Here is a 57671-nt window from a genome sequence, read left to right as displayed (position 1 = left end):
CCCGGCATATTCTCTTCATCACGACGATAAGCACAATGAACAGACTTAGCACCTTGACGAATAGAAGTACGGTTACAGTCCATGGCAGTATCACCACCACCGAGTACAATCACTTTTTTGCCTTTCAAGTTAACAAAGTCTTCTTCGTTTTCTTGGAAGCCGAGATTCTTATTCACATTAGATACAAGGAAATCTAGTGCATCATGTACACCTGGTAGGTCTTCACCTGGGAAGCCACCTTTCATGTACTTATAAGTACCCATGCCTAGGAATACCGCATCGTATTCTTCAAGCACATGCTCAAACGGAACATCATCACCGACAGACGTACCCAAAACGAACTCTACGCCCATTTCTTCAAACACTTCACGACGACGAGTCATAACCGTCTTTTCAAGTTTAAACTCAGGAATACCAAAGGTTAACAAACCACCGATTTCTGGGTTTTTATCAAAAACAACTGGCTTAACACCGTTACGCACTAGGATATCAGCACAAGCAAGGCCTGCAGGTCCAGCACCGACAATCGCCACTGTTTTATCAACAGGGACCACTTTCGACATATCAGGACGCCAGCCTAAAGCAAAGGCCGTATCAGTAATGTATTTTTCAACTGAGCCGATTGTCACCGCACCAAAGCCACCTTCACCTAAGGTACAAGCACCTTCGCAAAGACGGTCTTGAGGACACACTCGACCACAAACTTCAGGCAAAGAGTTAGTCTGGTGACTCAGCTCTGCCGCTTCTAAAATATTGCCTTCACTGACGAGTTTTAACCAGTTAGGAATATAGTTGTGAACGGGACATTTCCATTCGCAATATGGGTTACCACACTCAAGACAACGGTGAGACTGTTCTTTTGCCGCTGGTTCTTCAAACGGCTTATAAATCTCAACAAACTGACCTTTACGTGTGATTAAAGGTTTTTTACTCGGATCTTCGCGATCCACTTCAACGAATTGAAATACGTTGTTTAAACGCCCAGTCATAAGCGGCATCTCCTATGGTCCTTGTTATCAGTTTTACCGTAACAAGTAACACTTTAAATTGTAGATTGGATAAACGAGGAGCCTAGCGTTTAGGCTCCAACACAAAGTTAGCGATTTATTCTGGACGCTCACGTGTATTATCAAGTAATGCACCTAAGCTCGCTGCTTTCGGTTTAACCAACCAGAACTTACCTATGTAGTCATAGAAGTTGTCTAGGATTTCATGGCCCCATTCACTTCCCGTTTCTGCAACATAACCCTCAATCACTGTACGTAAGTGAGAACGGTATTCTTCTGTTAACTCAGTGCCAATACGGTGGATCTCAACCAATTCATGGTTGTACTTATCTACAAAAGTACGATCCATATCCAGTACATAAGCAAAACCACCTGTCATACCTGCACCAAAGTTATGGCCAGTATTACCCAGAATGGTGACAGAACCACCAGTCATATATTCACAACAGTGATCGCCCGCACCTTCAACTACCGCATGGGCACCTGAGTTACGCACGGCAAAACGTTCGCCTGCTGTTCCGGCTGCAAATAACTTACCGCCAGTGGCGCCGTATAGGCAGGTATTACCGATAATGGCACTGTCTTGTGATTTGAATTCAGATGCTTTCGGTGGACGCACTACAAGCTTACCGCCTGTCATGCCTTTACCTACGTAGTCGTTAGCATCACCTTCTAGGTACATGTTAAGACCACCGGCATTCCAAACGCCGAAACTTTGACCCGCTGTACCAGTCAATTTAAGGGTAAGCGGTACATCATTCATGCCCTGATTACCATAGCGTTTAGCAATCTCACCGGATAAACGGCCACCGATAGAACGGTCACAGTTAGTCACGTTAAAGGCAAATTCACCACCTTCTTTCTCTTCGATCACCCCTTTAACCGCTTCCCACATTTTAAGTGCGTGTTCACCCTTATCGTGTGGTGGGTTTAATGGGATTTCACAGTACTGTGGTTTATCAGCAGGAATCAAATCATTATTTAGAATCGGAGTCAGATCCAAGCCAGCTTGCTTGTCGTTCTCACCGTCTAAAATGGTTAATAAGTCAGTACGGCCGATCAGGTCTTGTAGCGTCGCAACGCCTAACTTAGCCAACCATTGGCGTGTATCTTCTGCCATGAATAGGAAGAAGTTCTTGATCATGTCCACGGTACCCAAGAAGTAGTCATCACGTAGATGCTGATCTTGAGTTGCGACACCAGTCGCACAGTTATTTAGGTGACAGATACGTAGGAATTTACAACCCATAGCAACCATAGGTGTGGTACCAAAGCCAAAGCTTTCAGCGCCTAAGATAGCCGCTTTAACGACATCTAAACCTGTTTTTAGGCCACCGTCTGTTTGTAGACGAATCTTGCCACGTAGATCGTTAGCACGAAGTGCTTGTTGTGCTTCCGCTAAACCTAATTCCCATGGAGAACCCGCATGGCGAATAGAAGTAAGCGGCGACGCAGCAGTACCACCGTCATAGCCTGAAATAGTAATCAAGTCTGCATAGGCTTTTGCAACACCTGCAGCGATTGTTCCCACACCCGGTTCAGATACTAGCTTCACAGAAACGAGTGCTTCTGGGTTTACCTGTTTCAAGTCAAAAATCAGCTGAGCTAAATCTTCGATTGAATAAATATCATGGTGCGGAGGAGGCGAGATCAGTGTCACACCAGGAACCGCATAACGCAGACGCGCAATCAGACCATTTACTTTACCACCAGGTAACTGACCACCTTCACCTGGTTTAGCACCCTGTGCCACTTTAATCTGAAGTACTTCAGCATTAACCAAGTATTCGGGCGTCACACCAAAACGGCCTGAGGCAATTTGCTTAATCTTAGAGCGACGTTCTGTACCGTGACGGGATGCATCTTCACCACCTTCACCAGAGTTAGAACGACAACCTAGCTCGTTCATTGCTTGCGCCAGTGCTTCGTGAGCTTCTGGAGACAAGGCCCCTAAGGACATACCCGCTGAGTCAAAACGTTTTAAAATAGCATCAGCAGATTCAACCGAATCAAGCTCAATTGGCTTAGCATCATCAGAGATAGCAAATAAGTCACGCAACATAGAAGCGGGACGATTATTGACTAGATCCGTGTATTTCTCGAAATCTTTAAATTCACCGCTTTTCACTGCCGCCTGCAGATTACGAACCACATCTGGATTAAAGGCATGGTACTCAGCATCATGAACATACTTAAGGTAACCACCCTGTTCGATCGGCTTACGCTGTTTCCATGCATTCACAGCAATACGTGCTTGCTCTGCTTGGAAGTCAACGAACTTAGCTCCTTGAATTCGGCTAGCAACCCCTTTAAAGCAAAGGTCGATTACTTCTTGTGCCAAACCAACTGCTTCAAATAATTGCGCACCACGGTAAGAAGCGACAGTCGAAATACCCATCTTAGATAGGATTTTCATCAAACCTTTGTTAATACCCTTACGGTAGTTTGAATGGCAGCTAATTGGGTTACCTAACACTTCACCGTTATCAATCATGTCGTTGATCAAACGGAAACTTAGGTATGGATAAACTGCCGTGGCACCAAAACCTAACAAGACAGCAAATTGATGCGGGTCACGAGCAAAACCAGTATCACAAATGATATTAGTGTCACAACGTAAACCAGCTTGTGTTAAATGGTGATGCACTGCACCTGTCGCCATAGGCGCAGGAATTGGCAGCATGCCTTTTTCAATATCACGATCTGTCAGTACAACAATCACAGCGCCGTTTAATACGGCTTCTTCAGCACCTGTTTGCAAGTTTTTAATCGCTTGCTCTAGGCTAACATCATCTGGATTATAATTAGTGTTTAGACGTACCAAACGGAATCTGTAGTCATCCATTGCCAATAAACGGCTGAACTTACGCGGCGATAATATCGGCGAAGACATGATGATACGGTTTGCGTGTTTTGGTGTTTCTTCAAACAGATTACGTTCACGACCAATACAAGTTTCCAACGACATAACAATAGATTCACGTAGTGGATCGATTGGCGGGTTGGTTACCTGAGCAAACTTCTGTCTGAAGTAATCAGTAACAGGACGTGTACGACTAGACATAACAGCCATTGGCGTATCATCACCCATGGAGCCTGTCGCTTCGTGTCCACTTTCTGCTAGTGGGCGGAAGATCTGTTCACGTTCTTCAAAGCTTACTTGGAACATTTTTTGATATTCAAGCATCTCTTCTGAAGTGAAGTGTTCAAATTCTTGCTTAGACTCAACCAAAAGAGATTCGATACGAATCGACTCTTGCTTCAGCCATTTCTTATAAGGATGAGCGACTTTCAAACGGCTATCGATATCAGCTGTATGCAGTACTTTACCTGTTTGCGTATCAACCACTAGCATTTGACCAGGGCCAACGCGTCCTTTAGCTACAACATCTTCAGGTTTGTAGTTATAAGTACCAATTTCAGATGCGACTGTCATGTAACCATTTTTAGTCATAACCCAACGTGCTGGACGCAGGCCATTACGGTCAAGCATACATACCGCATGGCGGCCGTCAGACATAACTAAGCCCGCTGGGCCATCCCAAGGTTCCATGTGCATTGAATTGTATTCATAGAAAGCACGTAGATCTGGGTCCATGTTTTCCACGTTCTGCCATGCAGGTGGAATAATCATGCGTGCCGCACGGAAGATATCCATGCCGCCAGTAACCAACAATTCCAGCATGTTATCCATAGAAGAAGAGTCAGAACCTGTGGTATTTACCAAAGGTTTTAGTTCTTCCATTTCAGGGATAAGAGGCGAAAGTAGTTTGCTAGAACGAGCCAAAGCCCAGTTACGGTTACCATCAATCGTATTGATCTCACCGTTATGTGCAACCATACGGAAAGGCTGCGCCAATGGCCATTTAGGCAAGGTGTTAGTCGAGAACCTTTGGTGGAATACACAGATAGCTGTCTGCATACGCTCATCACCTAAGTCCTTATAGAAAGACGGTAGGTCAACAGGCATCATCAGACCTTTATAAGACAGAACCTTGTCAGATAAAGAACAGATGTAAAAGTTTTCATATTGAGTCAATGCAATTTCAGCACGGCGACGAGCAACAAATAAACGAGTCGCAAACGTACGAGCATCCATACGGTTACTATCAATAATAACCTGCTCAATTCGAGGTAGACAATCAATCGCAATCTCACCAAGACAAGCAGGGTCAGTTGGCACTTCACGCCAACCCACTAGCTTCAAGCCTTGATCTTGCAAAGTTTTACTTAAGACATCACGCTGCTCATTTGCCAGGGCTTCTTCCTGATCCAAGAACACCATACCCACACCGTACAAATCAGATAGGGTGTGATTAAACAGTTTATGTGATTCTTCGCGTAAAAAACCATCAGGTTTCTGGATTAATAAACCACAACCATCACCTGTTTTTCCATCTGCCGCGATACCACCACGGTGTGTCATACAAGTTAATGACTCAATGGCTGTTTTCAACAAATCGTGACTAGCATCGCCTTCCATATGAGCGATCAAACCAAAGCCACAGTTGTCTTTGAACTCACCAGGACGGTAAAGACCTGTATTCATACGCCAACTCCCACAAAATATAAACGTAAAAAACTAGATTAGAATTCTTTGAAGATATCGCTGACTGTATCGCAATATCTTTGTGCTGGCTGACTGACTCATTTTAAGAATGAGAATGACTGTCGATAAAAATTGCCAACTATAATTTGATGGCCATAGTACCTTGCAAACCCAGCATGCTCAAATTGGCGAAATCAAAGTTTCTGTTATTTTATAGGGATTTAGGGGTGTTTTAATGACAGAAAGCAGCAAAAGAAAGCATTTTATCTGGTGAGCTTTTTGCTCAGCAGAAAATTATTCTGTTCGTACAGAAATTTCAGTGGAAAATGGTTTTTTCTGTCGTTTACAGCAGATTATTGCTTATTTTTGGTAAATAAAGGGCGTTTTTGATTAAAAACCATACGATTTTGAGGTAAGAATCAGTTGATCGCCCTGTTTAGAGCAAAGATTTAGAGCATTTAAGATGTGATTACTGAGCTTTACGTATATCCTGCTGAATTCCACGTAATCCTCTAGCCCAAGGGGTTAAAGCACGTAAATCTCTTGGTAAAGCCTCAATTCCGGCAATCGCTTGGCTTCGATTACGGTATAAACCGTAAACAACAACAAACCATTCTCGACCATTATGTACTGTTTCAAAGTAGGAAAGGCCATCAAGACTACCCTGATCCCGAATAAAATCCTTCACGGTAGACAAGGTATGTGTACCTAATAGCTGTAAAGTATAACGGTTTGGGTTTTGCCCTAATAACCAAGAGGTTTTATCAAATCTATCTGCCTGTACATTCGATACAGCACTTTCTTGCTGGATCGGTTTCGCCGCGACTCTTGGCTGGGTGTTTTTAACAATCGGTGCGGCAACAACACTGGTACTTCTACCTTGAGTCGTCAACACACTAGGTTGGGTAGCCTTAGGCTCTGTGCTTTTAGCCGTCGCAACATTGGTATTGGCCAATGCTTGAGTTGCTAATGTTTTAGCCGTGGAGGCAATACTGGTATCCGTGGTTTTCTTTGGCTCTACCTTAGGCGCCACTCTGGCATCCATAGGAATTGGTGGCAAAGAAATCGCTTTGTTATTTTCCAGCCCTCTTTGTACCTGCTCAATTTTCGCTATGGTAGAAGAGGTTCGAGTTTGGTTGCTACTCAGTTGAGTACTACTCGTTAGAGGAATAACTTTTCCTGTCGTTTGTGTGCTGCTATTAGAGTCAGAATCATTAAAGATAACTGTAATAAGAATTGCCAGCATAACAACCGACAAGAGCGCCATGTGGACAAGCGGAAAACCTAGCCCCAAACCTAAACTAAAGTTGAACTTACTCTTTTCAGCCCCTTTCCCCATTAAGCGTCGGGCAACTTGGTTAATCGCACCAGGATAACCTGCTGATTCTTGGAAAATCGCTTTTAACTGACGCTCATTAAACGGCAGATTAATTTCACCTCCAATACTCCGCACTCTATGTAATAAATATGCTTGGGTTTGCTCAAAACTATAAGGAGCAAGGCTCTGGGAGTGGCTCAATTGGTCGAAGCGAGATTTTTGGTAAGTATCGAGGTTTCTTTGTATCGGCTGTTCACTAAAGAGAACGACATGAGGAACCGCTTGGTTTTCGTTAGCTAATGCAATCATATCTAATAGCATGGTTACCGCATCAGTATTTAACTCATGAGCATTATCTATTAGTAGTAAGACACTTTGGCCAACTTGTTCTCTGTCTTTAGCAAACTTTAATAAAGGCCCGAAGCTTGAATCTATGGTTAAGCCATTAACACCTTCGGGGAAACCTTTATATATATTTTCTAACAGTTGCCCTGCTGTCATCAGCATGCCGCCTTTTACACGACTGATAATCGCAATATCAGACTGTTGGCGGGCAAACTCTTCCATAAAGGCTGTTTTACCACTACCTTTAACGCCTTCAACAACAAACAGCATAGAGCTATAACGGCTTAGGTGTTCTAGTAAGGCAAGTTGTTGATTTCGCTCTTCAGTGGCAAAGTAGGGAGCAGACATTGAGGCGAAAGGGTCTCTCAGCATAACCTTAGGCTGCTGATCTAATGCTTCGTCTAAATCAAACTGAAAACTTGATTCAGCCATTCGTCCCCTTGCTAATCCTCTGCAATACTTATCCCAATACCTTTTATGTTATTGATTGGCTGAATTCTAACGCATCATTTACACCACTTTCAAACATCGCCATTGGAAAGTCAGATGTTACCATGGCATCACCCAGCGCTTTAACAAGCACCAAACGCAAACTACCATCAAGCACCTTTTTATCAACCAACATGCAACGCATAAAAGATTCAAGCGTCATGTCTGTTGGCGGTAAAGTTGGTAAGCCTGCTGCTTTCAAAATAGCTTGGCTACGGACCAAATCTTCATCTGATAGATTGCCCATACGCCAAGATAAATCTAGCGCCATCATGGTGCCAGCCGCAACAGCTTCACCGTGAAGCCAAACACCATAACCCATTTCTGTTTCTATCGCATGACCATAGGTGTGACCTAGATTCAAAATAGCGCGAATACCATTCTCTTTTTCGTCTTGAGCAACAACATTGGCTTTAGCAGCACAAGATCGATAAATCGCATCACTAATATGCTCTTGAGATAAAGCCATCAATGAATCCATATTGACCTCAAGCCAATCAAAGAACTCAAGATCACAAATCATACCGTACTTAATGACTTCAGCCATACCGGCAGACAATTCTCTTTTCGGTAAACTCAATAGAGAATCAGTATCTATGATCACAGCTTGTGGCTGATGGAAAGCCCCAATCATGTTTTTACCTAGCGCGTGGTTAACGCCTGTTTTCCCACCAACGGATGAATCGACTTGAGACAACAAGGTAGTTGGCACTTGAACAAAGTTCACGCCCCTTTGATAAGTCGCAGCAGCATAACCCGCCATATCACCAATAACGCCGCCACCTAAAGCAACAATCGTCGTCGTACGATTATGACGAACTTCTAACAAGCGTGTCATGATCATTTCATAGGTGGTTAAAGTTTTATAACTTTCACCATCAGGCAAAATACAAGTATCAACTTGATAGTCATCAGCCAATAGTGAAACCAAGGACTCCAAATACAAAGGTGCTACGGTTTCATTCGTGACTATCATGACTTGTTTGCCTTTTATCGCATCTGCAAACAACTCTTTTTTATGACGTACACCAGCGCCGATATAAATAGGGTAACTACGATCACCAAGATCGACATTCAAGGTTCGCATTAACAAGCACTCTCTTTATGTAAGTGACGCTTTATTGCATCTAAAACTTTATTAGCAACCACTTTTGGGTTACGGGAATCAGTTTCAACAATCAAACCTGCCACATCACGATACAAGGGATCACGCAGTTTAAATAGATTCGTTAAAACTTGTTTAGGATTACCGTTTTGTAATAGCGGCCTATGATTACTTTTTGAAGTACGAGATAGTTGCTGTGCAACAGACGCATACAGGTAAACTACTAAGCCACCTTTGCGTAAAATATCGCGATTCTCGTCTCGCATAACAGCACCACCGCCTGTCGCCATGACGATAGCAGAACCATATTCTTGGGTTAGATCATGTAAGGCTTGAGTTTCACGTCGACGGAAACCATCTTCACCTTCTTTATCGAAAATCCATGGGATATCAGCCCCAGCATTTTCTTCGATAACTCGGTCGGAATCAAAAAACTCACGACCAAGCGATTGTGACAATAAACGACCTATCGTCGTTTTTCCGGCGCCCATAGGGCCAACCAGAATGATATTGGGGGCATTATTCATTATGTTCAAATACATCAGAATTAAACAGAGATAGGCCTTAGCCTAGTAATAAGACATTTGTAGCAGTTTTGGGGTAATAAATACAAGTAATTCGACTTTTTCTTGCCTTTGAGTCTGTTGCCGAAACAAGGCACCCACTAAAGGTAAGTCCCCCAAAAATGGAACTTTACTCATACTCTCCCATACCTCATCCCTATATATACCACCCAGAATTAATGTTTCTTCGTTACCCACAACAACTTGAGTATTAATTCGGTTGGTTTCGATACTAGGTACGCCGTTATACATTTCTCCGACTGCATCCTGATGTATTTTCAAACTCAGCTGCACCTTGTTCCCTTTTTTAACAAATGGGATAACTTCTAAAGTGAGACCAGCTTGTTTAAACTCAACACGCGTCCCGTCATCATCCGTAGTTTGGTAAGGCACCTCTGTACCTGATTCGATACGAGCCATTTGCCCTTCGGCGGTCACTATTTTAGGTTCAGAGACGATATTCGCTAAACCATTAGACTCTAGAAAACTTAGGTTTAATGCCAACAGATCATCACTTTTTGTTACGGCAAATGATAATCCAGAGGTCGCGCTAGTCGTTGCTAAATCAACAAGGCCTTCAGCGGTCGATAAGGTGTCACCAAGCATTTGCCCCTGCCACTGTACACCTATCTGTTTCTCAGAAGCATTTTGCACTTGCGCAATACGCGCACTTATTTCTATTTGCCTTACGGGAGAGTCAAGCCAAGTAATAGTGTCTTCAAGTGCTTGCAGAGGCTTACAACTACGACTCACAATAGAATTGGTTCTTCTATCAAATGAGGTGACCAAGTTTGGATAGAGAAGCTTCAGATGCTGGCTGACCTTCTCAGCTAATGCATGTTCCAGATGCCAAAAACGAGTAGTACAGGCCACATGATTTTCATTTTGCCGTTCAAATGTGGATGCTTGATTATCAGGTGTCAGTCTTTGCGGCATCAGGATCGCCGTATTTTCTGACCAAGTTAAATCTAACTTATGTTGAGTCGCAATCGCTTGCATCAGCTCATGCCAATCAACTCCAGTTAAAGACAAACTTAAGTTTGATTGGACCGCAGGACTTAGCATAATGCTATTACCCGTTTCTGCAGCGAGCCAAGGTAAGAAATCTTGAATGTTTTTATCTTTCACCTGCACATCCATAGCCGAAATATGCATGCTAAATAAGCTGAAAAACAGAGTTAAATAAAGCTTAGATATCATCCTCCTGCCTCTCATATCGAAACGCTATTTGGGATGCAGCATCGGTGTTGCTCTGTGCATTTCGCTCTAGGTTGAGATCTAACTTTAAGCTCACATCAGTAAAGTCAGCCCTATTCAAATAGTTCAATACAAGATCGGATTGCGTATAGTCAGCTGAGAAGGCGTTAACATATTGCTGTCGAAAAGTAGCTTGTGTATCGTTTAGTGATACCAGATTAGCCGCTAAAGCAGGTATCCAATCACCTACCTTAAGAGTCATATTTATCTCTTCAATACGCATTTTAAGAAGATGCCTATCCTGCCATTTTAATGCCGCAAGTACTTCAATGTCTTTTGGCCATGTTTGATAAAGTCGATTAGGTAACGGCTGGTATTTTTTCACAGCAAACTTCTTAGGAACGAATTGCAGCTGTAGATTCATATCTAACAAACCATTTTCTAACCAATAAATTTGCTCATAATTAGGCCTTAATGAATACTGATCGAATAGCTTATTCAATACCAACATCCACTCCCTATAACTAGAAACACCTTGCAAAGAAATATAAAACAGCAAGGGCGCAGCCCCTCTCTCATTGTTATTGAATCCCTCTTTATTAAAGAAATCAGGCCTTTCAGTTTCTGCCTGCCAAGTTAGCCAAGAGTAGCTTTCCAACCAAGTGGGCTGATTGGATTTATCCAGTAGGTTTTGCAGCGTCTCACTTTGTCTCAGTACTTTTTTTTGATGCTGCTCTATGGCCAAGGTTTCCTCTTTTAAACTAGTAAAGCTTGGATACCAAGCCAAACTCGCCAAGATAAAAATGGTTATGGCGGCCACCAAACTAATGGGCGGCCAAACAAAGGCCTTCATCTGAATCGGGGAATTGCCAGAAGCCCTTACAAAAGGCTTTTCATCGCTGTTGGATCTGAATAACAACATTTAGAACACTCCTTGTTCTTGTCGCCGGATATTTTTGTTCAATATCTTCAAGATTAATAGGCTGCTGCCACTCATCCATAAGTGTCAGCTCTACATTTTTCCATTTTTGTTGCCAACTAGAAAACCCTGTTAGCAACTGCTCACTATCGATACTAATCCCTAACCATGAAGTATTTTTTTCATTTGAGATTGAATTTATACGTATGTCTAAAGGTAAAATCTGCATCATCTTTTTGGCGATAATACTGGCTTGATTAGGGCTCACTTTCGCCAAGGTCACACTATTGTATTGAGTCTGTTCAAGATGAAAAGCCGCCTTATCCAAACGCTGCTTTTCAGACTCAAAGCTAAAGAGTAAAACCAGCTGAGAGACAAAAACCAAACACAACAAAGCCACCCAACGACGCGCATATTGTGAAGCGGTAAAATTTGTTTGTTTAAAGCTAGGCTTGATGCTTAAGCTGGCCAGCTGTTTATGCGGGTGTTTCATAGTGTGATTCAGTAGTAATTGCTGACAATCTTGTTGGGGAATAAGCCCCTTAAAGCGCGATACTTTGGGGAGTTGTTCACTTATAAAATCATAGATGCCTTTGGGCGCGGTTGTCACACTAAGTTGCCACTCATCATCTTGTCCATTAACCCTATAGCGATAGCAAACTCGCTCGGGAGCTAAATGACTGACTTCAGATGCTAAAGCCAAGGCTGCGAGACTTTTAACTTGACGAGAATCGGTTAAGGGAAGCAGAGTTTCTATTGACCTGATCCAAGCATCCGGCACAAGCAAAAACACTTGGCAGAAAGGGGATGTCAGCAACTTTCTTTCTTGCTTGTTTAAATCAAGGCAAACATCTTGAGACAGATACTCATCCATCGACAAGTGTAAACTTTGTTGCAATAACAGCAAATCCGCTAATGATTTATAGCCTTGTTTGTTATTAAGGCTTAAATCATAAAAACAAATGCCTTCAGGTAAACACACCAGTAGGTAGTACTTTGTTAACCACATAATCCATCCTTGAATTTTGTGTTAATTCATAATCGTGTTTATTTACTGGCCACTCCTAGCAATAAACTCACCTATTATACTGACCAACATCAGGCTAAGTTCTTGCTGACCTTCTCTTTTTATAAATTAAATAAATGATTCTTCCACTCAAATAAAATAGTTTATTTTTCCCTATAAAACAAAAACGCATATCATGTTTTAACCTTTTACTAATAAAGTCCCTTAAAAATACGTGCTTTGTCGGGCTTTCATTCCAGAAAAGTGAAACCTTTTGCACTTAACAGACTCAAAACAATGACAAAATTGATACAGAGATAGATCAAGTTAATCCCCGCAAGCTAAGTACAATTAGGTATAATCTGGTCAATTGTTAATACTGTTCTTTTTACAATTTCTCCAACCTAGGTGAGACATGGCCCGTTTTTTAAAAATATTCTTATTACTATCTTTGTTTGGCGCAATCTCAGCAGTTGGTATCTCTTATGCTTTTTACAAAAGCGTTGAAGATAAAATCCCTACCGTTGAAGAAATGCGAGCGACCGAATTACAGGTGCCTCTGCGTATTTACACCTTAGATGGTAAGTTGATTGAAGAATTTGGAGAAAAGCGTCGCACCCCAATTTCTTATGAACAAATCCCTGCGATGTTAGAAGGTGCCGTACTTGCCGCCGAAGACAGTAACTTCTACGGCCACCCTGGTGTCGACATTATGGGTCTGGCACGTTCAGCACTACAAATTCTTACCACAGGCCATATAGTCGGCGGTGGTAGTACCATCACAATGCAGGTTGCGAGAAACTACTTCCTCACATTTGAACAAACCTTCGTTCGTAAATTTACCGAAATTATTATCGCGCTAAAAATGGAGCAAGAGCTCTCCAAGCAAGAAATACTTGAGCTCTACATGAATAAAATTTACTTGGGTAAAAGTTCCTATGGTTTCCAAGCCGCGGCGCAAGTGTATTACAACACCACACTGGATAAGCTAAATCTGGCCCAAATTGCCATGATTGCTGGTTTACCCAAAGCGCCTTCAAGCTTCAACCCTATCAACCGCCCTTCCCGTGCTTTGATTCGTCGTAACTGGATTTTGCAGCGCATGCTTTTCCTTGGCATGATTAATAAAGACAGCTACGAAGAAGCGGTAGCTGCTCCGATCACCGCTAAGAACTATGGTATCCAATCTGAAGTTAGCGCAGATTATGTGGCTGAGATGGTGCGTGCTGAGCTATTCCAAACCTTTGGTAAAGCCCTTTATGAAGAAGGCATGAGCGTTTACACCACCATAGACTCTCGCCTACAAGAGTCCGCTAATGACGCAATTCTCTTTGGCCTCTCAAGTTATGACGAACGCCATGGTTATCGAGGCTCAGATGAGACCCGCCCAGACCTTGTTGAAGCATCGCTAGAAGAGCAAGTTAAAGAGCTGAAGAAGTTCTCTAAAGTTGGCAAATGGCAATCAGCTTTAGTGTTATCGACTGAAGAAAAGACCGCCGAAATTCGTCTTGATAACGGCGAGAGAGCCGAACTTAGCTGGAATGCAATGAAATGGGCAAAACCCTTTATTGATAATGACCAACAAGGTGCTAAACCAAAGTCAGTTCAAGACATCTTGGTAAAAGGTGACATTGTTCGTGTCAAACCTGATAGCAAACTTGGTTGGAAGCTTTCTCAAATTCCATTAGCACAGAGCGCACTTATTTCATTAAACAGCAAAAATGGCGCCATTCAGTCCTTAGTGGGCGGCCTTAACTTTAGCCATAACAAATTTAACCGTGTGACTCAGTCAAAACGCCAACCTGGCTCTAGTTTTAAACCTTTTATCTACTCTAGCGCGATTTCATCTGGTTATAGCGCAGCGAGCATTATTAATGATGCGCCAGTGGTCTTTAACGACCCGAACCTTGCCAGTGCTTGGCGTCCGACGAATGATGGCGGCAAGTTTTATGGCCCCACTCGAATTCGCCAAGCCTTGTATCGCTCACAAAATATTGTATCTGTAAGATTGCTGGACGAAATGGGAGTGAGGCCAACGCTTGAGTTCCTACGTCGTTTTGGCTTTGATCCACAAGAGTTGCCCAACAACCTCTCCTTATCGCTTGGTAGTGCTAACTTATCTCCCTTACAAATTGCCACAGGTTACGCTGTTTTATCTAACGGTGGTTTCCAAGTTAAGCCTTATATTATCGACAAAGTATTAGGCCGTGACGGTGAAGAATTATATCGTTCCAGACCTATTACTGTGTGCGAACGTTGTACGCCACTTGAGCTAGAAGAAGAAACAGAAGAGTCTCTAGCAAGTGCCCTATTCGACACAGATGAAGGGGTTCAAACTCTGCCCGTTGCTCCTCAGGTGCTAGACCCAGAAGTCGATTACATCGTCTATGACATGATGCGTGATGTGATTAAATACGGTACAGGTCGACGTGCCCGTGTACTTAAGCGCGATGATATTGCAGGTAAAACAGGCACCACTAACGATGGCCGTGATGCTTGGTTCTCAGGCTTTAATGGGGATGTAGTGACCACTGTATGGAGCGGCTTTGACAACTCACAACCTCTTGGCCGTGGCGAATGGGGCGGGTCAGTTTCATTGCCAACTTGGATCGAGTATATGCGTGATGCCTTGGCCAACACCGAGCCCTCTTACATCGACAAACCCTCAAGCCTAGTCACAGTGAGAATCGACCCTAAAACGGGAGATCGTGCACAGCCTGGCCAAAAAGATGCCATCTTTGAAGTTTTCCGCGAAGAGAATGTGCCAGAGATGAAATTAGCCAGTACCCAAACCGGCACCATTAGTTCTGATAATGCCGGCATTAATGAAATCATTGAAGCCAAAGAAGAGCCTATTTTAGAAGAGCTCTTCTAATTCAAATTAGATTAACCCTCTTTCAAACACACCTTACCCACACCCTGTTGAAACCTTCAACAGGGTATTCACTTGCTAGCAAACGTTAATGAAAAGGATGGCAGCGAAGGAGAAAAGGCTTTTCGCAACAGCGCTCCAGTTTTAAATGCCCTAGAGCCCGCTGTTAAAATCCAGATTTCGCTCCCTAAAATCAGACCTCAAAATGAATAGATCACACTAACATTAGCGATCTAATCGCTTTAACTTCTCCTATCCCTAACCCTAGCCCTAACCCTAGCCCTAACCCTAGCCCAATCCCAATCCCTACTCTTAGTCCGTTTAGCAACAGGTTGCAACTTTTTAGAGGGTTTATTTTTCACACCCCCCCAATCTTTTCGGGTAAAAAAGTTCTTGAAGGCAAGGCCTAAACCTTTTAACAGGATGGGGAGGTTTTTAATATACTTATTCATCTTATCTTAGGCCTCCATGCCCGTTTGCATTAATAATATAGCTGTTATTACTTGCTCAACTTTAACAAAAGTCTTTATTTAAATACCTGAGGTAAATCGTAAAACCGCTAAGCATGCCTCATTTGCTATGCCTATAGAGTAAAGCTCTTTTTCTATAGACACAAAAAAACCGGATCTAAAATCCGGCTTTTTCAATACCTAATAACAGTCTTAGAAGCGTTCTAGATCTGTTAGTGGGTAGAAGTCAGGGTAAGGTAGAGACGCTACACCTGAATCAACAGCAGCTTGTGCAACAGCACCAGATACAACAGTCAAAAGACGGCTATCTAGTGGCTTAGGCAAGATGTAAGCCTTACCAAATTCCATTACTTCGCCATTGTAAGCAGCAACAACTTCCGCTGGAGCTGGCTCTTTCGCTAGATCTTTAAGCGCATGTACAGCAGCAACTTTCATTTCTTCATTGATCTTAGTAGCACGAACATCTAGTGCGCCACGGAAGATGAATGGGAAGCCAAGTACGTTGTTTACCTGGTTAGGGTAGTCAGAACGACCTGTTGCCATGATTAGGTCATCACGTGTTGCGTGAGCCAATTCTGGGCTGATTTCTGGATCTGGGTTAGAACAAGCAAAGACAACTGGGTTAGCAGCCATTTTTGTTAGTTGCTCTGCAGACAATAGGTTAGGACCAGATACACCGATAAATACATCAGCACCATCAATTGCATCGTCCAAAGTGCGCTTATCAGTATCGATAGCGAACATTGCCTTGTATTGGTTTAGGTCATCACGACCAGAGTGGATTACACCCTTACGGTCCAATACATAAATGTTTTCACGTTGTGCACCACAGCTGATGATAAGTTTCATGCATGCTGTCGCAGCAGCACCCGCACCTAGGCAAACGATTTTTGCAGTCGCAATATCTTTACCTTGAAGCTCAAGTGCGTTTAATAGACCCGCAGCCGTTACAATCGCTGTACCGTGTTGGTCATCATGGAACACAGGAATGCTACATTTTTCGATCAGCTGACGCTCAATCTCAAAACATTCAGGTGCTTTAATATCTTCTAGGTTGATACCGCCATATGTGTTCGCGATACGAGCAACAGTATCGATAAACGCTTGTGGGCTTTCAGATTCAACTTCAACATCAACCGAGTTAACACCAGCAAAGCGTTTGAAAAGTACGCCTTTACCTTCCATAACTGGTTTTGAAGCTAATGGGCCAAGATTACCTAGACCTAGAATAGCAGAACCATCAGAAATTACGGCAACTAGGTTACCTTTACCTGTGTAGCGATACGCTGTTTCAGGATCTTTTGCAATTTCACGGCAAGGTTCAGCAACACCAGGGCTATACGCTAAAGACAGGTCACGAGCTGTCTCTGTAGACTTAGTGATAGTCACACTTAGCTTTCCTGGAACTGGGTGTTCATGATATTCAAGCGCGGCTTGTTTCAAATCTTCGGCCATTGTATTGATTTCCGTTTAGGTGTTATTAGACAATTATTAGATTATTTTTTTAGTGCAGCTTTACTCTAACTTTATTGGCAAAAAACCAATAATAACTTATCTGTATATAGTTTCTCTTTTAGAGAATAAATACCAGAATAAAATTTTCATATCGTGAAAAAAACACCAATATTTTGCAATATTATTCTGGGACAGTCCTATTCTAGTACTAACTGCAAATCATTGGGGTGTTTTATCAACAAAACCCATGACTTATGTTCGGCTTTTTTAGATGCTCTAAAATACTGCCATCCTCTCACTTGAAGGCGCTGCCCCTCTAAATGAAAAGCGCTAGATTCGGACCACTGATCAGCATAAACTTTTGGTAAATTGATAACTAATCCCTGTTTGGTTTTTAGCCACCATCCACCACGGTTGCGGGTAACAGAAGTTATGGTTACATTTGCGACAACAAAACCCGCTTGTGGCTGCCATTGTTGTTTCTTGCGCCAGACTCCGAGCTGCTGCTCTTGTGCCTGCGCTTCTGCCTTAATTAAACAAGATTGGTATTTAATATTCGGCGGTATCGCAATTCGATAACCTAATCCTTGAGATATTAACTGACTTCCTATTGAAATTCGATCAATATCAAATAAGTAGTATAAATAGCGTCCATATCTATCCCTTTTATCAGGACCTTCTTGATAATAGATGTACTTATGCTCAAAGGACTTTAAAAATTGAAAGGCTTGCCAAGCGAATGCTTGATGTAAGCCCTCTTTATGATCAAGTTCGGGGGTGTTCACTCCCACCAGCCTAATGCTTTTATCCTTCTCCCCATTTTCTGCTTTTAAAATAAGCGTGTCCCCATCCACAACATGAGTTACAAACGCCTTCGTGACTTGGCCTTGAGCCAAACAAAAAGAGGGGGTGGCAGAAGCAAATAAAGGGGAGCTAAAAGCAGAAGTACTGAGCAATAGGCATAAAAAAAGCGCCAACCTAAGTTGACGCTTTTTTTGAGAGTTAATCATTCGATTAAATAATATCAAAATATTACTTAGTAGAACGACGAGCTCCGAAACGCTTGTTGAAACGATCAACACGACCACCAGTATCAAGCATTTTTTGCTGACCTGTGTAGAAAGGGTGGCATTGGCTGCACACATCAATGTGAAGATCTTTACCTAAAGTAGTGTTTAGGTTTAGTGTATTACCGCAAGTACAAGTTGCTGTAATCGCTGCATAAGTAGGATGGATATCTTTTTTCATAACGATCGCCTTTAAGTTTTGGTGTGCCGCCACATGATCTTGTCTATTAACATCAAAGGTTAAAAGAGAGTCAAGCACCGCACAATTCGTTGTACAGACATTGTACACTGGTTCCAAGAGCCGCGTATTTTAGGCCTCATTAGCACTTTCGGCAAGTTATTTTGTATTGATTATTGCGCTAATCAGGCGTTCACGCTAAAAAAAGTTTAAAATCCAATAAGATAACAAACTCAATCTCGATTAAGGCTAAGCCGTGTCTATGCATGAAGCGCTATTAACTCCTCATCCTTTTGTCAAAGTTGCCTTAGCAGTGCCTATGCGCACTTTGTTTGACTACAAGGTTCCTAAGGCAATTGCCTTAAGGCATGAGTTAAAAGTGGGCATGCGCATTAAGGTTCCCTTTGGCAATAGCACTCGCTTTGCCATCATCGCGGCCTTAAGTTATGACACTGAGTGGGATGAGAACCAAGTTAAGCCAATTACCTCATTGCACGACGATCAACCGGTACTGGATGATGAGATTCTAAAGCTCGCCACTTGGGCCCAGAGGTATTACCACCACCCGATAGGTGAAGTGCTTTTTCACGCGATGCCAGTCCTATTACGTAAAGGCGAAAAAGCGGACTTCAGAACAGAAAACTGGTGGTGTATTACAGAACTAGGTAAGTCATTTAACCCTGCTGAATTAAAACGCGCCCCAAGGCAGCAAGATTTCTTAGCCGCTGTGCAAAGTCATGCCAATGGCATTAGCCCACAACTGATGTCCTTAAACTCCCTCTCCGCCAGTGCGGCAAAAGCGCTAGAAGAAAAACAGCTGATTCAACGAGTGCAAAAACACTTTAGCAAAAATGTTGAGCATCACGGCCATCAAAAAGAAGTGCCACATACATTAAATGCAGAACAAGCCCAAGCATTAGATACGCTTATGCCCAAGCTGAATGAGTTTAATGTGTCTTTATTAGATGGCATCACAGGCAGTGGTAAAACTGAGATTTACTTACGCTTAATCGAAGCAATGATACAGCAGGACAAACAAACACTCGTATTAGTCCCTGAGATAGGTTTAACACCACAAACACTGAAACGCTTTGAAAACCGTTTTAATACCGACATAGTGCTATTGCATTCAAATATGAACGACAGAGAAAGGCTAGATGCTTGGTTGATGGCACGACAAAGTCGAGCCAAAGTCATCATAGGGACCCGTTCTGGTATCTTTGTTCCCTGCCCTGATTTAGGCCTTATTATCATAGATGAAGAGCATGATGCCTCTTATAAACAGCAAGAAGGTTTTCGCTATCATGCTAGGGACCTTGCAATAGTCAGAGCACAAGCGGCGAAAGTCCCTGTCATTCTTGGTAGTGCCACCCCCTGTTTTGAAAGCCTCTTAAACGCATGGCAAAACAAATACCAGTGGCTCAAGCTACGCCAGAGAGCGGGTAATGCCAAGCTACCAGAAATGACACGGGTTGACCTAAGAGGCGAGACTCTTTTTTATGGTTTTAGCGAAACGACACTCACCGCTATGCAGGCAACCTTAGCGAAGAAAGAGCAAGTCCTGATTTTTTTAAATCGCCGAGGTTATGCGCCAACGTTGATGTGCCACAGTTGTGGTTGGATTGCTGAGTGCGAACATTGTGATGTTAATTTAACTGTCCATAAAAAAGCGAACAAACTGCATTGTCATCACTGCGACCGACATCAGGCTTTAGTTTATTCATGCCCAGAATGCGGCAGTGAAAAGCTTTCTACCGTGGGCGAAGGGACTGAACAAATAGAGATTCAGTTAAACAAAGCGTTTAAAGATACCCCTATTCTGCGAGTCGACAGAGACAGCACACAGCGAAAGTCAGCACTGACACAAATTACCAATAAGATTCATGAGCACGACCAAGCAATTCTGATCGGTACCCAAATGCTAGCGAAAGGACATCACTTTCCTAATGTCACTTTAGTGGTCGTCATGGACGCAGACGTCGGTTTATTCTCAGCAGATTATCGCGGTATGGAAAGAACCGCTCAGCTCATCATGCAAGTATCAGGTCGAGCAGGTAGATCAAGTAAACCCGGTAAAGTACTGCTGCAAACTTACCATCCTGACCACGAGTCGATACTGACATTATGTGATCAAGGTTACCAAGCCTTCGCTGCGCAAGAGCTACAAGAAAGAAAGCGTTTAGATTGGCCGCCTTTTTGTCATCAAGTATTAATTCGAACAGAATCACATGATGAAGATGAGGCGTTTAATCTGTTGCAGCAAGTACGCTTAATGTTGGACCAACAGCAATTAGACGAAATAAATTATTTAGGCCCCTATGCTGCCATCATAGTTAAGAAGGCAGGACAGCATAGATATTTACTCTCGCTAAAATCAAAACAAAGAGCGCCTTTGCACCAGTTAGTTGAGCATTTGAGTCTATGGTTAGAAAAAAGCACGCAATCACGCAAAGTTCGCTTCGCAATTGACGTAGACCCACTAGAAACTTACTAAGCAAGTGCGCATAATGTGGCAAGTTTTTTAAACCTTAATGAGAAGCATGTTCGACTTTATTCAAATGGCCCGTAAAGGGACTCAATCCAAAAAAGGTGCCACTCGACATCAGGCTCCTGTGGCAAAAGCAAAACCCGTGAAATGGTGGATGTGGTTATTAATCCCTGCCGTGGTTTTAGCCTTTATTTTTGCCCTATTTAAATTAAGCCAAGTGTCTCCTGAAAATGACACAGCTCCCGTGGTGAAAAAAGAAAAAATCGCACCTAAAAAAGCCAGCGAACCTAAAAAATCCGCGCCAAAAACGGTTAAGAAAGAAACAAAGAAAACAGACGAAAAAGAAAACTTTGAGTTTTACCAAATTCTACAAGACAGTGAAGTAGATACCAGCCATGTAGACGCTTACAAGTCGACACCACGAGGCGAGCAAGACTTCCTTTATATGATTCAAGCGGCATCGTTTCGTAGTAATAAAGATGCGGATCGTATGCGTGCAGATCTTATCTTGTCTGGTATGGACACCAAGATTCGTAAGACCATAGGGGAAAACGGTCAGCCTTGGTATCGCGTTGTGATCGGTCCATTTGTTTCTCGTTCAAAAATGAACAGAGCTAAGGATAAGTTGGCCAACAAAGATATCCAAGCCTACTCCTACAAGATCCCTAAAGAAAACTAGGGAAGCTGCGATTAAGTTGCGACTTTCATCTAAAGTCTCAGGCGTTTTATCCACAGACTGAGGCGGGAGGAGTTATTCGCAGCTTCCTTAGCAACAAAAGAGCAAGACTTTTTCGCTATGTGTCACCTCTATCCTTGAAAAGTCCTTGCTTGCCCCCATTTTCTATTTTAATTGAATTTGGAGTAGATCAATGACAACCATTCTAACAGTACGTAAAGGCAATCAAGTCGTTGTTGGCGGAGATGGCCAAGTATCCCTAGGCAATACCGTCATGAAAGGTAATGCGCGCAAAGTTCGCCGCCTTTACCATGGTGAAGTTGTTGCTGGTTTTGCCGGTGGCACAGCAGACGCTTTTACCCTATTCGAACGCTTCGAAGGTCAATTAGAGAAATACCAAGGCGACCTCGTTCGCGCAGCCGTTGAGTTAGCCAAAGATTGGCGTTCAGATAAGGCTCTACGTAAGCTAGAAGCTATGCTGATTGTTGCTAATAAAAACAGCACACTCATCATCACAGGTAATGGTGATGTGGTCGAGCCAGAACACGGTGCCCTAGCGATAGGTTCAGGTGGTAACTATGCAGAAGCATCCGCACGCGCACTGATTGATAACACAGACTTAAAAGCCCAAGACATAGTGGAAAAGAGTCTAAAAATTGCCGCTGATATTTGTGTATTCACTAACCACTCTCTAACAGTGGAATGCATCACGATTGACCCTCAGCTTGAAGATAATACCCAAGCAGTTTAACGGTTATTTGCCCCCAAACATCTGGTGGGAAATTTGAATTTATACCCTCATGATGCAGATAAGATCATGATGAATAGCGAAGAGATAAGATTATGAGCAAGATGACGCCAAGAGAAACGGTAAACGCGTTAGACGAACATATCATTGGACAACAATCTGCCAAAAGAGCCGTAGCCATTGCTTTACGTAATCGCTGGCGTCGTATGCAGCTTCCTGAAGCGATGCGAGCAGAAGTGACACCAAAAAACATTTTGATGATAGGACCAACAGGTGTCGGTAAAACCGAAATAGCCCGTCGCCTTGCAAAGCTTGCCAACGCACCTTTCATAAAGATCGAAGCAACTAAATTTACTGAAGTCGGTTATGTCGGTCGTGATGTTGAATCCATTATTCGCGATCTTGTGGAAATGGCAATCAAAATGCTACGTGAACAAGCCAGTGAGCGCCTACAGCATAAAGCGGCTGATGCTGCTGAAGACCGTATTCTAGATGCTCTATTACCACCAGCACGTGGTGTTGAACCAACTGAAGACAGCAGCACTCGTCAAGTTTTCCGTAAAAAGCTACGTGAAGGCCAATTAGACGATAAAGAAATCGATATCGATGTGGCTGCACAAGCCGCTAACGTTGAGATTATGACACCACCTGGCATGGAAGAAATGACCAACCAGTTGCAAAACATGTTCTCTAACTTTGGTGGCGATAAAACCTCTAAACGTAAGATGAAAGTGAAAGATGCTCTTCGCCAAGTACGTGACGAAGAAGCCGCTAAGCTTATCAACGAAGATGAACTAAAAGCCAAGGCGGTAGAAGCCGTTGAGCAAAACGGTATTGTCTTCCTAGACGAAATCGATAAGGTGGCTAAAAGCTCTGAACGCTCAAGCGGTGAAGTATCGCGAGAAGGTGTTCAACGAGACCTACTACCCTTAGTTGAAGGGTGCACGGTCACCACTAAGTACGGCATGATCAAAACCGATCATATCCTATTCATTGCCTCTGGTGCTTTCCACTTATCTAAGCCTTCTGACTTAATCCCTGAGCTGCAAGGTCGTCTACCTATTCGTGTCGAGCTTGACGCGCTTACCGTTGAGGACTTTGAACGTATCTTAGTTGAGCCAAGCGCCTCTCTAACTAAGCAATATGTTGCCCTTGCTGCTACGGAAGGTGTTGCACTTAACTTCACTGAAGAAGGCATCCACCGTCTTGCTGAAGTAGCATTTAAAGTAAATGAGACCACAGAAAATATTGGTGCTCGTCGTTTACATACTGTCTTAGAACGATTGTTGGAAGAAGTTTCATATTCAGCAAGTGATATGCCAGAGGGCCAAAGCGTAGAGATCACGGCTCAATATGTTGACGAGCAACTAGGTGAAGTCTCTCAAGATGAAGATCTAAGCCGATATATCCTATAATAGTCTGCACTGAGACTGTCAAAAGAGGTTCAATTGAACCTCTTTTGTCTTTCTAGCCTAAAAAGTGGAAAGCCAAATGAGCAAGCCTTTACCTAGCAAAATCCATTACCATAAACAAAGCCGAGAACTTGAACTCATTTTCAACGATGGTTTTAACTTTCGTTATAGTGCCGAATATCTTCGTGTGCATTCACCCTCAGCCGAAGTAAGAGGCCATGGAATGCAGGTGCCTATTTTACAACATGGCAAAAAAGATGTGGCGATTATGAACCTCGAAGCGGCTGGAAATTATGCCCTAAAAATTAGCTTTGATGATGGTCATGATTCCGGGCTTTATAGCTGGGATTACCTATATAATATAGGTAAGAATCATGCTGAACTTTGGTCTCTATACCTACAACGCCTAGAACAGGAAGGCCAACAGAGACAATCAAGCAGCATTCAATTTAAGCAGCTATAACCCTCTAACTCTCACCTTATTTAGGTCCTATAATATGAGCCTTATTACGCTAGCTGGTTTAAAAGCCGTCGAACATGCAATCAATCTTGCTCTCGTGCAGGATGAACCTTCTCAGCAGAAACTGAGTAAGTTGGCAGGCCAGCAGATCTTAATTGAAGTCGAAGACTTTAATCTTTTAATCTTGATTCAAATTTTAGAGCAAGGCCTTGCCTTGGGTTTACCTGCAAATGTTAACGAAGCAGGGCTGGATGAGAATCAAGATACCCATGTTAAAGGCGCCTCTTCTGCTTACCGCAAACTATTGGATGGTGATGGTTTCTTTGATGGGGATTTGCGTATTCAAGGTAATGCCCAGACCCTCATGACCTTACATAAAGTCTCTGCCAATTTCGAACTGGATTGGGAAGGCATTCTAGCGGATAAAATTGGCGATATGCCCACTTCATTTATTGCCCCTTTACTACGTAGTAAATGGCAATGGACTAAAGAAACAGGTAAAAGCTTTAAACTCAATCTGGTTGAATATCTACAAGAGGAAGCAGACCTATTACCCACTAAGATAGAGTTTACCAACTTTGTCGAAGACCTTGAGCAATTAGAAACCTCTCTTGACCGTTTAGAAGCGCGTATGCGCTTTGTTAAAAATAAGCTTTAGCCTATTATGGGTTTGAGTATGAATATGAGATTGAGCATAAAAAAAAGAGAAGCCATTTGCTTCTCTTTTCATTATATACTGGTCAAGACACAATAAGTAAGCAGTTACTTACACACTAACATCGTATGCTAAAGGCTGCGTAAAAGTCTCTCTAATCACTTCCGGTTTTACATTTGTCGCAATCAAGAAATGTAGCTTGGCAAATGCCGCTTCATACGTCATATCTAAGCCCGAAATCACACCCGCTTTTACCAGAGCAGAACCTGCAGCATAAGTTCCGGCAGAAACCGCACCTGCGCCACATTGGCTAACATTAACAATAACGCAGCCTGAGTCGCTGGCCTTTTTCAACAAAGCTAAAAACTCTGGATTAGCATCTGGACCATTACCCGCCCCATAAGTTAACAGCACTGCCCCTTTTATAATGCCTTCTTTGCCTTGAGGGAAAAGCAAAGATTCAATTTGCGCAGCCTGCAATCCAGGGAAAATAGGCACTAGGGTTACAGCATCATTTTGCATTTGAGGAATCTGAATCAGTTCACCTTTTTTAGTGTGCATTTTGCGCCAATTCCACTCTATCCCCAGCTCGCCTCTTAGTAAGGCATTAGGTGATGAGAAAGCCTGTAATGCGCTAGTATTCGCTTTATGAGCACGAGCCCCTTCTATCAACTTACCACCAAAGAAAAGAAATACACCATTAGGCCCTTCTAACAAGGCATCCAAGGCGCCGTAAACATTATCTAATGCATCGTTACGGCTTTTAAACATAGGAATTTGAGAGCCAGTGACAACCACAGGCTTAGACGGATTCTGTAACATAAAGGCTAGAGCCGATGAGGTATACGCCATGGTATCCGTCCCATGTAAGACCATGAAGCCATCATACTCTTGCCACTTAGATTGCAGATCATTGGCTATCGCGACCCAATCAGACGGGGCGGCATTGGAACTATCGATAAGCTCTGGGTAACAGTGAACAGAAAATTCATGCTCTGTGCTGTATTGAGTTAACTTTTGCAAAACCACATCGGCAAAAGCGGCGTCTGGCACATATCCATGGTCGGATGGCACCATACCAATCGTGCCACCTGTGTAAGCCACATAAATTTTCATACTCTTCCCCTAGCAAATAAAATCAGATTAACGCGCTAGAAGCTTACCGATATAAAACTTAGGCGCAAGTTTTTGTCTACCATGAGATGATATGGTCGAACTAATCAGCCAACTGATACAGTGTTTTAGGTACGATAACCTCCCACCATTTGATTCAATTCACTTGCTAGCTGAAGTACGTTTTCACTTGCTTGGTCCGTCTCTACAATACCAGCGCGTGTTTTAACTGTAAGCTCAGCAATATCACTAACATCTTGGCTGATGTTCTCTGATGTTTGAATCTGCTGCTCTGATGCAGCAGAGATCGTATGATTTACTTCAACGATACTATTCATATTATTCACAATTTCACCAATCATTTCGATATTCTGCTGAGAACTTAAAATACTGGCATCCATATCTTTTTGGCTCGCTGTCATAACATCAACAGATTCCTTAGTTCCTTGTTGTAAACGTGCGATAAGGCGCTGAATTTCTTCCGTTGATTCACCCGTACGCCCTGCGAGGGTTCTAACTTCATCTGCAACCACTGCGAAACCTCGACCACTTTCTCCCGCTCGTGCTGCTTCTATCGCTGCATTTAAAGCTAACAGGTTAGTTTGATCAGCAATGTCTTGAATCACTTCGAGCACCATGCCGATATTGCCTGAATCTGTTTTAAGCTGCTGTATAACGCCCGATGCTTGTGCGATGCTCTGGGACAGAGTATTAATTGACTCCCCCGCCACATCGGACACTTTATGTCCTGAAGTCGCAACAGATTTGCTTTGCAGAGCTTGTTCAGCAGCACTATGAATATGAGAGAAAATATCTCTAGATGTATCCAGCATTTGTTGAGCAGCTCCAGCCACTTTATAAGCTTGAACTTCTTGCTGTTGAGTGTGGTCACGGCTTTGCTTAGCTGCTAAGGATGACTGCTCAGCCGCATTGACTAGCTGCGTTGAAATGTCCTTCGTATTAATAAAAATATGCTGTAAGCGACGCACAAATAAATTAAATGAGCGCCCCAATTGAGCAAATTCATCATTTCCCTCTTCATTTAATGATACGGTCAAGTCCGCATCACCTTCGGCAAAATCTTTTAAGTGATTTTGTAGTCTATCCAATCTATGCGTAATGGCGCGATTTATTAAAAGTAGTAAGGCACTACTAATCAAACTCACTAGTATCAGTAGCAACATATTATACCAATGAGATTCTTGTTTAATTTGCGTCAAATCCTGCCTTAAGTCTGTACTAAGTTGATCCATCAAGACTTCTAACTTGACTGCTACAGACTGCATTTCGCCAAGCACTCCTTGTCCCTTTAAGTGACCAAGACGTAACTGAGCGTTAACCAATTTCTCAAATGCAGCTCGATAAGCATCAAGTCCGTCATTTAATTTTTGTTTAGTGTCCACGGTCAGCTTAGTAGCTTTGATATCGCGTTCGAACAACTCGCTATTACCCTGATGTTTTGTTAAATATTTAGGGTTCTTACGGATTATAAAATCTTTTTCATTACGTCTTAAGGTGAGCATATCAACCATAAGAACAGGGCTAGCTTTAACTTCAGAAAGTAGCCCTTCTACCTGATGAATAGAGCGCCTTAGCTGCCCTCTCAAACCTTTTTTTTCATCTAATCCAATTAAGAATAAAAGATCAGCGGTACTTTCAGCCGCTTGATGATAACTCTGCAATAGACTTAAGACTTCATTTATCTGACCTTCCCTATCAATATCTAAATCAGAAAATTTACCCTTAATTATTAGGACTTGTTGCTGTAAATCCTTGCTACTTTGCTGCATTAATTCAAAGTCTTGCATGTCTAAGCCACTAACGAAGTTTTTCTCATCTCTAAATAAAATCAACATTTTGCTTTGAATATTGGCTAAGCGACTTCCAAGCGTTTCAACCTCACTCATTTGATTCATTCGATACATGCTGCTCATTGATAACAGAGCAAATGAGAAAACTACAAGCAACGCAATTATCCATAAGGTATTGCGAACAGATAAGCGAAACATAGCTTTAATCATGGTACTTCCTTTTTGAATTTTAAAAGAAGTACCTTATGTAACTTATATGACAAACCAGTGAGCCACCACATAAGGCTACAATTTTTAGGCAATGTAACCTTATGCAAACAGCATAAATGCCTACTTAAAAACACAGTTTAAGTGCGATAACCACTGACCATTTGGTTGAGTTCGCTGGCTAGATGATAGACATTTTCACTGGCTTGATCAGTCTCTACTATGCCAGCGGTTGTTTGCACCGTAAGCTCGGAGATATTAATCACGCTACGGCTGATTTCTTCTGAGGTTTGCGCTTGCTGCTCAGAGGCTGCAGCTATCTGAGTATTCATATCAAAAATGTTATCGACACTTCTCACGATTTGCTCTATTGCCGCCATATTCTGCTTAGTACGCTCTTCGCTTAAATTCATGTCCTGCTGACTCTCTGTCATGACAGCCACAGACTGACTCGTACCTGATTGCAGACTTAAAATCAGGTTTTGAATCTCTTCAGTTGATTCACTAGTACGCTGGGCCAAAGATCTCACTTCATCAGCAACCACAGCGAATCCACGCCCACTTTCCCCTGCTCTCGCCGCTTCAATTGCGGCATTCAAGGCTAACAAGTTAGTTTGTTCGGCAATGCCTCGAATCACATCTAGCACCATGCCAATATTGCCTGAGTCTAGCTCCAGTTGATGAATGACCTTAGAGGCTTGAGCGATACTGCCAGATAAAGTGGTGATAGAGGTCCCTGCTTGATCCGATAAATCACGCCCTTCAAACGCGGCATTCTTCGTCTGCTTGGCTTCATCCGCTGCACTATGAATATGTTGAGATATCTCTTTTGAGGTCGCTAACATTTGCTCTACCGCGGACGCAACCATAGTGGTTTGCATCTCTTGTTCCTTAGTATGTTCTCGACTCTGCTTAGCCGCCACAGAAGACTGCTCAGCGGCACAAACAAGCTGATGAGAGATATCCTTAGTATTAATAAAAATATGCTGCAGCTGGCGTACAAAGCGATTAAACGACTCACTTAACAAGGCGAATTCATCATTGCCTTTAGCATTAAGTTCTACGGTTAAATCAGCATCCCCATCAGCAATGTGCTTAAGGTGTTCATTTAATGAGTTTAATCGCTTAGTGATAAGTCGAGTCGTCATTAACAACAAACAGACACTAATAAAACTTACCCCAAGAAAGACCATCAGATTGAGCCAACTTGCTTGCTTCTCGACTTGCTGTATTTCTGCCTTTAAGGTCACATCCAGATTATTAACCAGATCAACAGTGGCCGTTGCAGACCCTTGCATCAAACCTTGTAGTCCTTGGGTTTGTGTCAGACCTAAGGCTTCATAAGCCTGTACTAGCTGAGTAAAGGCAGATTGATAACCACGTATACTTAGGATAAGTTGCTTTTTTGCCTGACTGGGTAATTTGCTTGTGGTGATATGCACATAAAACAACTTACTTTGACGTTTATGCTGAGCGAGATAAAGTGCATCTTTACGCAACATAAAGTTCTTTTCCAAACGACGTAAAGTCAGCATATCCAACATCAACTTTGAGTTTGCATTCGCTACTAGCAGAAGTTCTTCCGCCTTTAAAATGCTGCCTCTTAGCTTAGCTTGCAAACCTTGGTCTTGGTTTAAACCTATCTCAGTATGCCTTTGATAGATGCCAATAAAGTCTTGCTGATACTCTTCAAGGCTGGTTTTTAGCTCATTAAAAGCTTGTGACTTATCAACACCAAATTGATTAAATCCCTGCTCCACTTTGGCAATTTTATTTACTAAGGCTTGATACTCTTGCTCAAAACCTTGATAGCTAGTGAGATTAAACTCAGTTAGAAAGTCCTTTTCATATTGGCGCAACATGAGCATTTGACTATTAACTTGACTTAAATCTACCGCTAAATCCTGCAAATCAGACATTTGATTGGCGCGATATGTGGCCATACTAGATAAAAGTAAAAAAGAGCAGACGACTAACCCTGTGATAAACATTAGCTTAGCGCGCACTGAAAAGTTCAAACGTATCTTCATGACTATCCTTATCTTCACAACATAACTCACGAATGCCTTTACACTAGCTAGCTTGGTGTGTGTGAAATAGGCAAAAAGCAGCCAATATCCATGCCAATAGATGCAAAGTCTAAAGCCTAAGGTTAAAGGAATTATTAGTTCTGCTTATTGATTTAGAAGGAGGTTCAAATAATCAAAATGGAAGTTATGTCTGAACTTGATTCAAAACAAAAAAAGCCAACCCTAAGGTTGGCTTTTTATCTTCAAATACTGCGTTGGGGCAATACTTTACATACGCTCTAAGGTTTCTATCCCTAACAAAGATAGACCTTGTTTAAGAGTAGAAGCGGTATTTAATGCTAACTGTAGACGACTATTTTTCAGCTCATCTTCCGCATTCAGGATTGGACAAGCTTCGTAGAAGGTCATGAATGTGCCAGCAAGCTCGTATAGGTAAGCACATAAATTATGAGGCATACCATCATTAGCAACCTGCTGAACAGCTTCTTCAAATTGCATCAATTTAACCGCTAAAGCACGTTCTTGAGACTCGGCCAGAGAGATGTCGCCGGTCAAATTAGCTACATCAATTTCAGAGCGGCGCACTATGCTAGCAACACGAGAATAAGCGTAAAGCAAGTAAGGCGCGGTATTGCCTTCAAAACTCAACATAGTATCCCAGTTAAACACATAATCACTGGTACGGTTTTTCGATAGGTCAGCATACTTAACTGAGGCAATACCTACCACACGACCGATATTACGTAGCTCGTCTTCTTCCATTTCTGGGTTCTTTTCAGCCACCAGCTGATACGCTCTGTCTTGTGCTTCTGCTAGCAAGTCAGATAGCTTAGCTACGGTACCAGAACGCGTTTTAAATGGCTTACCATCAGTTCCCATTACGGTACCAAAAGGCATGTGCTCTAAGCTAGTTTCAGGTTTAACAAACCCTGCTTTACGGCCAAGAGTATAAATTTGCTGGAAGTGCAAAGATTGACGTGCATCGACAAAATACAAACCACGATCAAAGTTCAGCACATCTTGACGATACCTTAGGGCTGCTAAATCAGTAGTAGCATATAAGAAACCACCACCGGTTTTCTGTACGATAACAGGGGTAATTTCACCTTCTTTATTGGCAAACTCTTCCATGAAGACACATTGAGCGCCATTAGATTCTTGTAATAAGTCCTGCTCTTTTAGCGCGGCAACTACATTGTGTAGATCATCGTTATAAGCACTTTCTGGCATCACGTTTTCACGAGTTAAAGACACACCTAATGTTTTATAGGTTGCTTCACAATGCTCTAAAGAAATATTGATAAATTCTTGCCATAAAGCTAAGCACTGTTCATCACCTGATTGCAGGGAAACAACAAGTTCACGAGCACGAGCAGCAAAGGCTTCATCTTCATCAAAGCAGGTTTTCGCGGCACGGTAGAAGGTTTCTAAATCAGACAAGGCCATGCTGATTTCAGTATTTTCTTGACGCAGTCTTTCCATATACGCCAGCAACATACCAAATTGTGTACCCCAATCACCCACGTGATTTTGACGCACAACATTATGGCCTAAGAACTCTAGCGTACGAACAACCGCATCACCAATAACGGTTGATCTTAGATGACCTACGTGCATTTCTTTAGCTAGGTTAGGTGAAGAGTAATCCACCACAATCGTTTGGGCTTTTTCTACTTGTGCGATATCTAAACGCGCACTCTTACGCAAGCTAGCTAAGGCGCCTGACATCCAATCATTTTTCAAAAAGATGTTAATAAAGCCAGGACCTGCAATCTCAACCTTTTCAGCAACATCAGATAGGTCTAATAGGTCTAAGACTTTCTGTGCAAATTCACGAGGGTTCGTTTTAAGCTTTTTCGCTACGCCCATCATGCCATTAGCTTGATAATCACCAAATTGTACCTTGGCAGATTGACGAACAAGTGCAGGGGCATCATCAGCCGCGCCTGCCGCAACCATAGCCTGTTGGATACGGTTATTAAGAAGGGTTTGAATATTCACTGAAAGTCTTTCCTATTGACGTTGCACAAGCTGGCTTAAAGGTGTTTCAAGCCTCACTCTTTGGCGACGTTTTTGCTGTAAAATAATTGCACGTATGATAACCGATTTTACCCCTTCAGCTAAAGTGGCGATTCACATTTACAGCTGAGTTAAAGTAAATGAGTATGATCAGCTCAGCCTTCGCTGAGCTGATCATACTGCAAACTATCAGATAACCACTTAGCAAAAACCTGCATTAAAGGGGTACGCCCCTCGGGCCTTGTAAAAATAAGATGGTAACCATTATTAGAGCTATGACTGAATTCAGGGAAAGCCACCAAAATGCCCGCCTGAACCAAGTCATCTACTAAGGGCGACCAAGCAAGACTGACACCTTGCCCAGCTAAGGCGGCTTGAACTAACAGAGTAAAATTATCTGACTCTAACTGAGCGTTAACACCGTTAAGGGTCAGGCCGTACTCATGGGCTACGTCATCCCAATTAAGCCAAGGTTTTCCATTGAGAGCATTTAGCTTTAATAGGGGTAAACTTAAAAGATCAGCCAAAGAATCAATCTGCTTACCTTCGATTAAAGTCTTACTGCAAACAGGAAAGACTTTTTCAGTAAGTAGCTGATAGCTATCCTGACTATGATAATGATCTGCACCAAACAGTATGACGATGTCAGCTTCACCATTATTTTCTACTTCAGGCGCTTGAGAGGTTTGCAACCGAATATCCATATCAGGGAACTCATCCTGATACAAATTTCGAAACTCACTGAGCTTTGGCATCAGGCCATAAGTGGCAAAAGCAAAGTCTGTCGCGACAGTTATGCGATTATTTTGCGGTTGTTGGCGAATATCATCACAGACAGACGTGAGTGATTGCAGGCTTTTTTGTGTCGCTAATAGCAACTTATTTCCCGCTTCAGTGAGCTCTACCCCTCGATAAATACGCACAAACAATAAACAGTTTAAATTGGCTTCAAGACCCCTAACCTGCTGACTGATAGCTGGTTGAGTTGTTCCTAGCTCTCTTGCTGCACGGGTAAAACTTAGATGTCTCGCCGCTGATTCAAAAACGACCAAACTTTGCAGTGGCGGTAACGCTTCATTCGTTGGCATAAGTTCAACTTATTCGAGTCATAATATTTCAGTCAGTTTACAGGAGATTTCCTTAGGTTCAACCTAATACACAAGGCTAAAAGATGCATTAAACATTAGTTGTATTTATTTAACTTTATCACTATTTAACTTTCAAGCAGGTTGAGCTCATGAAAAAGAAACAACCCAATATATTATTCTTAATGGCAGATCAGTTAGCTGCATCAGCATTGCCCATTTACGGTCATAAATTAGTCAAGACACCTAACCTCGAAGTGCTCGCTAATGAAGGTGTCGTTTTTGATTCGGCTTATTGTAATAGCCCTCTTTGCGCACCTTCTCGATATGTTTTAATGACAGGCCAGTTACCCGCTAAAATTGGTGCATTCGATAATGCCGCGGATTTACCTGCCGATATACCCACCTTCGCCCATTACTTACGCCAGCAAAACTATCAAACCGCGTTATCTGGCAAGATGCACTTTTGTGGACCAGAGCAGCTACATGGTTTTGAAGACAGGCTAACCACAGACATTTACCCAGCTGACTATGGCTGGTTTCCTAATTGGGATGATCCAACAACACGCCCAACTTGGTATCACAATATGAGTTCGGTCACTCAAGCTGGTCCTTGCGTTCGTACCAATCAATTAGATTTTGATGATGAAGTGACCTTCCAAGCAAAGCGCTATCTACATGATTATGCTCGCGGTAAACAAGAAAGACCTTTCTGCCTCACTGTCTCTCTTACTCACCCTCATGACCCTTACGCTATTCCAGAAGAGTATTGGAACATGTATCAGGATGAGGATATTGAACTACCTAAAATAGATATTCCAAAATCTGAACAAGACCCTCATTCGTTAAGAGTGCAAGATGTGTTTGCCTATGATGAACAGCCCATCACAGAGCAACAGATTAAAAATGCCAGACGCGCATATTATGGCGCTATCAGTTATGTGGATGACAAAATTGGCGAGGTACTCAAATCACTAAAAGATTGCGGTTTAGATGAAGACACCATTATTGTCTTTTCTGGCGATCACGGGGATATGCTAGGCGAACGTAACCTTTGGTTCAAGATGTCCTTCTTCGAAGATTCAGTGCGCGTACCTATGATAGTTCACTCCCCTAAACGCTTTACGCCTAAACGTGTGTCTGAGTCAGTGTCGACCATGGACTTACTACCTACTTTTGTCGATATCGCGTCTAACAAGGCAAAACAAGATTATGCTATGCCAATTCAAGGGCGCAGCATAATGCCCCACCTTGAAGGCACAGGCGGCCATGATGAAGTGATTGCAGAATATTTTGGCGAAGGCACGATCGCGCCTTTATTTATGATTCGCCGTGGTGATTACAAGTACATTTGCTGTAATCAAGACCCAGACCAACTCTTCAACCTTAAGCTTGATCCTAAAGAACTAAACAACCTCACCAAGGACTCAGAACATCAAGAACTGGTTACCCAGTTTAGAGCAGAAGCCGCTGAACGTTGGGATCACGAAGCCTTAACGCAAGATGTGCTTATTAGCCAACGTCGACGTCGTTTAGTCGTAGGCGCGTTAAATAAGGGCAAAAGGAAGACTTGGGACCACCAGCCTTTCTTTGATAGTGGTGAGCTTTACATGCGAAATCACATTGACCTTGACGACCTTGAAGCAAGGTCACGCTTTCCAAAAGTCGATTAAGCAATTTAAAACAATAAAAACAGACCATTTAAACGACAAAGGAGTTTCCTCATGTTGCAGATTTTACTTTATCGTCCACTTGTTAAAAGTGTTGCCCTTGCGACCTTAGCGCTATCCGCCAGCCTAAGTTATGCCCAAGAGCCTAGCCAGTGTCAGAAAGTCACTTTCTCTGATCCTGGCTGGACAGATATCGGCGCCACCAATGGTATTACCAGTACTATTTTAGAAGGGCTTGGTTATCAAACCGAAGTGTTTTTATTAGGCGTGCCTGTTGGCTTTGAAAGCTTAAAGAGTGGTGAAATTGATCTCTTCATGGGGAACTGGATGCCAGCTCAATCCGGCTTTATTGATCAATATAAAGAGGATATTGACCAAGTTCGTACTAACCTTGAAGGCGTAAAATTTACCTTAGCTGTCCCTGAGTTTGTGTATAACGCAGGGGTTCAAAGTTTTGCTGATTTACACAAGTTTAAGAATAAATTTAGAAGTAAGATCTACGGTATCGAAGCAGGCGCGCCAGCCAATCAAAACCTGCAAAAAATGATAGATACCAATGACTTTGGATTAGGTGACTGGAAAGTTGTCGAATCAGGCGAGCAAGCCATGCTAACTCAGGTGAATCGCTCTGTTCGTCGTGACAAGTTCATTGTTTTCCTTGGTTGGGAGCCTCACCCGATGAATGTTAACTTTGATCTTAAGTACCTTTCTGGAGGCGATAAGTATTTTGGCCCCAATTATGGTGGCGCCACCATTCACACGCTGAGCCGTAAAGGCTACAGCCAAGAATGCTCGAATGTAGGGACCTTGGTACAAAACCTGAAATTCTCTTTAACCATGGAGAATGAAATCATAGGTGAGGTTTTAAACAATGCGAAAAAGCCAAAAGACGCAGCCAAAGAATGGCTTACGGCAAATCCTGATGTATTGAGCACCTGGCTTGAAGGGGTAACAACCTATCAAGGCGACAATGGACTGGCTGCTGTTAAGCAGCATCTTGCACTTTAATTTTAAAGGTTTAGGTTTGTTGGTCAGGGCAAGTTAGTCTCTATGCTTCCCCCTCTTTTTGTATAGCGCTAATACCTTTCCAACAAAAAAAGCCCGAAAGCTTTCACTTTCGGGCTTTCCTATTTTTAACATTCAAAAGCATTAAATCTAGCGCTTTTAAAGCGGTTATTTAAAGAACAGCTGACACGCCTGATTATTGGTTTCATCCTGATAAGGATAACCTAAAGCATCAAGATATTGCGTCACATCCGTCTCTTCTCCAACGGCTTGCAAGCCAACCAAAACACGACCATAAGCGTCACCATGGTTGCGATAATGGAACATGGAGATATTCCATTCACCACCTAAGCTATTTAAGAATTTCAGCAAAGCACCTGGGCGTTCTGGGAATTCAAAACTATAAAGCAGTTCGCCTTTTTCACTCCTTAAGTGACCGCCTATCATATGACGAATATGAACCTTAGCGGTTTCATCGTCAGTTAAATCGACTATCTCATAGTCTTTTAAATCGTTTAATAAGTTCTCACGACTATGCGGATGACCACCTAACTGAACACCAACAAAAATGGCCGCTTGTTCTGGGTCGCTGTAACGATAGTTAAATTCAGTAATATTGCGTGTCTCTAAGGCTTGGCAGAAAGAACGGAAGCTACCAGGGCTTTCTGGGATTTTCACCGCAATAATCGCTTCGCGTTTTTCACCTAACTCAGCACGTTCAGACACATGACGTAAACGGTCAAAGTTAACATTAGCGCCCGAGTTAATCGCAATCAGGGTTTGATCTTTAGCACCCGTGGTTTCTATGTACTTTTTAAGGCCAGCTAAAGCACAAGCACCAGCAGGTTCTGTGATAGCACGAGTATCATCGTAAATGTCTTTAATCGCAGCACACATTTCATCAGTGGTGACTGTGATGACATCATCAACATTATCTTTAGCGATAGCAAAGGTATTACTACCGATAATGCCAACGGCAACGCCTTCTGCAAAAATACCGACCTGATCAAGACGTACAGGCTCACCGGCTTCTCTTGCAGCTTTAAAGCAAGCGGCATCTTGTGGCTCGACTGCAATCACTTTTATGTCAGGACGCAAATACTTGATATAAGAAGCGACGCCGGCCAGTAAACCGCCACCGCCGACAGGAATAAAGACAGCGTCTATCTTGCCAATATGTTGACGTAAGATCTCCATACCAATGGTGCCTTGGCCCGCAATGGTATCTAGATCATCAAATGGGTGAACAAACACTTGACCGGATTGCGCCATGATCTCCTGTGACTTCGCAAAGGCTTCATCATAAGCATCACCATGCAGAACAACTTCAGCTCCCCAACCTCTAACGGCATTTACTTTCACGTCAGGTGTTGTAGCAGGCATGACAATTGTGGCTTTCACCCCTAGCTTTTGTGCGGCTAGTGCTAAACCTTGTGCGTGGTTTCCGGCTGACGCTGCTATCACCCCATTTGCTAATTGAGCAGGTGATAGCTGACTAATTTTGTTATATGCCCCACGAATCTTAAAGCTGAAAACAGGCTGTAGGTCTTCACGCTTTAAAATAATCTCATTACCAAAACGATTACTAAGTTGTTTGGCACGAGTAAGTGGTGTTTCTACTGCTACGTCATAGACGTTCGCCTGTAGAATTTTCTTGATGATTGAATGAGGCATAGTCTTTCCTAAAGAACATATATGTAGTGTTACCTTGGCATTATCGCCATCCATCACGAACAAAAGTTCAAAACAGAGCAAGAAATATACCGATTAACTGCCCTGCTATCAAAGGCGAAAGTCGTCTAACCTAATATTTTCTGGTGATATGAGTAACATTAGCGAATTTATCCCTTTATAATGGCCTGAATCTCGTATTTGGCTTATTTTAAGAGTCACTAAATCATACGAACCACCAGCCCTCTAAACAAAGGTTATGCAGAAAATGACGCAAGACGAATTGAAACTCGCCGTTGCCAAAGCCGCGGTTGAATACATACTTCCCCTTCTTGAAGACGACACCATTGTCGGTGTAGGAACAGGCTCAACAGCGAACCTATTCATTGATGAACTAGCTCAGCACAAACTTAAGTTTGAAGCGACTGTAGCCAGCTCTGAAGCGTCAGCAGAACGCCTGAAGTCTCACGGTATTCCTGTATATGATTTAAATAGTGTTGCAGATATCGCAGTTTATGTAGATGGTGCTGACGAATCTAACAACCACCTGCACTTAATTAAAGGTGGTGGTGCAGCTCTGACTCGCGAGAAAATCGTTGCAGCAGTCAGTAAGCAGTTTGTTTGTATTGCTGACCAATCTAAATTGGTAAATGTATTAGGTGATTTCCCGCTACCTGTTGAAGTGATTCCTATGTCACGTAGCTATGTTGCTCGTGAATTAGTGAAACTTGGCGGTGACCCGGTTTATCGTGAAGGTGTCGTGACTGATAACGGCAACCAAATTTTAGATGTATATAACCTAAAAATTGAAGATGCTGTTGGTTTAGAAAATAAGATCAACAGCCTAGTTGGTGTCGTCACCAATGGCTTATTTGCTAGCCGACCTGCTGATGTCTTGTTATTAGGCACAGAAGAAGGCGTTAAGACTTTAAAAGCCTAATTTTTAGATAATTCATTGTCTGAAACAGCCGACTACTTTTAGTCGGCTTTTTTATATCTCATCTTTTGCCACTCGCTTTGACTAAAAGCTACTGACACCTAAGTCTACCAGTGGCATAATTTCGGCAACTTTGACTCTCATCCCCACTATTAAGGTAGATTTCTGTCATGCAAAGCTTAAACAGCGTTTTAGCATCAAGTTCTGTTCCCGCGTCTTTACAAGAGGTTCTTCAACTTTTAAGCAAAACCTGCATTGATATTTCAGGCAAACTTCAACAGGGTTCTCTTGCCGGTATTCTCGGTATGGCAGGTAATGAGAATGTACAAGGTGAAGAGCAGAAAAAATTAGATGTCATCTCTAATGATATGCTTAAACTTGCGCTATCAGCCTCTCCTTCTGTTCGTGCAATCGCATCTGAAGAAGAAGATGACATAGTGCCGGCGAATACAGACGGCGAATATCTTGTCGCTTTTGATCCGCTTGATGGCTCTTCCAATATTGATATTAACTCAATGGTAGGCACCATCTTCTCTATCTATCGTCAAACGGGTGATCAAGCAGCGACTGAAGCTGATTTTTTGATTCCTGGTCGCGAACAAGTTGCAGCGGGCTATGTACTTTACGGCCCTTCAAGCATGTTGGTTTTCTCCACAGGTGATGGCGTATCTATGTATACCTACGACCCAAGCCAAGGCGAATTTATTCAAACGATTGAAAAAGTCAGTGTTGCACAAAGTACTCAAGAATTTGCTATCAATATGTCAAACCAGCGTTTTTGGGCACAAGGCATGCAAAACTATGTTAATGACCTTGTTGCAGGTGCAGAAGGCCCAAGAGAAAAGAACTTCAATATGCGCTGGGTAGCAGCAATGGTAGGTGACGTGCACCGTATCCTTTGCCGTGGCGGTATCTTTATTTACCCTTGGGATAACAAAGACCCTAGCAAAGCAGGCAAATTACGCCTTATGTACGAAGCTAACCCTATGGCAATGCTAATTGAGCAAGCTGGCGGTAAAGCACATACACATACTGACCGCATTCTAGACATTCAACCTGAAGCCATTCACCAAAGAGTGGCTGTGGTTTTAGGTGCAGCACAAGAAGTAGAAACTTGCTTAAACTATAAGTAAGTCTACCAATAACAAAAAGCCGATAATCAATCTCTGATTATCGGCTTTTTTAATCCTCAAAAACTGCCTCTAGAAATTCTCACACAAGAGGTTAGTTCTCAAACTCATCACTCTTTTACTAAAGGGTCCTCAGGCAAACTCATTTGCCAATAGCCCACATCGACCCACTGTCCAAATTTATAACCTACCTTCTCAAAGTGAGCGACTTTCTTCATGCCAATTTTTTCATGCAGTGCGATACTAGCGTCATTAGGTAGAGCAATAATCGCTAAAATATTTTTGATAGGTCTTCTACTGATAGCGTCTAACAAGGCTTGATATAAGCGTGTTCCGACGCCTTTACCTTGAGCTTCCGGTGCAAGGTAAATTGTGACTTCATGGCTAAATCGATAAGCACTACGAGCTTTCCAATGGGTACAATAGGCATAACCCAATATAAGTGAGTCTGTTTCTAGAACTAACCAGATACCTGCATTCTTATCCGCATCTTTAATACGCGATAACATAGTATCCGTGCTTATCTCTTCTTCTTCAAAAGAGATAAGCGTATTAGTAACGTAATGATTATAAATATCAGCTAATTTGGCTGCATCATTTACAGAAACGGGTCGAATCAATTTTTCACCCTAAGCTGTTATGGATTTAATCCAAAATGGCATGTTCTTCATACTGGCTCTTGGCTCGCCTCTATCTCTCCATGCAAACCTAGCGGTTAAGTCCGTTGCTTTGAAGCCTTGCAACTGCCAGAAATCATCCAGAGTATGGTAATTTTCAGGCTTTAACTCAGTGTAGTTTTGTCGGTCAACGGTACAAAATGCTAAGTACTCATACTGCTCTTGCTGAAGTGCTATCTCTTCTCGCAATCGGAAGAAAATAGAGCCAGCGCCTTGTCCACGGTATTCAGGTAAAAGAACAGATTCAGCAAAGTAAAAACCTTTGCTTAAGTCCCAACCCGATTTTAGGAAAGGTTGTTGGAACTCAGTTTTTGCATGGCTTAGCGGTAAACAACTAGATGCGCCAACCACAACACCATTATCTAATGCCAAAACAAAAAAGCAGTCTGGCTTGGCTAAATAAGCCTGCAGATAATCCGCCTCATATTCTATTTCTCCTTCATATAAATAAGGATAGTCATAGAATACCTTTAGTCTTAGCCTTGCCATATCTGGTAAGTAAGCTTGCATGGCAGGCCCAGTTACACACAAATAATCAGTAATCTGTTTGCTCAACTTGTTTTACCCACTCAGCTAAATTGTAATAACTGGTTACTCTGACAATAAGGTTGTCACGTAACTCAAAGAAAGTGCCGCCCTTGATCTTGTAATACTGACCGCTTGCTTCAGGTAGAGAAAACTCACTTTCTAAATAGCTCCCTTCCACCATAAATTCAGCCGCAGCTTTATTACGGGATTCATCAAACATAATCGCAAGTTCTGAAATTTGTTCATCATAATTACGATTGACGCGATTCATAAAAAAGCGAAAGGCTGTCTTTCCGTGTTCCTGTACACCTTCATTCACGTCATGTATGACATCATCTGCCAGTAAATCAAAAAACGAAATCATGTCCTTTTCATTCAGTGCTTGATAATAAGCACGAATAATCGATTCAGCTGTCTTGCTACTCATATTAAAAACTCTGACTAACGGTCTTTTGAGTAAAACATATTGCTCAATACTTAGGTCATGACATGCCGCAACCAGACAGATTTTCTTCGTTAATGAATAAACTAGCACGCTTTGGTGTGCGCTTCAGCACTTATCTTGATAGTCTTTAGTTCTGACTAAGCAACCTTCTCAGACGGACTTACCTTGGCTGGCAAGCTTTCTACGAAAGCAAAACTCATATCTAACCAATGCTTAAGTTCCTCATCAGATTCTATTAACTCAGCTTCTACACAAACAACATCAGCCATAGGTCGGCCTACAAAATCGAACTGTTTGACATAATTCTTGGCTAGCGATTTCGTATAATGCTCAGGTCCAATACGAGCTAATAAGCTGTTTCCTATTACACCGATACACATATGACGATTGTGTAAGAAGCAATAGCCGCCAAACATTTCTTTTTCTTGTAACTCTAGAGAGGGATCAAATATTGCTTTGATTCGTTGAACTAATCCTGTTTCATACTTCATGTGCACCTACCTTTACTAAATTAAATGTTTCAGTAAAACTGCGTTCCTTGGGTATAACTTCCTGTCCTACCTTTAAAATATGCGCAAATTTTCAGCAGATAGCCAATAGTTTTAGGTAAAAAAAAGCAATGACGACCTAAAGATCGTCATTGTTATTCAAAAGATGAACCAAGATGGGAGACGGGACTTACTCTTAATTTAGCTTACTTCCATAACGGCTTTTCTAGCTCATTAGCGACATCTGTCTGAGATAAACCTATGTCTTTTAACGCTGCTTGATTAAGTCTGCCAAGCTGGTTTCTTGTACGCCAATTGTGATGAACCTTGTCAATCAGTTTAGAAAAACGGCTCACAAGATTTTCTAATCTATTCTCTTTAAGGCAGTTTACTTGAGTTAAATCGAATTTTTTTTGTGTTGATACTAGTAAAGCCATAACTTTTTACCTCACAGTTGTGTTTTTCTATAGCGATATAATCGGTCAAAATATAAACACTGACAAACGAGAAAACTCAGGTCATAATTAAGAAAAACTTAACTATAAAGTAACACTCAATGAAAAATTTACGTCTACCTCCTCTCAAATCACTGCATGCATTTCGCCACGCGGCACAATGCTTAAGCTTCAAAGCAGCAGCAGAGCAGCTGAATGTCACCCAAGCCGCTATTAGCCAACAGATCAAAACATTAGAACAATCATTAGAGATAGAATTATTCGAAAGACACACACGTCAAGTAGTGCTAACCAGTGAAGGAGAATACCTATTCACTTATGTCGAGCAGGCTTTTAACTTATTAGAGCAAGGTGTAAGGGAAATAATTGAAGACCCCCATCCAAATAAACTGGTGATTAGCACCCTTCCATCATTTGCCAGCCGCTGGTTAGTTGCTCGCCTTGGTAAGTTCCAAGCAGAAGACGATATTAATATTCAATTAAGCCCTAGCCTTGCTGTGGCGAGCTTCCAAGATCAGGATCTGGATTTATCCATTCGATTTGGCCAAGGAAGATATGAAGGTTTAAAATCAGAGCTATTGTTTGAAGAGTGTTTAATCCCTATCTGCCACCCATCCTTGATTGATGCAACACAACCAATAAAATCTCAGCTCGCTAAACTACCTATCATTGCTGATAATGGCCCTGATATGGAAGCTATCTGGCCTTTGTTTCAAGAGCATATCGGTTGTAAAGATGTAAAAATGCCCTCTCGGCTTCAGGTATCCGATTCAACTGTATTAATTGAGGCGCTGCTTTCTTGCCAAGGTATAAGCATGATTCGATACAGCCTTGTCTATGAATTAATACAGAAAGGGCAGCTCATCAGCCCTTTGCCCTTATATATGAAATCACGTTACAACTTCTTTCTAGTCGCACCCGCACCACATTTTAAATACGACAAGATCAGTAAGTTCAGACGTTGGCTAAAGAACGAAGTAAAAGAAATTCAGCAAAGCTGGAAGCAGTATTGCGAACAAACAGAGGGGCAGTACGAAGTGTTATTCAAAGAAGACCATAACCCTTAAAAGGTTATGGTCTGATTAAGTCTAAACGTTAAAGCGAGACACCATGCTGGTTAAGTCATCACTTTGATGTTCAAGATTAGAAATAGCGTTACGGTTATCAGCAACGGCTTTAGAGGTTTCATCAGAGAGTACAAAAATACGCTGAATATTTGCACTGATCTCATCTGTAACTTGTGATTGCTCTTCAGATGCTGCTGCTATTTGCATATTCAGATCCGCAATAGTCTGCATTTCACGTGAAATTTCGATCAAAGCATTCTCTGCATTTTCAACAAGCTTAACAGCGCCCTTACTCATATCTTCACTTGATCCCATCACTTTCACAGCAGATTCAGTACCGGTTTGCAGACTCTCTATCATGGATCGAATTTCTTCCGTACTATGCTGAGTTCTCCCTGCTAATGTTCTCACCTCATCAGCAACAACGGCAAAACCACGACCTTGTTCACCCGCTCGTGCAGCCTCTATCGCAGCATTAAGTGCCAATAAGTTTGTCTGATCAGCAATTTCACCAATCACACCGACTATCTCACCAATACGATCAGATTGAGTTTTAAGATCAGTAATGACTGTCATGCCATTTCTCACCTCTACTGCTAGGTTCCCCATACCATTAGACGCTTCTGCTAGCGAGTTAGACCCTAAGTCAAACTCTCTCTTAGCGTGATCGACAGCTGTCACTGCGTCTGCAGTATTAGAGGCAACCTCATGTGCCGTGCTCGACATTTCTTCAACTGCTGCCGCTAACATCTCAGTTTCATCTTTTTGTTGCTGGGTGCGAGCTGCATTACCTTGAGCATTGCAGGTAATTTGCTCTAAACCAGATTCAAGATTCAAGGATAAATTACGAATATCAGCAATGAGTCGAGACATGTTATCCATGAACCTATTTATTTCATTTGCTAACCCACCAAACTCATCGTCCTTGTTGATTTCGATACGTTTAGTTAAATCTGCATCCCCTTCTGAAAGATTGTGAATTGCAGAGAAAAGGGTTTTGAGCCTGTCATTAACAAAGCGATTTAGCCAAAACACTAAGCCTAAAATAACGATTAAGGCGATGACTAATATTGTTAAGTTATAAAATGAACTGTTCTGAGTACTCTTCTCAAACTCTGCCGTTAAAATATCCACTCTTTGTTGATACTCAGTCTCCAAAGTTGCGAACCCCTTAATTGCAGGTGCATCAGATATCTTCACTGCTTTATCAAGCTGCTGTATATCTAAGCCTTGTTGTTTTAAGCCTTGTACCTGGTAGGTTGCATCTAGATACTTTTTTAAAGTGGATTCAATATCATTTAAGGCATTTTTCTCAGCCTGATTAATACCATTTAATTCACGATAGTTGTTTGCCGTTTCAACCACTTTCGCATAAGCAGTCTCTACTTGAGTGACATACTTTGGTGTCCCGCGTAATACATAGTTTTTAAAGCTGTGTATTAGAGAGCCATAACCCGCATCCCGTGACATTTTCAACAATAAAGACTGCCTAGCAAGCGCCGAATCTTGTAGCTCTTGCCAGCTTTTTTGGTGTGTATTTGAAAGACTATTCTCTATGATTAATAGTGTTGAGAAAGTAACAACAATCAATCCGATGAAAACGTAAAACCTTTGCCTAAGCGTCATTTTTGTTACCTCGCAGTCCGTATATTAGCCAAAGCAATAATAGAACATTGGGTAAACATAAAATTGAGATAGATCAAGCTTTTCCATTATCTCAGCTTATAGTTTATTACAGCAGATCAGATTCGATTTTTCATATAACGAATGTGCATAAAAAAGTTAGGGGTATTTAAAAAAAGAATTTCAGCTTTCAAATATAATAAGTTAATACTGATTCAAAGCCTTAACTGCTAGAATAGAGACAAACTTATCCACCTACTAAAATGGTTATCTATGAAACTACTTGTCCGTAATATTGCCCGTAATACTAGCGAAGAAGAACTACGTGCTCTATTTGAAGAGTTCGGCACTCTACAGTCATGCTCACTTGTACTCGATAATGACACTGGTGAGTCAAAAGGTTTTGGCTTTGTTGAAATGCCAAAAATCGGTGACGCCAAACTAGCAATCAAAAAGCTAAATGGTAAAGAGATCGATGGCTATAAACTTAGAGTAAAAAAAGCTGAAGATAAAGCAGCAGAGTAAGATAGTTAAGAGGTTAGATCTAAGTCTTATCTAGCCTCTTATTAAACGCATAGGCACAAAACGAATTCCGTTAAACTCAGACTCCACACCTTCCACATTAAACCCATAAGCCAAATAAAACGCTTTAGCATTAACAGAGGAGCGTAAGCTAATTTCTTCCTCTAATGTTTGAGCCAATACATGATCTAATAACAGCCTACCAGCACCTTGCCCCTGTACTTCTTTCGCTACAAACAAATGAGTTAGATAGTTCCCTTCTCGCAAAGCGGCATACCCGACAAGCCTTCCACCAGATACAAGTTTCACACTGTAAAAACATGTTCCATCGAAGGTTTTCTTAATATCAGGCAACACCCGACTCAAGTATTCAGACTTGCCTAGCTCATTAAAGAGCGGTAATACATCTTGCTCTGAGACAGAGCGAACCATCTCCTCAACCTCTTCAAGGTCTTGCCATGTCACTTTGCTTATTTGCACAGAAAACCTCCCTATAAAAATATCTATCCATATTGAAACCTTTAAAAGCGAAAGTCTAGACAGAACTAAATTAGGTGAAGGTTAGCCTAGTGCTTTGACTCAACCTGAGGGCTCGTTTCTATGCTCTGCGTGAGAATGCATAGCTTTGAACTCTAGCTCAAGCATGTTGGGTAGCATTGAGTGCCTAGCCAGCAGAACTGGCGAGTAGGCATTCCCACAGAGGAGCATGGGAACGGGAGCTAGGTCGCTTATGATGTGTCTTTCGATAAATTTCAGACAAAAAAAAGCCTGATCAGTGATCAGGCATTTCGTATTTTAATCTTGATAACGACCCCTTTGATCCCTTAGCAGCTCCAAGCTACCATCGGCGATACTTTATCGTCTCTACCTTTGCCTAGTTTATTTTAGGCAAAAAAAAGCCTGATCATAAGATCAGACTTTTTATAATTTAATCTTGATAACGACCTACTCTCACATGGGAACTCCCACACTACCATCGGCGATGCGACTTTTCACTTCTGAGTTCGGGATGGGATCAGGTGGTTCAGACGCTCTGTGATTATCAAGAAATTCTGTTTGTCAGAACAAGCTCTGTTTGTGGCTTATTCATTGACGAATTTGCTTATGCTTTAACAATACTTTTTGAATAGTCTTCTCTTCATTAGAGAAGTTAACGATAACCAAGCCTCAAACCAGCTTGCGATGTTTTACCATCTTTTTAAATCGTAATATAACGCTAAACCATTTTGGCGTTATATGGTCAAGCCTCACGAGCAATTAGTACAGGTTAGCTCAATGCCTCACAGCACTTACACACCCTGCCTATCAACGTCGTAGTCTTCAACGGCTCTTTAGGGAACTTAAAGTTCCAGTGAGATCTCATCTTGAGGGAGGCTTCCCGCTTAGATGCTTTCAGCGGTTATCCCGTCCGAACGTAGCTACCCGGCAATGCCACTGGCGTGACAACCGGAACACCAGAGGTTCGTCCACTCCGGTCCTCTCGTACTAGGAGCAGCTCCTCTCAAATCTCAAACGTCCACGGCAGATAGGGACCGAACTGTCTCACGACGTTCTAAACCCAGCTCGCGTACCACTTTAAATGGCGAACAGCCATACCCTTGGGACCGGCTTCAGCCCCAGGATGTGATGAGCCGACATCGAGGTGCCAAACACCGCCGTCGATGTGAACTCTTGGGCGGTATCAGCCTGTTATCCCCGGAGTACCTTTTATCCGTTGAGCGATGGCCCTTCCATACAGAACCACCGGATCACTAAGACCTACTTTCGTACCTGCTCGACGTGTCTGTCTCGCAGTTAAGCGCGCTTTTGCCTTTACACTCTTCGCATGATTTCCGACCATGCTGAGCACACCTTCGTGCTCCTCCGTTACTCTTTGGGAGGAGACCGCCCCAGTCAAACTACCCACCACACAGTGTCCTCGATCCCGATTAGGGACCTGAGTTAGAACCTCAAACATACCAGGGTGGTATTTCAAGAGTGGCTCCACCAAAACTAGCGTCTTGGTTTCAAAGCCTCCCACCTATCCTACACAAGTAGGTTCAAAGTTCACTGTGAAGCTATAGTAAAGGTTCACGGGGTCTTTCCGTCTAGCCGCGGATACACAGCATCTTCACTGCGATTTCAATTTCACTGAGTCTCTGGTGGAGACAGTGTGGCCATCGTTACGCCATTCGTGCAGGTCGGAACTTACCCGACAAGGAATTTCGCTACCTTAGGACCGTTATAGTTACGGCCGCCGTTTACTTGGGCTTCGATCAAGAGCTTCGCCGAAGCTAACCCCATCAATTAACCTTCAAGCACCGGGCAGGCGTCACACCCTATACGTCCACTTTCGTGTTTGCAGAGTGCTGTGTTTTTAATAAACAGTCGCAGCCACCTGGTATCTTCGACCAATCTCAGCTTAAGCAGCAAGTGCCATCACCAAAATCGGCGTACCTTCTCCCGAAGTTACGGTACCATTTTGCCTAGTTCCTTCACCAGAGTTCTCTCAAGCGCCTTGGTATTCTCTACCTGACCACCTGTGTCGGTTTGGGGTACGGTTCCCATATATCTGAAGCTTAGAAGTTTTTCCTGGAAGCATGGCATCAACCACTTCACCCAAAAGAGGGCTCGTCATCAGTTCTCGGCCTTAAAGGCAACCCGGATTTACCTAAGTCACCAGCCTACCGCCTTAAACACAGACAACCATCGCTGTGCTGGCCTAGCCTTCTCCGTCTCTCCATCGCAATATATGCAAGTACAGGAATATTAACCTGTTTCCCATCGACTACGCATTTCTGCCTCGCCTTAGGGGCCGACTCACCCTGCCCTGATTAACATGGGACAGGAAACCTTGGTCTTCCGGCGGGGGAGTTTTTCACTCCCCTTATCGTTACTCATGTCAACATTCGCACTTCTGATACCTCCAGCCTGCCTTACAGCTTGACCTTCAACGGCTTACAGAACGCTCCTCTACCATGCCTAGTAAACTAAGCATCCGTAGCTTCGGTGTACAGTTTAGCCCCGTTATATCTTCCGCGCAGGCCGACTCGACTAGTGAGCTATTACGCTTTCTTTAAAGGATGGCTGCTTCTAAGCCAACCTCCTAGCTGTCTAAGCCTTCCCACATCGTTTCCCACTTAACTGTAACTTTGGGACCTTAGCTGACGGTCTGGGTTGTTTCCCTTTCCACGACGGACGTTAGCACCCGCCGTGTGTCTCCCGTAATTGCACTCATTGGTATTCGGAGTTTGCATGGGGTTGGTAAGTCGGGATGACCCCCTAGCCCAAACAGTGCTCTACCCCCAATGGTGAGATACGAGGCGCTACCTAAATAGCTTTCGAGGAGAACCAGCTATCTCCGAGCTTGATTAGCCTTTCACTCCTATCCACAAGTCATCCCCGCATTTTTCAACATACGTGGGTTCGGTCCTCCAGTTAGTGTTACCCAACCTTCAACCTGCCCATGGATAGATCGCCCGGTTTCGGGTCTATTCCCAGCAACTATACGCCCTATTAAGACTCGGTTTCCCTACGGCTCCTCTATGCGATTAACCTTGCTACTGAAAATAAGTCGTTGACCCATTATACAAAAGGTACGCAGTCACGGAACAAGTCCGCTCCCACTGCTTGTACGTACACGGTTTCAGGATCTATTTCACTCCCCTCACAGGGGTTCTTTTCGCCTTTCCCTCACGGTACTGGTTCACTATCGGTCAGTCAGGAGTATTTAGCCTTGGAGGATGGTCCCCCCATATTCAGACAGGATACCACGTGTCCCGTCCTACTCGATTTCATTAAAAGGGCATTTTCGTATACGAGGCTTTCACTCTCTACGGCGGCACTTTCCAGAGCCTTCTACTAACACCAATTTAACTTAAGGGCTAATCCCCGTTCGCTCGCCGCTACTTAGGGAATCTCGGTTGATTTCTTTTCCTCCGGGTACTTAGATGTTTCAGTTCCCCGGGTTCGCCTCGTATGGCTATGTATTCACCATACGATACCCGCAAGCGGGTGGGTTTCCCCATTCGGACATCTCGGGATTAACGCTTGTTTATCAACTCCCCCGAGCTTTTCGCAGATTACCACGTCCTTCATCGCCTCTGACTGCCAAGGCATCCACCGTGCACGCTTGGTCACTTGACCATATAACCCAAAAGGGTCTATATACCAACGAGCTTTTGTGTCTCGCTGGATTTACGATTTGAAAATCACTCTAGGTTAAAGAGTGTTTCCACCGGTTTGACGCTTGATTATCGTCTTTGAAACACAACAATAAGATCATATAAATACAATCAGATTCTGTGTTTCGATCTATTCAAAAAGTTAAATTGTTAAAGAGCAATTAGCGCAAAGCGCTAAGTCAGTGATTGTTTGTTTCTTAAAGAAGTAACAACAACTTGCTTAGGGCTTTGAGTAATGAGTCACAGATGAAGTAAGTAATGGTGGAGCTATGCGGGATCGAACCGCAGACCTCCTGCGTGCAAAGCAGGCGCTCTCCCAGCTGAGCTATAGCCCCATATACTACCTAAGTGTTTGGCCAATCAATTTGGGATAATTAATTGGTGGGTCTGGGCCGATTTGAACGGCCGACCTCACCCTTATCAGGGGTGCGCTCTAACCAACTGAGCTACAGACCCAAACACTTCTGTGCGTCTCTATAAATTAGTTACCAGATAATTTGTGTGAACACTCACCAGAGCTTCATATCGTTTAAGGAGGTGATCCAGCCCCAGGTTCCCCTAGGGCTACCTTGTTACGACTTCACCCCAGTCATTGACCACTCCGTGGTAACCGCCCTCCCCGAAGGGTTAAGCTAGCTACTTCTGGAGCAATCAACTCCCATGGTGTGACGGGCGGTGTGTACAAGGCCCGGGAACGTATTCACCGTGACATTCTGATTCACGATTACTAGCGATTCCGACTTCATGGAGTCGAGTTGCAGACTCCAATCCGGACTACGACGCACTTTCTGGGATTCGCTTACTTTCGCAAGTTCGCAGCCCTCTGTATGCGCCATTGTAGCACGTGTGTAGCCCTACTCGTAAGGGCCATGATGACTTGACGTCGTCCCCACCTTCCTCCGGTTTGTCACCGGCAGTCTCCTTAAAGTTCCCGACATTACTCGCTGGCAAATAAGGACAAGGGTTGCGCTCGTTACGGGACTTAACCCAACATTTCACAACACGAGCTGACGACAGCCATGCAGCACCTGTCTCATAGTTCCCGAAGGCACTAAAGCATCTCTGCTAAATTCTATGGATGTCAAGAGTAGGTAAGGTTCTTCGCGTTGCTTCGAATTAAACCACATGCTCCACCGCTTGTGCGGGCCCCCGTCAATTCATTTGAGTTTTAACCTTGCGGCCGTACTCCCCAGGCGGTCTACTTATCGCGTTAGCTTCGCCACTAAGTCATTACAACCCAACGGCTAGTAGACATCGTTTACGGCGTGGACTACCAGGGTATCTAATCCTGTTTGCTCCCCACGCTTTCGCACCTCAGTGTCAGTATCAATCCAGAGTGTCGCCTTCGCCACTGATGTTCCTTCCTATATCTACGCATTTCACCGCTACACAGGAAATTCCACACTCCTCTATCGTACTCTAGCCTGCCAGTATCGGGTGCAATTCCAAGGTTGAGCCCTGGGCTTTCACATCCGACTTAACAAACCACCTACGCGCGCTTTACGCCCAGTAATTCCGATTAACGCTTGCACCCTCTGTATTACCGCGGCTGCTGGCACAGAGTTAGCCGGTGCTTCTTCTGAAGGTAACGTCACAGCTAATGCGTATTAAACATCAACCTTTCCTCCCTTCTGAAAGTGCTTTACAACCCTAAGGCCTTCTTCACACACGCGGTATGGCTGGATCAGGCTTGCGCCCATTGTCCAATATTCCCCACTGCTGCCTCCCGTAGGAGTCTGGGCCGTGTCTCAGTCCCAGTGTGGCTGATCATCCTCTCAGACCAGCTAGAGATCGTCGCCTTGGTGAGCCTTTACCTCACCAACTAGCTAATCTCACGCAGGCTCATCTAATAGCGAAAGGTCCGAAGATCCCCTCCTTTCCCCCTCAGGGATTATGCGGTATTAGCCTGCGTTTCCACAGGTTGTCCCCCACTACTAGGCAGATTCCTACGCGTTACTCACCCGTCCGCCGCTCGACGCCTGTAGCAAGCTACATCGTTTCCGCTCGACTTGCATGTGTTAAGCCTACCGCCAGCGTTCAATCTGAGCCATGATCAAACTCTTCAGTTTAAAATCATTGCTCACTCAAATCTTTACTGCTGACTTTAAAACTCGATCCGAACTAACGAATCAAACATAAAGCGTTCTAGTATCGACTCTCGTAAGACTTCAATTTTTTTGTAGTCATTCGAACATCAATCACCGTAGTAATTAACAACTCGAATAACCTGCTGAAGTCTCTAGCGAGTGCCCACACAAATTATCTGATTAACTATTTTAAAGAGCGTCTGACTTACTAAACATTTTCTAAATAAGAGTGAACGTTTGTAGTTAGCTACTTGGTAGCTTGTCGGTGTAAGCTTTGTTTGCTACCCCGTGTCAGTGGATGCGTATAATATACATCTCAGATTTTATGGCAAGTATTATTTTCAATTAAATCAAAATTATGCAAAAGAATTTGCTCCTGAAGTCATTTTGAGAGGCCAAGCCCCTTTGACGGAGTAAATATGTCAATTTGAAGTCATTATTAGCTCTTAATTAGATTAAATCGACATGCATGACTGAAACATAGTGCCCCTTATAATCCACTTGCTCAATAAGACTAAACCCAACTTTCGAATAGATCCCCCCATCAAGCTTTTCCGTCTGCAAATAAAGTTTTTTTATGCCAAACATTTTTGCTTGGCCAATAACCTCTTGGACTAAGCGTGCGGCAACGCCCTTACCTCTCTCTGAACTTTTAACATAAACACCCCCTATCCAATATTCGTAATCAGGGTAAATGTCCATTTCATGAATTTTAAGTTCAGCCGCCCCAATTAATTCTCCATCTAACTTTGCCAACATCAGTAATGGCGCTTTATCTCGATTCGTATAAGTCGCTAGCTTTGACTCTACTTTCCCAACTGTCATATCTGGGACATTCGATAACCACTGTTCAAAGTACCAACTGGCTACTTCTTTATAAGCCAAAGGATCATCTGCAAGTAATATGAACTCCATTTCATCACCTTTCTATTTATATTTATTACTTAAATACGTACAAACGAAAAATCTGTAGGGTAAGAATGAAGACCATCATAATCTCCCTTACTTAATACAGCACCATGCGCTCTTGCTATGGCATATACCATACTCATATGAAATGAAAAATTAGGGATAATATATTTGTGAATAAACTCGGATGGCGATAAAGCAACCTCAGTAAACCCCGCGTTGTCTATAAGCGTTTTACTATCATCTAGATTCTCAATCACAACAGTTTGCTCTAAGTACGCTTTGGTTTTCATTATTTGCTCAAGTACCGCCCTTTTTCCTGAAGTCTCTGAATAAAAAGAGACTAACTCAATACCGACTAGTGGACAGTAGCCCCTCAATAAAAAGTTAGCTGCCACCTTTGCATTCATTTCTAGAGAAAACATATCATCAGATAAAGACAGAGGAAAAATATCCACAGGCACTTTAGCTACAATGACTTCAAGTTGAGCAAGGTAACCTATGAACAAAGACCTAATATCAAGACTCATAATTAAAACTTCTCTCCTTCCATTTCTTGATGAAGCAAAACCTTAGCCATCTCTAGATCAATTAAACACGCACCCAACCTCTCTTCTTTCACTTGCTTGCCAGTCTCATCAAAACCCATATACCTATAAAAATTAACCGCACTCAAATTCGAGTCAAGAACCCATAACCGAACTTCTACAGACGCACTCCCAACACTTGCAAATAACGTCTCTTCAAAAACTTGATAAAGGCCACGACCGACACCGAAACCTTGATACTCAGGCATCACATATAAAGAAGATAAGCTAAAACAGCCATTTAACTGACTTTCGCAGCCTTTAGTTTTTTCATAACTTAAGAAACCAGCCAAGAATGAAGCCGGCTTCTCATCACTTTCGTCAGAAAGCACTTCAACAACCAGAACCTCAGCTAAGCTTTTAGATATTATCTTATGCCATAGGATCTCGCGGCGCTCTAAGCTATAACCTTGGATATATGCTTCAGGCATTAAACCTTGATATGTATCACTCCAAGTGGTGACATGAATTAACGCTATTTGAGTAACATCCTCTACAGATGCTTTTCTAAAATGAAACATAAGATCCCTTTATGTTTAAAGTGATGTGAACAGTAGACAACTCTACAAACAATCATCCATTGAAGTTAGACGCTTATTTATTACCTTTCAGCTAAAACCCATTCAACAAAAACCGATTTCTTTTCTCGGTATGCATCCAGAGATAAGTCTTCACAGGATAATTTAAGCTCATTGTATTGTTTTACCAGAGTTGCATTAGAACAAAGAAGATCTCGATATTTCAAAAAGCATTCAAACTCAGACCCATTTGCGACAACTTGAAGCGCGACATCCTCCTGTAAAATAGATTCCAGCATGCAGAGCTCAGCCGTTCTTAACGTATCAACTTTCTCTTGAAAACCAAGAGAAGAGAGCTGCTTAACCGAACTCTCAAATTCATCGGATTCAATGCCCACAAAAATATCTAAGTCACCTTTGGAAACAGCATACGGAATGGAAGATGCTCCTATATGCTCCACTCGAGCATGAGGAAGCAACACTAACACTTTCGACTTAATTTGAAGAAACAATGCTTCACAACCAGCCTGGTATTCATCAGGTTTATAGAACTTCATATTTTCCCTTGAAGATTATGCTAGAAAACTCGGTTAAGCATTCAGTAAGCTCTTCTCATATTAATAAAAATGTGCAAAATCAAACAAAATTCGGCCTTTATTTAAACGTTAGAATAGTATTGTATCAATCAAAAAAATCGCTCAACTTAAATCCCCTAAAACTAAGATTTAATTGATCTAAAGTGTCTTAGAAAGGAAGCGTAACCAATTGATTTTAAATATATTTCGACATTTTTCAATCTAAACAAGATGTACATATAAGATTAGATCTAATAACAGCTAGGTGATGTGTAGCGTATCTAATAAAGAGCTGCTTCTGTTATTTTTGTGGGGTGGGATCATTAACAATCCTGTGGTTATCAAGAAACTCTAATCAGGACATCCCCTCCACTATTAAGTTGCCGCTATAGAGGAGCACCTTAGTCCTACCGCCAGCAAAGCTGGCGAGTATGCATTCCCACTGAGGACCATGAAAACAAGAACAGAAACAGCAACGCGTGTTAGCGCGTCTAGTTACTAAATACCGTTACTGGCATCACTGTCTGACATTGTTAAGAATTTAGATAACTCAATGTGATGTTGGAGTCTACAAAGAGGAAGTCCCACACTAGCGTCGGCGATACTTCTGTATTTAAGTTCGGAAGTGGAATGGGATCAATCAACGACTCTGTGATTATCAAGAAATGCTAATAATGGGTATAGATAGGTTTAGAGGTTGAAGCCATCTTGATAACGACCCCTTTGATCCCTTAGCAGCTCCAAGCTACCATCGGCGATACTTTATCGTCTCTACCTTTGCCTAGTTTATTTTAGGCAAAAAAAAGCCTGATCATAAGATCAGGCTTTTTATAATTTAATCTTGATAACGACCTACTCTCACATGGGAACTCCCACACTACCATCGGCGATGCGACTTTTCACTTCTGAGTTCGGGATGGGATCAGGTGGTTCAGACGCTCTGTGATTATCAAGAAATTCTGTTTGTCAGAACAAGCTCTGTTTGTGGCTTATTCATTGACGAATTTGCTTATGCTTTAACAATACTTTTTGAATAGTCTTCTCTTCATTAGAGAAGTTAACGATAACCAAGCCTCAAACCAGCTTGCGATGTTTTACCATCTTTTTAAATCGTAATATAACGCTAAACCATTTTGGCGTTATATGGTCAAGCCTCACGAGCAATTAGTACAGGTTAGCTCAATGCCTCACAGCACTTACACACCCTGCCTATCAACGTCGTAGTCTTCAACGGCTCTTTAGGGAACTTAAAGTTCCAGTGAGATCTCATCTTGAGGGAGGCTTCCCGCTTAGATGCTTTCAGCGGTTATCCCGTCCGAACGTAGCTACCCGGCAATGCCACTGGCGTGACAACCGGAACACCAGAGGTTCGTCCACTCCGGTCCTCTCGTACTAGGAGCAGCTCCTCTCAAATCTCAAACGTCCACGGCAGATAGGGACCGAACTGTCTCACGACGTTCTAAACCCAGCTCGCGTACCACTTTAAATGGCGAACAGCCATACCCTTGGGACCGGCTTCAGCCCCAGGATGTGATGAGCCGACATCGAGGTGCCAAACACCGCCGTCGATGTGAACTCTTGGGCGGTATCAGCCTGTTATCCCCGGAGTACCTTTTATCCGTTGAGCGATGGCCCTTCCATACAGAACCACCGGATCACTAAGACCTACTTTCGTACCTGCTCGACGTGTCTGTCTCGCAGTTAAGCGCGCTTTTGCCTTTACACTCTTCGCATGATTTCCGACCATGCTGAGCACACCTTCGTGCTCCTCCGTTACTCTTTGGGAGGAGACCGCCCCAGTCAAACTACCCACCACACAGTGTCCTCGATCCCGATTAGGGACCTGAGTTAGAACCTCAAACATACCAGGGTGGTATTTCAAGAGTGGCTCCACCAAAACTAGCGTCTTGGTTTCAAAGCCTCCCACCTATCCTACACAAGTAGGTTCAAAGTTCACTGTGAAGCTATAGTAAAGGTTCACGGGGTCTTTCCGTCTAGCCGCGGATACACAGCATCTTCACTGCGATTTCAATTTCACTGAGTCTCTGGTGGAGACAGTGTGGCCATCGTTACGCCATTCGTGCAGGTCGGAACTTACCCGACAAGGAATTTCGCTACCTTAGGACCGTTATAGTTACGGCCGCCGTTTACTTGGGCTTCGATCAAGAGCTTCGCCGAAGCTAACCCCATCAATTAACCTTCAAGCACCGGGCAGGCGTCACACCCTATACGTCCACTTTCGTGTTTGCAGAGTGCTGTGTTTTTAATAAACAGTCGCAGCCACCTGGTATCTTCGACCAATCTCAGCTTAAGCAGCAAGTGCCATCACCAAAATCGGCGTACCTTCTCCCGAAGTTACGGTACCATTTTGCCTAGTTCCTTCACCAGAGTTCTCTCAAGCGCCTTGGTATTCTCTACCTGACCACCTGTGTCGGTTTGGGGTACGGTTCCCATATATCTGAAGCTTAGAAGTTTTTCCTGGAAGCATGGCATCAACCACTTCACCCAAAAGAGGGCTCGTCATCAGTTCTCGGCCTTAAAGGCAACCCGGATTTACCTAAGTCACCAGCCTACCGCCTTAAACACAGACAACCATCGCTGTGCTGGCCTAGCCTTCTCCGTCTCTCCATCGCAATATATGCAAGTACAGGAATATTAACCTGTTTCCCATCGACTACGCATTTCTGCCTCGCCTTAGGGGCCGACTCACCCTGCCCTGATTAACATGGGACAGGAAACCTTGGTCTTCCGGCGGGGGAGTTTTTCACTCCCCTTATCGTTACTCATGTCAACATTCGCACTTCTGATACCTCCAGCCTGCCTTACAGCTTGACCTTCAACGGCTTACAGAACGCTCCTCTACCATGCCTAGTAAACTAAGCATCCGTAGCTTCGGTGTACAGTTTAGCCCCGTTATATCTTCCGCGCAGGCCGACTCGACTAGTGAGCTATTACGCTTTCTTTAAAGGATGGCTGCTTCTAAGCCAACCTCCTAGCTGTCTAAGCCTTCCCACATCGTTTCCCACTTAACTGTAACTTTGGGACCTTAGCTGACGGTCTGGGTTGTTTCCCTTTCCACGACGGACGTTAGCACCCGCCGTGTGTCTCCCGTAATTGCACTCATTGGTATTCGGAGTTTGCATGGGGTTGGTAAGTCGGGATGACCCCCTAGCCCAAACAGTGCTCTACCCCCAATGGTGAGATACGAGGCGCTACCTAAATAGCTTTCGAGGAGAACCAGCTATCTCCGAGCTTGATTAGCCTTTCACTCCTATCCACAAGTCATCCCCGCATTTTTCAACATACGTGGGTTCGGTCCTCCAGTTAGTGTTACCCAACCTTCAACCTGCCCATGGATAGATCGCCCGGT

At 42.9% G+C, this 57671-nt stretch carries 41 protein-coding genes, 2 tRNA genes and 5 rRNA genes (2 of these 48 running past the window's edge); 13 read left to right on the top strand and 35 right to left on the bottom strand.

What is annotated here, in order from left to right:
• The 8 genes from Q0A08_RS17465 to Q0A08_RS17430 form a co-directional block, all read right to left on the bottom strand.
• Nucleotides 1–989, bottom strand: partial view of a glutamate synthase subunit beta gene (locus tag Q0A08_RS17465; protein ID WP_046015970.1) — the 5' portion only. 433 nt of this gene lie to the left of the window's left edge; 989 of the gene's 1422 nt are visible here — the first part of the coding sequence; the start codon lies at nt 987–989; the stop codon falls past the left edge of the window.
• Nucleotides 990–1104: 115 nt separating this feature from the next.
• Nucleotides 1105–5556 carry a glutamate synthase large subunit gene (gltB, locus tag Q0A08_RS17460; RefSeq protein WP_438462748.1) on the bottom strand — a complete coding sequence of 1484 codons (4452 nt, stop codon included), beginning with the start codon at nt 5554–5556 and terminating at the stop codon, nt 1105–1107.
• Between the two features lie 469 nt (nt 5557–6025).
• Nucleotides 6026–7651 carry an AAA family ATPase gene (locus Q0A08_RS17455; protein WP_438462747.1) on the bottom strand — a complete coding sequence of 542 codons (1626 nt, stop codon included), beginning with the start codon at nt 7649–7651 and terminating at the stop codon, nt 6026–6028.
• 43 nt (nt 7652–7694) lie between these two features.
• The gene (gene aroB / locus Q0A08_RS17450; protein ID WP_438462746.1) at nt 7695–8795 is read right to left on the bottom strand and encodes a 3-dehydroquinate synthase; all 1101 of its coding nucleotides are present in this window, start codon (nt 8793–8795) and stop codon (nt 7695–7697) included.
• The gene (gene aroK, locus Q0A08_RS17445; protein WP_438462745.1) at nt 8795–9340 is read right to left on the bottom strand and encodes a shikimate kinase AroK; all 546 of its coding nucleotides are present in this window, start codon (nt 9338–9340) and stop codon (nt 8795–8797) included. Before aroK ends, aroB begins: the two co-directional genes overlap by 1 nt.
• Before the next feature lie 42 nt (nt 9341–9382).
• Nucleotides 9383–10576: a type II and III secretion system protein gene (locus Q0A08_RS17440; RefSeq protein ID WP_438462744.1), complete on the bottom strand. Its 1194-nt coding sequence runs from the start codon at nt 10574–10576 to the stop codon at nt 9383–9385.
• Nucleotides 10566–11495 (bottom strand): hypothetical protein, encoded by a 930-nt coding sequence (locus Q0A08_RS17435; RefSeq protein WP_438462743.1) that lies wholly within the window; start codon nt 11493–11495, stop codon nt 10566–10568. Before Q0A08_RS17435 ends, Q0A08_RS17440 begins: the two co-directional genes overlap by 11 nt.
• The gene (locus Q0A08_RS17430; RefSeq protein ID WP_438462742.1) at nt 11467–12501 is read right to left on the bottom strand and encodes a hypothetical protein; all 1035 of its coding nucleotides are present in this window, start codon (nt 12499–12501) and stop codon (nt 11467–11469) included. The genes Q0A08_RS17435 and Q0A08_RS17430 overlap by 29 nt, the downstream gene beginning before the upstream one ends.
• 412 nt (nt 12502–12913) lie before the next feature.
• Between Q0A08_RS17430 and Q0A08_RS17425 the strand changes: the two genes are divergently transcribed.
• Nucleotides 12914–15373, top strand: coding sequence for a penicillin-binding protein 1A (locus Q0A08_RS17425; RefSeq protein ID WP_438462741.1), 2460 nt, complete (start codon nt 12914–12916; stop codon nt 15371–15373).
• A gap of 659 nt (nt 15374–16032) precedes the next feature.
• Here the strand turns inward: Q0A08_RS17425 and Q0A08_RS17420 are convergent.
• The 3 genes from Q0A08_RS17420 to rpmE all read right to left on the bottom strand — a co-directional run bounded on the left by Q0A08_RS17420 (nt 16033) and on the right by rpmE (nt 18543).
• Nucleotides 16033–17295 (bottom strand): malic enzyme-like NAD(P)-binding protein, encoded by a 1263-nt coding sequence (locus Q0A08_RS17420; RefSeq protein WP_438462740.1) that lies wholly within the window; start codon nt 17293–17295, stop codon nt 16033–16035.
• A 197-nt stretch (nt 17296–17492) separates the two neighbouring features.
• Nucleotides 17493–18305 (bottom strand): thermonuclease family protein, encoded by an 813-nt coding sequence (locus Q0A08_RS17415; RefSeq protein ID WP_438462739.1) that lies wholly within the window; start codon nt 18303–18305, stop codon nt 17493–17495.
• 22 nt (nt 18306–18327) lie between these two features.
• Nucleotides 18328–18543: a 50S ribosomal protein L31 gene (rpmE, locus tag Q0A08_RS17410; protein WP_036179641.1), complete on the bottom strand. Its 216-nt coding sequence runs from the start codon at nt 18541–18543 to the stop codon at nt 18328–18330.
• 259 nt (nt 18544–18802) lie between these two features.
• Between rpmE and Q0A08_RS17405 the strand changes: the two genes are divergently transcribed.
• The 6 genes from Q0A08_RS17405 (at nt 18803) to Q0A08_RS17380 (ending at nt 24982) form a co-directional block, all read left to right on the top strand.
• Complete coding sequence (locus Q0A08_RS17405) at nt 18803–21034, top strand: primosomal protein N' (RefSeq protein WP_438467662.1); 2232 nt, start codon at nt 18803–18805, stop codon at nt 21032–21034.
• A gap of 46 nt (nt 21035–21080) precedes the next feature.
• Nucleotides 21081–21707 carry an SPOR domain-containing protein gene (locus Q0A08_RS17400; protein ID WP_438462738.1) on the top strand — a complete coding sequence of 209 codons (627 nt, stop codon included), beginning with the start codon at nt 21081–21083 and terminating at the stop codon, nt 21705–21707.
• Nucleotides 21708–21897: 190 nt separating this feature from the next.
• The gene (hslV, locus tag Q0A08_RS17395; RefSeq protein ID WP_438462737.1) at nt 21898–22455 is read left to right on the top strand and encodes an ATP-dependent protease subunit HslV; all 558 of its coding nucleotides are present in this window, start codon (nt 21898–21900) and stop codon (nt 22453–22455) included.
• Nucleotides 22456–22547: 92 nt separating this feature from the next.
• Entirely contained in the window at nt 22548–23867 is a 1320-nt protein-coding gene (hslU, locus tag Q0A08_RS17390) for an ATP-dependent protease ATPase subunit HslU (RefSeq protein WP_438462736.1), read from the top strand.
• Between the two features lie 76 nt (nt 23868–23943).
• Nucleotides 23944–24327, top strand: coding sequence for a gamma-butyrobetaine hydroxylase-like domain-containing protein (locus Q0A08_RS17385; protein ID WP_438462735.1), 384 nt, complete (start codon nt 23944–23946; stop codon nt 24325–24327).
• A 34-nt stretch (nt 24328–24361) separates the two neighbouring features.
• Nucleotides 24362–24982, top strand: coding sequence for a ubiquinone biosynthesis accessory factor UbiJ (locus tag Q0A08_RS17380; protein WP_438462734.1), 621 nt, complete (start codon nt 24362–24364; stop codon nt 24980–24982).
• Nucleotides 24983–25090: 108 nt separating this feature from the next.
• Here the strand turns inward: Q0A08_RS17380 and Q0A08_RS17375 are convergent, their stop codons facing one another.
• From Q0A08_RS17375 to Q0A08_RS17355, 5 genes are all read right to left on the bottom strand, one after another.
• A complete protein-coding gene (locus Q0A08_RS17375; protein ID WP_438462733.1) occupies nt 25091–26095 on the bottom strand; it encodes an asparaginase domain-containing protein in 1005 nt (334 codons plus the stop codon).
• A 125-nt stretch (nt 26096–26220) separates the two neighbouring features.
• Complete coding sequence (locus Q0A08_RS17370) at nt 26221–28113, bottom strand: methyl-accepting chemotaxis protein (RefSeq protein ID WP_438462732.1); 1893 nt, start codon at nt 28111–28113, stop codon at nt 26221–26223.
• 137 nt (nt 28114–28250) lie between these two features.
• Complete coding sequence (locus Q0A08_RS17365) at nt 28251–30140, bottom strand: methyl-accepting chemotaxis protein (RefSeq protein WP_438462731.1); 1890 nt, start codon at nt 30138–30140, stop codon at nt 28251–28253.
• Between the two features lie 267 nt (nt 30141–30407).
• Nucleotides 30408–32141, bottom strand: coding sequence for an arginine--tRNA ligase (gene argS / locus Q0A08_RS17360; RefSeq protein ID WP_438462730.1), 1734 nt, complete (start codon nt 32139–32141; stop codon nt 30408–30410).
• Between the two features lie 173 nt (nt 32142–32314).
• Complete coding sequence (locus Q0A08_RS17355; RefSeq protein ID WP_438462729.1) at nt 32315–33247, bottom strand: LysR substrate-binding domain-containing protein; 933 nt, start codon at nt 33245–33247, stop codon at nt 32315–32317.
• Nucleotides 33248–33396: 149 nt separating this feature from the next.
• Between Q0A08_RS17355 and betC the strand changes: the two genes are divergently transcribed.
• Together betC and Q0A08_RS17345 are read left to right on the top strand one after the other, a co-directional pair.
• Nucleotides 33397–34917, top strand: a complete 1521-nt coding sequence (gene betC, locus Q0A08_RS17350) for a choline-sulfatase (RefSeq protein WP_438462728.1) — start codon at nt 33397–33399, stop codon at nt 34915–34917.
• Nucleotides 34918–34968: 51 nt separating this feature from the next.
• Nucleotides 34969–35922, top strand: coding sequence for a choline ABC transporter substrate-binding protein (locus tag Q0A08_RS17345; RefSeq protein WP_438462727.1), 954 nt, complete (start codon nt 34969–34971; stop codon nt 35920–35922).
• Between the two features lie 165 nt (nt 35923–36087).
• Here Q0A08_RS17345 and ilvA read toward each other — a convergent pair whose 3' ends face one another.
• On the bottom strand, nt 36088–37593 hold the full coding sequence (ilvA, locus tag Q0A08_RS17340) for a threonine ammonia-lyase, biosynthetic (RefSeq protein ID WP_438462726.1): 1506 nt from the start codon (nt 37591–37593) through the stop codon (nt 36088–36090).
• A gap of 265 nt (nt 37594–37858) precedes the next feature.
• Between ilvA and rpiA the strand changes: the two genes are divergently transcribed.
• Nucleotides 37859–38530, top strand: a complete 672-nt coding sequence (gene rpiA, locus Q0A08_RS17335) for a ribose-5-phosphate isomerase RpiA (protein ID WP_438462725.1) — start codon at nt 37859–37861, stop codon at nt 38528–38530.
• Between the two features lie 167 nt (nt 38531–38697).
• Nucleotides 38698–39660: a class 1 fructose-bisphosphatase gene (locus tag Q0A08_RS17330; protein ID WP_438462724.1), complete on the top strand. Its 963-nt coding sequence runs from the start codon at nt 38698–38700 to the stop codon at nt 39658–39660.
• 107 nt (nt 39661–39767) lie between these two features.
• Here Q0A08_RS17330 and Q0A08_RS17325 read toward each other — a convergent pair whose 3' ends face one another.
• The 5 genes from Q0A08_RS17325 to Q0A08_RS17305 all read right to left on the bottom strand — a co-directional run bounded on the left by Q0A08_RS17325 (nt 39768) and on the right by Q0A08_RS17305 (nt 42232).
• On the bottom strand, nt 39768–40277 hold the full coding sequence (locus Q0A08_RS17325) for a GNAT family N-acetyltransferase (protein WP_438462723.1): 510 nt from the start codon (nt 40275–40277) through the stop codon (nt 39768–39770).
• A gap of 9 nt (nt 40278–40286) precedes the next feature.
• Nucleotides 40287–40889, bottom strand: a complete 603-nt coding sequence (locus Q0A08_RS17320; RefSeq protein WP_438462722.1) for a GNAT family N-acetyltransferase — start codon at nt 40887–40889, stop codon at nt 40287–40289.
• Nucleotides 40870–41289, bottom strand: a complete 420-nt coding sequence (locus Q0A08_RS17315) for a ketosteroid isomerase-related protein (RefSeq protein ID WP_438462721.1) — start codon at nt 41287–41289, stop codon at nt 40870–40872. Before Q0A08_RS17315 ends, Q0A08_RS17320 begins: the two co-directional genes overlap by 20 nt.
• 155 nt (nt 41290–41444) lie before the next feature.
• Nucleotides 41445–41798, bottom strand: a complete 354-nt coding sequence (locus Q0A08_RS17310; protein WP_438462720.1) for a TfoX/Sxy family protein — start codon at nt 41796–41798, stop codon at nt 41445–41447.
• A gap of 203 nt (nt 41799–42001) precedes the next feature.
• The gene (locus Q0A08_RS17305; RefSeq protein ID WP_438462719.1) at nt 42002–42232 is read right to left on the bottom strand and encodes a DUF1127 domain-containing protein; all 231 of its coding nucleotides are present in this window, start codon (nt 42230–42232) and stop codon (nt 42002–42004) included.
• A 119-nt stretch (nt 42233–42351) separates the two neighbouring features.
• On the opposite strand from Q0A08_RS17305, the gene Q0A08_RS17300 reads away from it, so the two are divergent.
• Nucleotides 42352–43317: a LysR family transcriptional regulator gene (locus tag Q0A08_RS17300; protein WP_438462718.1), complete on the top strand. Its 966-nt coding sequence runs from the start codon at nt 42352–42354 to the stop codon at nt 43315–43317.
• 21 nt (nt 43318–43338) lie between these two features.
• On the opposite strand, the gene Q0A08_RS17295 is transcribed toward Q0A08_RS17300, so the two are convergent.
• Complete coding sequence (locus tag Q0A08_RS17295) at nt 43339–44943, bottom strand: methyl-accepting chemotaxis protein (protein ID WP_438462717.1); 1605 nt, start codon at nt 44941–44943, stop codon at nt 43339–43341.
• A 270-nt stretch (nt 44944–45213) separates the two neighbouring features.
• Between Q0A08_RS17295 and Q0A08_RS17290 the strand changes: the two genes are divergently transcribed.
• On the top strand, nt 45214–45465 hold the full coding sequence (locus Q0A08_RS17290) for an RNA recognition motif domain-containing protein (protein ID WP_438462716.1): 252 nt from the start codon (nt 45214–45216) through the stop codon (nt 45463–45465).
• A 30-nt stretch (nt 45466–45495) separates the two neighbouring features.
• On the opposite strand, the gene Q0A08_RS17285 is transcribed toward Q0A08_RS17290, so the two are convergent.
• From Q0A08_RS17285 to Q0A08_RS17230, 12 genes are all read right to left on the bottom strand, one after another.
• Nucleotides 45496–45942 (bottom strand): GNAT family N-acetyltransferase, encoded by a 447-nt coding sequence (locus tag Q0A08_RS17285; protein WP_438462715.1) that lies wholly within the window; start codon nt 45940–45942, stop codon nt 45496–45498.
• A 452-nt stretch (nt 45943–46394) separates the two neighbouring features.
• Nucleotides 46395–46509: ribosomal RNA gene (gene rrf, locus Q0A08_RS17280) — 5S ribosomal RNA — on the bottom strand.
• Between the two features lie 189 nt (nt 46510–46698).
• Nucleotides 46699–49587: ribosomal RNA gene (locus tag Q0A08_RS17275) — 23S ribosomal RNA — on the bottom strand.
• 297 nt (nt 49588–49884) lie between these two features.
• Nucleotides 49885–49960: transfer RNA gene (locus tag Q0A08_RS17270), tRNA-Ala, on the bottom strand.
• 44 nt (nt 49961–50004) lie between these two features.
• A tRNA-Ile gene (locus Q0A08_RS17265) sits at nt 50005–50081 on the bottom strand.
• A gap of 74 nt (nt 50082–50155) precedes the next feature.
• Nucleotides 50156–51694: ribosomal RNA gene (locus Q0A08_RS17260) — 16S ribosomal RNA — on the bottom strand.
• The 16S, 23S and 5S rRNA genes sit together here with 2 tRNA genes alongside, the layout of an rRNA operon.
• A 468-nt stretch (nt 51695–52162) precedes the next feature.
• Nucleotides 52163–52627: a GNAT family N-acetyltransferase gene (locus Q0A08_RS17255; protein WP_438462714.1), complete on the bottom strand. Its 465-nt coding sequence runs from the start codon at nt 52625–52627 to the stop codon at nt 52163–52165.
• A gap of 29 nt (nt 52628–52656) precedes the next feature.
• A complete protein-coding gene (locus Q0A08_RS17250) occupies nt 52657–53151 on the bottom strand; it encodes a DUF1993 family protein (protein WP_438462713.1) in 495 nt (164 codons plus the stop codon).
• Nucleotides 53152–53153: 2 nt separating this feature from the next.
• The gene (locus Q0A08_RS17245; protein WP_438462712.1) at nt 53154–53729 is read right to left on the bottom strand and encodes a GNAT family N-acetyltransferase; all 576 of its coding nucleotides are present in this window, start codon (nt 53727–53729) and stop codon (nt 53154–53156) included.
• 80 nt (nt 53730–53809) lie between these two features.
• Nucleotides 53810–54283: a GrpB family protein gene (locus Q0A08_RS17240; protein ID WP_438462711.1), complete on the bottom strand. Its 474-nt coding sequence runs from the start codon at nt 54281–54283 to the stop codon at nt 53810–53812.
• A gap of 857 nt (nt 54284–55140) precedes the next feature.
• Nucleotides 55141–55255: ribosomal RNA gene (rrf, locus tag Q0A08_RS17235) — 5S ribosomal RNA — on the bottom strand.
• Between the two features lie 189 nt (nt 55256–55444).
• Nucleotides 55445–57671, bottom strand: a 23S ribosomal RNA gene (locus Q0A08_RS17230); it runs 662 nt beyond the window's last position.

It is taken from the genome of Marinomonas sp. PE14-40, from assembly GCF_051623805.1.
In the GTDB taxonomy this organism is placed as follows: domain Bacteria; phylum Pseudomonadota; class Gammaproteobacteria; order Pseudomonadales; family Marinomonadaceae; genus Marinomonas.
The sequence above is the reverse complement of the archived record's forward strand: the minus strand, read 5'-3'. Positions and strand labels throughout refer to the sequence as shown.

Excerpts from the sequence above, each read along its gene's own strand:
- ilvA (WP_438462726.1), bottom strand. The coding sequence starts at position 37,593 with ATGCCTCATTCAATCATCAAGAAAATTCTACAGGCGAACGTCTATGAC.
- gltB (WP_438462748.1), bottom strand. The coding sequence starts at position 5,556 with ATGAATACAGGTCTTTACCGTCCTGGTGAGTTCAAAGACAACTGTGGC.
- betC (WP_438462728.1), top strand. The coding sequence starts at position 33,397 with ATGAAAAAGAAACAACCCAATATATTATTCTTAATGGCAGATCAGTTA.
- Q0A08_RS17430 (WP_438462742.1), bottom strand. The coding sequence starts at position 12,501 with ATGTGGTTAACAAAGTACTACCTACTGGTGTGTTTACCTGAAGGCATT.
- Q0A08_RS17305 (WP_438462719.1), bottom strand. The coding sequence starts at position 42,232 with ATGGCTTTACTAGTATCAACACAAAAAAAATTCGATTTAACTCAAGTA.
- Q0A08_RS17255 (WP_438462714.1), bottom strand. The coding sequence starts at position 52,627 with ATGGAGTTCATATTACTTGCAGATGATCCTTTGGCTTATAAAGAAGTA.
- Q0A08_RS17240 (WP_438462711.1), bottom strand. The coding sequence starts at position 54,283 with ATGAAGTTCTATAAACCTGATGAATACCAGGCTGGTTGTGAAGCATTG.
- Q0A08_RS17380 (WP_438462734.1), top strand. The coding sequence starts at position 24,362 with ATGAGCCTTATTACGCTAGCTGGTTTAAAAGCCGTCGAACATGCAATC.
- Q0A08_RS17355 (WP_438462729.1), bottom strand. The coding sequence starts at position 33,247 with ATGCCAACGAATGAAGCGTTACCGCCACTGCAAAGTTTGGTCGTTTTT.
- Q0A08_RS17365 (WP_438462731.1), bottom strand. The coding sequence starts at position 30,140 with ATGAAGATACGTTTGAACTTTTCAGTGCGCGCTAAGCTAATGTTTATC.
- Q0A08_RS17300 (WP_438462718.1), top strand. The coding sequence starts at position 42,352 with ATGAAAAATTTACGTCTACCTCCTCTCAAATCACTGCATGCATTTCGC.
- Q0A08_RS17290 (WP_438462716.1), top strand. The coding sequence starts at position 45,214 with ATGAAACTACTTGTCCGTAATATTGCCCGTAATACTAGCGAAGAAGAA.
- Q0A08_RS17315 (WP_438462721.1), bottom strand. The coding sequence starts at position 41,289 with ATGAGTAGCAAGACAGCTGAATCGATTATTCGTGCTTATTATCAAGCA.
- Q0A08_RS17375 (WP_438462733.1), bottom strand. The coding sequence starts at position 26,095 with ATGAAAATTTATGTGGCTTACACAGGTGGCACGATTGGTATGGTGCCA.
- aroK (WP_438462745.1), bottom strand. The coding sequence starts at position 9,340 with ATGAATAATGCCCCCAATATCATTCTGGTTGGCCCTATGGGCGCCGGA.
- Q0A08_RS17435 (WP_438462743.1), bottom strand. The coding sequence starts at position 11,495 with ATGTTGTTATTCAGATCCAACAGCGATGAAAAGCCTTTTGTAAGGGCT.
- hslV (WP_438462737.1), top strand. The coding sequence starts at position 21,898 with ATGACAACCATTCTAACAGTACGTAAAGGCAATCAAGTCGTTGTTGGC.
- Q0A08_RS17245 (WP_438462712.1), bottom strand. The coding sequence starts at position 53,729 with ATGTTTCATTTTAGAAAAGCATCTGTAGAGGATGTTACTCAAATAGCG.
- Q0A08_RS17310 (WP_438462720.1), bottom strand. The coding sequence starts at position 41,798 with ATGAAGTATGAAACAGGATTAGTTCAACGAATCAAAGCAATATTTGAT.
- Q0A08_RS17385 (WP_438462735.1), top strand. The coding sequence starts at position 23,944 with ATGAGCAAGCCTTTACCTAGCAAAATCCATTACCATAAACAAAGCCGA.
- Q0A08_RS17425 (WP_438462741.1), top strand. The coding sequence starts at position 12,914 with ATGGCCCGTTTTTTAAAAATATTCTTATTACTATCTTTGTTTGGCGCA.
- Q0A08_RS17250 (WP_438462713.1), bottom strand. The coding sequence starts at position 53,151 with ATGAGTCTTGATATTAGGTCTTTGTTCATAGGTTACCTTGCTCAACTT.
- Q0A08_RS17440 (WP_438462744.1), bottom strand. The coding sequence starts at position 10,576 with ATGATATCTAAGCTTTATTTAACTCTGTTTTTCAGCTTATTTAGCATG.
- hslU (WP_438462736.1), top strand. The coding sequence starts at position 22,548 with ATGAGCAAGATGACGCCAAGAGAAACGGTAAACGCGTTAGACGAACAT.
- Q0A08_RS17400 (WP_438462738.1), top strand. The coding sequence starts at position 21,081 with ATGTTCGACTTTATTCAAATGGCCCGTAAAGGGACTCAATCCAAAAAA.
- Q0A08_RS17455 (WP_438462747.1), bottom strand. The coding sequence starts at position 7,651 with ATGGCTGAATCAAGTTTTCAGTTTGATTTAGACGAAGCATTAGATCAG.
- aroB (WP_438462746.1), bottom strand. The coding sequence starts at position 8,795 with ATGCGAACCTTGAATGTCGATCTTGGTGATCGTAGTTACCCTATTTAT.
- Q0A08_RS17405 (WP_438467662.1), top strand. The coding sequence starts at position 18,803 with ATGCATGAAGCGCTATTAACTCCTCATCCTTTTGTCAAAGTTGCCTTA.
- Q0A08_RS17370 (WP_438462732.1), bottom strand. The coding sequence starts at position 28,113 with ATGATTAAAGCTATGTTTCGCTTATCTGTTCGCAATACCTTATGGATA.
- Q0A08_RS17345 (WP_438462727.1), top strand. The coding sequence starts at position 34,969 with ATGTTGCAGATTTTACTTTATCGTCCACTTGTTAAAAGTGTTGCCCTT.
- Q0A08_RS17420 (WP_438462740.1), bottom strand. The coding sequence starts at position 17,295 with ATGGCCGAAGATTTGAAACAAGCCGCGCTTGAATATCATGAACACCCA.
- Q0A08_RS17415 (WP_438462739.1), bottom strand. The coding sequence starts at position 18,305 with ATGATTAACTCTCAAAAAAAGCGTCAACTTAGGTTGGCGCTTTTTTTA.
- Q0A08_RS17295 (WP_438462717.1), bottom strand. The coding sequence starts at position 44,943 with ATGACGCTTAGGCAAAGGTTTTACGTTTTCATCGGATTGATTGTTGTT.
- rpiA (WP_438462725.1), top strand. The coding sequence starts at position 37,859 with ATGACGCAAGACGAATTGAAACTCGCCGTTGCCAAAGCCGCGGTTGAA.
- rpmE (WP_036179641.1), bottom strand. The coding sequence starts at position 18,543 with ATGAAAAAAGATATCCATCCTACTTATGCAGCGATTACAGCAACTTGT.
- Q0A08_RS17330 (WP_438462724.1), top strand. The coding sequence starts at position 38,698 with ATGCAAAGCTTAAACAGCGTTTTAGCATCAAGTTCTGTTCCCGCGTCT.